General features: G+C 67.6%; 61 protein-coding genes, 1 tRNA gene and 1 pseudogene (1 of these 63 cut by a window edge). 30 read left to right on the top strand and 33 right to left on the bottom strand.

Annotated elements, in window-relative coordinates; genetic code table 11:
* Positions 1-274 precede the first annotated feature (274 nt).
* Positions 275-1,642 (bottom strand): MocR-like pyridoxine biosynthesis transcription factor PdxR, encoded by a 1,368-nt coding sequence (gene pdxR, locus LDL49_RS48370; protein ID WP_225301709.1) that lies wholly within the window; start codon positions 1,640-1,642, stop codon positions 275-277.
* A gap of 67 nt (positions 1,643-1,709) precedes the next feature.
* Here pdxR and LDL49_RS48375 point away from each other — a divergent pair, with 67 nt between their 5' ends.
* The 5 genes from LDL49_RS48375 to LDL49_RS48395 all read left to right on the top strand — a co-directional run bounded on the left by LDL49_RS48375 (position 1,710) and on the right by LDL49_RS48395 (position 4,598).
* On the top strand, positions 1,710-2,159 hold the full coding sequence (locus LDL49_RS48375; RefSeq protein ID WP_225301710.1) for a carboxymuconolactone decarboxylase family protein: 450 nt from the start codon (positions 1,710-1,712) through the stop codon (positions 2,157-2,159).
* Between the two features lie 47 nt (positions 2,160-2,206).
* Positions 2,207-3,460 (top strand): MFS transporter, encoded by a 1,254-nt coding sequence (locus LDL49_RS48380; RefSeq protein ID WP_225301711.1) that lies wholly within the window; start codon positions 2,207-2,209, stop codon positions 3,458-3,460.
* A 186-nt stretch (positions 3,461-3,646) separates the two neighbouring features.
* Positions 3,647-3,766, top strand: a complete 120-nt coding sequence (locus tag LDL49_RS48385) for a DLW-39 family protein (RefSeq protein ID WP_214635294.1) — start codon at positions 3,647-3,649, stop codon at positions 3,764-3,766.
* 16 nt (positions 3,767-3,782) lie between these two features.
* Complete coding sequence (locus LDL49_RS48390; protein WP_225301712.1) at positions 3,783-4,511, top strand: HAD-IA family hydrolase; 729 nt, start codon at positions 3,783-3,785, stop codon at positions 4,509-4,511.
* A gap of 14 nt (positions 4,512-4,525) precedes the next feature.
* Positions 4,526-4,598 (top strand) — tRNA-Ala (locus LDL49_RS48395).
* 50 nt (positions 4,599-4,648) lie between these two features.
* Here LDL49_RS48395 and LDL49_RS48400 read toward each other — a convergent pair.
* The 10 genes from LDL49_RS48400 to LDL49_RS48445 all read right to left on the bottom strand — a co-directional run bounded on the left by LDL49_RS48400 (position 4,649) and on the right by LDL49_RS48445 (position 11,846).
* The gene (locus LDL49_RS48400; RefSeq protein WP_504854025.1) at positions 4,649-5,848 is read right to left on the bottom strand and encodes a tyrosine-type recombinase/integrase; all 1,200 of its coding nucleotides are present in this window, start codon (positions 5,846-5,848) and stop codon (positions 4,649-4,651) included.
* On the bottom strand, positions 5,848-6,099 hold the full coding sequence (locus tag LDL49_RS48405) for an excisionase family DNA-binding protein (RefSeq protein ID WP_225301714.1): 252 nt from the start codon (positions 6,097-6,099) through the stop codon (positions 5,848-5,850). Before LDL49_RS48405 ends, LDL49_RS48400 begins: the two co-directional genes overlap by 1 nt.
* Complete coding sequence (locus tag LDL49_RS48410; protein WP_225301715.1) at positions 6,096-7,703, bottom strand: replication initiator; 1,608 nt, start codon at positions 7,701-7,703, stop codon at positions 6,096-6,098. Before LDL49_RS48410 ends, LDL49_RS48405 begins: the two co-directional genes overlap by 4 nt.
* Positions 7,704-7,771: 68 nt before the next feature.
* Positions 7,772-7,924 carry a hypothetical protein gene (locus LDL49_RS48415; RefSeq protein ID WP_225301716.1) on the bottom strand — a complete coding sequence of 51 codons (153 nt, stop codon included), beginning with the start codon at positions 7,922-7,924 and terminating at the stop codon, positions 7,772-7,774.
* A complete protein-coding gene (locus tag LDL49_RS48420; RefSeq protein ID WP_225301717.1) occupies positions 7,924-9,345 on the bottom strand; it encodes an FtsK/SpoIIIE domain-containing protein in 1,422 nt (473 codons plus the stop codon). The genes LDL49_RS48415 and LDL49_RS48420 overlap by 1 nt, the downstream gene beginning before the upstream one ends.
* 84 nt (positions 9,346-9,429) lie before the next feature.
* Entirely contained in the window at positions 9,430-9,753 is a 324-nt protein-coding gene (locus LDL49_RS48425; RefSeq protein ID WP_225301718.1) for a hypothetical protein, read from the bottom strand.
* Positions 9,750-10,025 carry a hypothetical protein gene (locus LDL49_RS48430; protein ID WP_225301719.1) on the bottom strand — a complete coding sequence of 92 codons (276 nt, stop codon included), beginning with the start codon at positions 10,023-10,025 and terminating at the stop codon, positions 9,750-9,752. Before LDL49_RS48430 ends, LDL49_RS48425 begins: the two co-directional genes overlap by 4 nt.
* A complete protein-coding gene (locus LDL49_RS48435) occupies positions 10,025-10,438 on the bottom strand; it encodes a plasmid replication, integration and excision activator (protein WP_225301720.1) in 414 nt (137 codons plus the stop codon). The genes LDL49_RS48430 and LDL49_RS48435 overlap by 1 nt, the downstream gene beginning before the upstream one ends.
* A 125-nt stretch (positions 10,439-10,563) precedes the next feature.
* Positions 10,564-11,298 carry a GntR family transcriptional regulator gene (locus LDL49_RS48440; protein ID WP_225301721.1) on the bottom strand — a complete coding sequence of 245 codons (735 nt, stop codon included), beginning with the start codon at positions 11,296-11,298 and terminating at the stop codon, positions 10,564-10,566.
* Positions 11,299-11,546: 248 nt separating this feature from the next.
* Positions 11,547-11,846 (bottom strand): hypothetical protein, encoded by a 300-nt coding sequence (locus LDL49_RS48445; protein WP_225301722.1) that lies wholly within the window; start codon positions 11,844-11,846, stop codon positions 11,547-11,549.
* Positions 11,847-12,130: 284 nt separating this feature from the next.
* Here LDL49_RS48445 and LDL49_RS48450 point away from each other — a divergent pair, with 284 nt between their 5' ends.
* From LDL49_RS48450 to LDL49_RS48480, 7 genes and pseudogenes are all read left to right on the top strand, one after another.
* Entirely contained in the window at positions 12,131-13,354 is a 1,224-nt protein-coding gene (locus LDL49_RS48450) for a helix-turn-helix domain-containing protein (protein ID WP_225301723.1), read from the top strand.
* Positions 13,355-13,386: 32 nt separating this feature from the next.
* Entirely contained in the window at positions 13,387-13,866 is a 480-nt protein-coding gene (locus tag LDL49_RS48455) for an NUDIX domain-containing protein (RefSeq protein WP_225301724.1), read from the top strand.
* A gap of 638 nt (positions 13,867-14,504) precedes the next feature.
* Positions 14,505-15,020, top strand: a complete 516-nt coding sequence (locus LDL49_RS48460) for a hypothetical protein (protein ID WP_225301725.1) — start codon at positions 14,505-14,507, stop codon at positions 15,018-15,020.
* A gap of 734 nt (positions 15,021-15,754) precedes the next feature.
* A complete protein-coding gene (locus LDL49_RS48465; RefSeq protein ID WP_225301726.1) occupies positions 15,755-16,051 on the top strand; it encodes a nucleotidyltransferase family protein in 297 nt (98 codons plus the stop codon).
* On the top strand, positions 16,041-16,478 hold the full coding sequence (locus LDL49_RS48470) for a HepT-like ribonuclease domain-containing protein (RefSeq protein ID WP_225301727.1): 438 nt from the start codon (positions 16,041-16,043) through the stop codon (positions 16,476-16,478). The genes LDL49_RS48465 and LDL49_RS48470 overlap by 11 nt, the downstream gene beginning before the upstream one ends.
* 181 nt (positions 16,479-16,659) lie before the next feature.
* Positions 16,660-17,046, top strand: a complete 387-nt coding sequence (locus tag LDL49_RS48475) for a DUF6247 family protein (RefSeq protein ID WP_225301728.1) — start codon at positions 16,660-16,662, stop codon at positions 17,044-17,046.
* A gap of 366 nt (positions 17,047-17,412) precedes the next feature.
* Positions 17,413-18,429 (top strand): annotated as a pseudogene (locus tag LDL49_RS48480) (AfsR/SARP family transcriptional regulator); the annotation flags it as partial.
* A 2,043-nt stretch (positions 18,430-20,472) separates the two neighbouring features.
* Here LDL49_RS48480 and LDL49_RS48485 read toward each other — a convergent pair.
* The 4 genes from LDL49_RS48485 to LDL49_RS48500 all read right to left on the bottom strand — a co-directional run bounded on the left by LDL49_RS48485 (position 20,473) and on the right by LDL49_RS48500 (position 23,510).
* The gene (locus LDL49_RS48485) at positions 20,473-21,309 is read right to left on the bottom strand and encodes an ABC transporter permease (protein WP_225301729.1); all 837 of its coding nucleotides are present in this window, start codon (positions 21,307-21,309) and stop codon (positions 20,473-20,475) included.
* On the bottom strand, positions 21,306-22,361 hold the full coding sequence (locus tag LDL49_RS48490) for an ATP-binding cassette domain-containing protein (RefSeq protein WP_225301730.1): 1,056 nt from the start codon (positions 22,359-22,361) through the stop codon (positions 21,306-21,308). Before LDL49_RS48490 ends, LDL49_RS48485 begins: the two co-directional genes overlap by 4 nt.
* Positions 22,362-22,457: 96 nt before the next feature.
* On the bottom strand, positions 22,458-22,712 hold the full coding sequence (locus LDL49_RS48495; RefSeq protein ID WP_225301731.1) for a DNA-directed RNA polymerase subunit beta family protein: 255 nt from the start codon (positions 22,710-22,712) through the stop codon (positions 22,458-22,460).
* A 102-nt stretch (positions 22,713-22,814) separates the two neighbouring features.
* Positions 22,815-23,510 (bottom strand): helix-turn-helix transcriptional regulator, encoded by a 696-nt coding sequence (locus tag LDL49_RS48500; protein WP_225301732.1) that lies wholly within the window; start codon positions 23,508-23,510, stop codon positions 22,815-22,817.
* Positions 23,511-23,559: 49 nt separating this feature from the next.
* Here LDL49_RS48500 and LDL49_RS48505 point away from each other — a divergent pair, with 49 nt between their 5' ends.
* Complete coding sequence (locus LDL49_RS48505; protein ID WP_225301733.1) at positions 23,560-24,252, top strand: alpha/beta fold hydrolase; 693 nt, start codon at positions 23,560-23,562, stop codon at positions 24,250-24,252.
* Positions 24,253-24,350: 98 nt separating this feature from the next.
* On the opposite strand, the gene LDL49_RS48510 is transcribed toward LDL49_RS48505, so the two are convergent.
* Both LDL49_RS48510 and lgt read right to left on the bottom strand, forming a co-directional pair.
* On the bottom strand, positions 24,351-24,848 hold the full coding sequence (locus tag LDL49_RS48510) for a hypothetical protein (RefSeq protein ID WP_225301734.1): 498 nt from the start codon (positions 24,846-24,848) through the stop codon (positions 24,351-24,353).
* 297 nt (positions 24,849-25,145) lie between these two features.
* The gene (lgt, locus tag LDL49_RS48515; RefSeq protein ID WP_225301735.1) at positions 25,146-26,093 is read right to left on the bottom strand and encodes a prolipoprotein diacylglyceryl transferase; all 948 of its coding nucleotides are present in this window, start codon (positions 26,091-26,093) and stop codon (positions 25,146-25,148) included.
* A 198-nt stretch (positions 26,094-26,291) separates the two neighbouring features.
* Between lgt and LDL49_RS48520 the strand changes: the two genes are divergently transcribed.
* Entirely contained in the window at positions 26,292-27,119 is an 828-nt protein-coding gene (locus tag LDL49_RS48520) for a hypothetical protein (protein WP_225301736.1), read from the top strand.
* On the opposite strand, the gene LDL49_RS48525 is transcribed toward LDL49_RS48520, so the two are convergent.
* Positions 27,120-27,878, bottom strand: a complete 759-nt coding sequence (locus LDL49_RS48525) for a class I SAM-dependent methyltransferase (RefSeq protein WP_225301737.1) — start codon at positions 27,876-27,878, stop codon at positions 27,120-27,122. It abuts the gene before it with no gap.
* A complete protein-coding gene (locus LDL49_RS59515; RefSeq protein WP_225301738.1) occupies positions 27,875-28,159 on the bottom strand; it encodes a YciI family protein in 285 nt (94 codons plus the stop codon). The genes LDL49_RS48525 and LDL49_RS59515 overlap by 4 nt, the downstream gene beginning before the upstream one ends.
* Positions 28,160-28,376: 217 nt before the next feature.
* On the opposite strand from LDL49_RS59515, the gene LDL49_RS48535 reads away from it, so the two are divergent.
* On the top strand, positions 28,377-28,856 hold the full coding sequence (locus LDL49_RS48535; RefSeq protein WP_225301739.1) for a hypothetical protein: 480 nt from the start codon (positions 28,377-28,379) through the stop codon (positions 28,854-28,856).
* A gap of 33 nt (positions 28,857-28,889) precedes the next feature.
* Here LDL49_RS48535 and LDL49_RS48540 read toward each other — a convergent pair whose 3' ends face one another.
* Positions 28,890-29,531: a TetR/AcrR family transcriptional regulator gene (locus tag LDL49_RS48540; RefSeq protein WP_225301740.1), complete on the bottom strand. Its 642-nt coding sequence runs from the start codon at positions 29,529-29,531 to the stop codon at positions 28,890-28,892.
* Positions 29,532-29,646: 115 nt separating this feature from the next.
* On the opposite strand from LDL49_RS48540, the gene LDL49_RS48545 reads away from it, so the two are divergent.
* The 4 genes from LDL49_RS48545 (at position 29,647) to LDL49_RS48555 (ending at position 32,356) form a co-directional block, all read left to right on the top strand.
* Positions 29,647-30,450 carry an alpha/beta fold hydrolase gene (locus tag LDL49_RS48545; protein WP_225301741.1) on the top strand — a complete coding sequence of 268 codons (804 nt, stop codon included), beginning with the start codon at positions 29,647-29,649 and terminating at the stop codon, positions 30,448-30,450.
* 309 nt (positions 30,451-30,759) lie between these two features.
* The gene (locus LDL49_RS57730) at positions 30,760-30,894 is read left to right on the top strand and encodes a hypothetical protein (RefSeq protein ID WP_263656478.1); all 135 of its coding nucleotides are present in this window, start codon (positions 30,760-30,762) and stop codon (positions 30,892-30,894) included.
* Positions 30,891-31,442 carry a hypothetical protein gene (locus LDL49_RS48550; protein ID WP_225301742.1) on the top strand — a complete coding sequence of 184 codons (552 nt, stop codon included), beginning with the start codon at positions 30,891-30,893 and terminating at the stop codon, positions 31,440-31,442. Before LDL49_RS57730 ends, LDL49_RS48550 begins: the two co-directional genes overlap by 4 nt.
* Positions 31,443-31,504: 62 nt before the next feature.
* The gene (locus tag LDL49_RS48555) at positions 31,505-32,356 is read left to right on the top strand and encodes an oxidoreductase (RefSeq protein ID WP_263656483.1); all 852 of its coding nucleotides are present in this window, start codon (positions 31,505-31,507) and stop codon (positions 32,354-32,356) included.
* A gap of 43 nt (positions 32,357-32,399) precedes the next feature.
* On the opposite strand, the gene LDL49_RS48560 is transcribed toward LDL49_RS48555, so the two are convergent.
* Both LDL49_RS48560 and LDL49_RS48565 read right to left on the bottom strand, forming a co-directional pair.
* The gene (locus tag LDL49_RS48560; RefSeq protein ID WP_225301744.1) at positions 32,400-33,221 is read right to left on the bottom strand and encodes a protein phosphatase 2C domain-containing protein; all 822 of its coding nucleotides are present in this window, start codon (positions 33,219-33,221) and stop codon (positions 32,400-32,402) included.
* Between the two features lie 371 nt (positions 33,222-33,592).
* Complete coding sequence (locus LDL49_RS48565) at positions 33,593-34,789, bottom strand: beta-propeller fold lactonase family protein (RefSeq protein ID WP_225301745.1); 1,197 nt, start codon at positions 34,787-34,789, stop codon at positions 33,593-33,595.
* Between the two features lie 113 nt (positions 34,790-34,902).
* Here LDL49_RS48565 and LDL49_RS48570 point away from each other — a divergent pair, with 113 nt between their 5' ends.
* Positions 34,903-35,634, top strand: a complete 732-nt coding sequence (locus LDL49_RS48570; RefSeq protein ID WP_225301746.1) for a dienelactone hydrolase family protein — start codon at positions 34,903-34,905, stop codon at positions 35,632-35,634.
* A gap of 283 nt (positions 35,635-35,917) precedes the next feature.
* Here LDL49_RS48570 and LDL49_RS48575 read toward each other — a convergent pair whose 3' ends face one another.
* From LDL49_RS48575 to LDL49_RS48585, 3 genes are all read right to left on the bottom strand, one after another.
* Entirely contained in the window at positions 35,918-36,823 is a 906-nt protein-coding gene (locus LDL49_RS48575) for a M23 family metallopeptidase (protein WP_225301747.1), read from the bottom strand.
* A gap of 189 nt (positions 36,824-37,012) precedes the next feature.
* Positions 37,013-38,362, bottom strand: a complete 1,350-nt coding sequence (locus LDL49_RS48580) for an FAD-dependent oxidoreductase (protein ID WP_225301748.1) — start codon at positions 38,360-38,362, stop codon at positions 37,013-37,015.
* 3 nt (positions 38,363-38,365) lie between these two features.
* A complete protein-coding gene (locus tag LDL49_RS48585; protein WP_225301749.1) occupies positions 38,366-38,971 on the bottom strand; it encodes a PadR family transcriptional regulator in 606 nt (201 codons plus the stop codon).
* 106 nt (positions 38,972-39,077) lie between these two features.
* On the opposite strand from LDL49_RS48585, the gene LDL49_RS48590 reads away from it, so the two are divergent.
* Positions 39,078-39,935, top strand: a complete 858-nt coding sequence (locus LDL49_RS48590; protein ID WP_225301750.1) for a DUF72 domain-containing protein — start codon at positions 39,078-39,080, stop codon at positions 39,933-39,935.
* Between the two features lie 56 nt (positions 39,936-39,991).
* Here the strand turns inward: LDL49_RS48590 and LDL49_RS48595 are convergent, their stop codons facing one another.
* The gene (locus LDL49_RS48595) at positions 39,992-40,246 is read right to left on the bottom strand and encodes a hypothetical protein (RefSeq protein ID WP_225301751.1); all 255 of its coding nucleotides are present in this window, start codon (positions 40,244-40,246) and stop codon (positions 39,992-39,994) included.
* A 295-nt stretch (positions 40,247-40,541) separates the two neighbouring features.
* Positions 40,542-40,970 (bottom strand): IS200/IS605 family transposase, encoded by a 429-nt coding sequence (gene tnpA, locus LDL49_RS48600; protein ID WP_225301752.1) that lies wholly within the window; start codon positions 40,968-40,970, stop codon positions 40,542-40,544.
* A gap of 23 nt (positions 40,971-40,993) precedes the next feature.
* On the opposite strand from tnpA, the gene LDL49_RS48605 reads away from it, so the two are divergent.
* The 3 genes from LDL49_RS48605 (at position 40,994) to LDL49_RS48615 (ending at position 44,154) form a co-directional block, all read left to right on the top strand.
* Complete coding sequence (locus LDL49_RS48605; RefSeq protein ID WP_225301753.1) at positions 40,994-42,307, top strand: RNA-guided endonuclease InsQ/TnpB family protein; 1,314 nt, start codon at positions 40,994-40,996, stop codon at positions 42,305-42,307.
* Between the two features lie 147 nt (positions 42,308-42,454).
* Positions 42,455-43,183: a GNAT family N-acetyltransferase gene (locus tag LDL49_RS48610; protein ID WP_225301754.1), complete on the top strand. Its 729-nt coding sequence runs from the start codon at positions 42,455-42,457 to the stop codon at positions 43,181-43,183.
* On the top strand, positions 43,180-44,154 hold the full coding sequence (locus tag LDL49_RS48615) for a lysophospholipid acyltransferase family protein (protein WP_225301755.1): 975 nt from the start codon (positions 43,180-43,182) through the stop codon (positions 44,152-44,154). Before LDL49_RS48610 ends, LDL49_RS48615 begins: the two co-directional genes overlap by 4 nt.
* On the opposite strand, the gene LDL49_RS48620 is transcribed toward LDL49_RS48615, so the two are convergent.
* Positions 44,114-44,965: a glycerophosphodiester phosphodiesterase gene (locus tag LDL49_RS48620; protein WP_225301756.1), complete on the bottom strand. Its 852-nt coding sequence runs from the start codon at positions 44,963-44,965 to the stop codon at positions 44,114-44,116. The genes LDL49_RS48615 and LDL49_RS48620 overlap by 41 nt on opposite strands.
* A gap of 358 nt (positions 44,966-45,323) precedes the next feature.
* Between LDL49_RS48620 and LDL49_RS48625 the strand changes: the two genes are divergently transcribed.
* The 5 genes from LDL49_RS48625 (at position 45,324) to LDL49_RS48645 (ending at position 48,665) form a co-directional block, all read left to right on the top strand.
* Positions 45,324-46,130 (top strand): MBL fold metallo-hydrolase, encoded by an 807-nt coding sequence (locus tag LDL49_RS48625; RefSeq protein WP_225301757.1) that lies wholly within the window; start codon positions 45,324-45,326, stop codon positions 46,128-46,130.
* Positions 46,131-46,202: 72 nt separating this feature from the next.
* Positions 46,203-46,802 (top strand): PadR family transcriptional regulator, encoded by a 600-nt coding sequence (locus tag LDL49_RS48630; protein ID WP_225301758.1) that lies wholly within the window; start codon positions 46,203-46,205, stop codon positions 46,800-46,802.
* A 111-nt stretch (positions 46,803-46,913) separates the two neighbouring features.
* On the top strand, positions 46,914-47,291 hold the full coding sequence (locus LDL49_RS48635; RefSeq protein WP_225301759.1) for an SgcJ/EcaC family oxidoreductase: 378 nt from the start codon (positions 46,914-46,916) through the stop codon (positions 47,289-47,291).
* On the top strand, positions 47,288-47,698 hold the full coding sequence (locus LDL49_RS48640) for a hypothetical protein (protein WP_225301760.1): 411 nt from the start codon (positions 47,288-47,290) through the stop codon (positions 47,696-47,698). The genes LDL49_RS48635 and LDL49_RS48640 overlap by 4 nt, the downstream gene beginning before the upstream one ends.
* 10 nt (positions 47,699-47,708) lie before the next feature.
* Positions 47,709-48,665, top strand: a complete 957-nt coding sequence (locus tag LDL49_RS48645; protein ID WP_225301761.1) for a GNAT family N-acetyltransferase — start codon at positions 47,709-47,711, stop codon at positions 48,663-48,665.
* Here LDL49_RS48645 and LDL49_RS48650 read toward each other — a convergent pair.
* From LDL49_RS48650 to LDL49_RS48660, 3 genes are read right to left on the bottom strand one after another with little or no spacing between them, the layout of a single operon-like run.
* Positions 48,652-49,056 carry a Rieske (2Fe-2S) protein gene (locus LDL49_RS48650; protein ID WP_225301762.1) on the bottom strand — a complete coding sequence of 135 codons (405 nt, stop codon included), beginning with the start codon at positions 49,054-49,056 and terminating at the stop codon, positions 48,652-48,654. The two genes, LDL49_RS48645 and LDL49_RS48650, sit on opposite strands and share 14 nt — an antisense overlap.
* A gap of 22 nt (positions 49,057-49,078) precedes the next feature.
* Positions 49,079-50,452, bottom strand: coding sequence for a sensor histidine kinase (locus LDL49_RS48655; RefSeq protein WP_225301763.1), 1,374 nt, complete (start codon positions 50,450-50,452; stop codon positions 49,079-49,081).
* On the bottom strand, positions 50,449-51,120 hold the full coding sequence (locus tag LDL49_RS48660; RefSeq protein ID WP_225301764.1) for a response regulator transcription factor: 672 nt from the start codon (positions 51,118-51,120) through the stop codon (positions 50,449-50,451). Before LDL49_RS48660 ends, LDL49_RS48655 begins: the two co-directional genes overlap by 4 nt.
* 122 nt (positions 51,121-51,242) lie before the next feature.
* Between LDL49_RS48660 and LDL49_RS48665 the strand changes: the two genes are divergently transcribed.
* Positions 51,243-51,695 (top strand): hypothetical protein, encoded by a 453-nt coding sequence (locus tag LDL49_RS48665; protein ID WP_225301765.1) that lies wholly within the window; start codon positions 51,243-51,245, stop codon positions 51,693-51,695.
* Between the two features lie 65 nt (positions 51,696-51,760).
* On the opposite strand, the gene LDL49_RS48670 is transcribed toward LDL49_RS48665, so the two are convergent.
* Positions 51,761-52,837 carry an Rv3169 family protein gene (locus LDL49_RS48670; protein WP_225301766.1) on the bottom strand — a complete coding sequence of 359 codons (1,077 nt, stop codon included), beginning with the start codon at positions 52,835-52,837 and terminating at the stop codon, positions 51,761-51,763.
* A 169-nt stretch (positions 52,838-53,006) separates the two neighbouring features.
* Positions 53,007-53,506 carry the 3' portion of a YtxH domain-containing protein gene (locus tag LDL49_RS48675; protein WP_225301767.1) on the bottom strand. The gene runs 1 nt beyond the window's last position, so only the last 500 of its 501 coding nucleotides appear in the window; only part of the start codon is in view: it crosses the right edge, with 2 bases visible at positions 53,505-53,506; its stop codon occupies positions 53,007-53,009.

The raw sequence follows: 53,506 nt of genomic DNA on the forward strand, positions 1-53,506 counted from the left end.
AGCCTGCGGACCTTGACCGGTTGCGTCACCTGGCCTCCTGAGCGCCGATCGAACGTGATCAGCACCATCCAATCGGCAGGAGCGACTTACACGCCAACCCGGTGATCGTTTCCGGTCACAGCACTAGTGGGGTCGGGCGTCCGTTCTTCCTCTCCCCAGATCCTCCCGGCCCCCGGATCCTCCGGCCTTCCGGATCCCCCGAAGGGGGTATCTCTCCATAAGGACCCCAGCCACCACAGACCGTCACAGGGATCGAGACAGTCGTGTAACGGTGTCAGACCAGGGCTTCCTTCAGGATGTTCAGCCCCTCGGCGATCTCGGCTTGCTGGATCGCGCCGTACCCCAGGACCAGGCCCTGCTGGGCAGGAGTCTCACCGCAGTAGGCATCGAGTCGTTCTATGGCGAGCCGGGGAGCCGAGCGTACGGACACCCCGGGGGAGAAGCGGGCGCACAGGTGCAGGCCCGCGACCGAGGGGACCAGGCGCAGGCGGTCGTCGCCGACGAGGGTGCCGACGACGAGGGCGTGCCGGGCGGCGTACTCGCGGGTGGCCTTCCTGATGTGCCTGGCCAGCAGGCCCTCGTCGATGAAGCGGGCCAGCGCGGCCTGCGTGGGCAGCTCTCCGTGGCAGTCGCTCAGCTGCCTGGCGGCGCGCAGCGCGGGCATGAGCGAAGCGGGGGCCACCAGGAAGCCGAGGCGCAGCATGGGCAGCAGCGTCTTGGAGAACGAGCCGACATAGATGACCCGCCCCGACCGGTCCAGGCTCTGGAGCGGCTCCAGCGGCCGGTCGCCGAAGCGGAACTCGCTGTCGTAGTCGTCCTCGACGATCACGCCGCGCCGCCGCTCGGCCCAGGCCAGCAGCGCGGCGCGGCGTGCCAGCGACATCGGGGTGCCGAGCGGGAACTGGTGGGACGGGGTGACGTACACCAGCCGGGCGGCGTTCGGGATGGCGGTCACGTCGATGCCCTCACCGTCCACCGGGACTCCGGCCACGCGGGCGCCCAGCGAGCGGAACAGCCGGCGCGCGGGCGGGTAGCCCGGTTCCTCGACCGCCACGCAGGCGCCGGGATCGATGAGCACCCGGCCGATGAGGTCGAGTGCCTGCTGGGCGCCGTTGGTGATCAGGACGTCGTCGGCGCCGGCTCGTACGGACCGGCTGATACCTATATGTCGTGCTATTGCGTCCCTGAGGGCTTCGTGGCCGGAAGGATCGGCATAGCCGGCGAGGCTGGCGCGCAGCTCACGGGCCACCAGCCGGCGCCACGTCTCCATCGGGAACAGTCGGGGATCGGGCACCCCCACGCGGAAGTCGTACTCGTGGCCGGCGGTGGGTGCACCGGCGGTCAGGGACCGCCAGATGGCGCGGGGTCGTACGACGCCTTGAGGTGCCGACCTGGCGCGTACCCGGTCCGCGGAGACGAACGTGCCCGCGCCAGCCCGGCCGACGAGGAAGCCGTCGGCCACCAGCCGGTCGTAGGCGACCGCGACCGTGTTCCGGGAGATCTCCAGCCGCCGGGCCAGCTCGCGGGTCGGCGGCAGGCGTTCGCCCGATCTGAGCCGGCCGTCGAGGATCGCGTCCAGTAACTGCCGATAGACCTGTGCGGCCAGGTCACCCCGGCCATGAAGACTTATATGGACATCCATCTTGGCCCAATCATTTACCCCAAAATTGGAGCTTATATCGGGACAAGGTGGTCCTTAGGGTGGAGCCATGACACAGCGCATGAACCTCGGCGAACTCGCCGGAGAAGCCTATAAAGCCATGGTCGGCCTCGACCGGTACGTCCGGCACAGCACCCTGCCCGCACCCCTGCTGGAGCTGGTACGTCTACGCGCCAGCCAGATCAACGGCTGCGTCTACTGCGTGGACATGCACAGCGCCGACGCCAAGCAGGCGGGCGAGTCCGATGCCAGGCTGCACGCCGTGGCCGTGTGGCAGGAGGCCCCCTTCTTCACCGACCAGGAACGCGCCGCCCTGGCCTTCACCGAGGCCGCCACCAGGCTCTCGACCGACGACGTCACCGACGAGATCTGGCAGCAGGCCGCCGAACACTTCGACGACCAGGAACTCGCCGCGCTGGTGGTGGCCGTCGCCACGATCAACGCCTGGAACCGGATGGGCGTGGCCACCCGCATGACCCCCGAGTCGTACAAGGGCTGACCAGCTGACCACGGGTGCCACCCCCTACCGCGACGGGACCTGCGACGATGACTACGACGGGACCGACTCCGGGACCCACTCCCGGATCCACGACGGCGAGCAAGCGGGCGAGCAGGCGGTCGAGCAGGCGGCTCCTCGTACAGGCGCAGCTGGCGAACTCGATCGGCGACGGCGCCTACCTGGTCACCTCGGCGCTCTATTTCGCCAGAATCGTCGGCCTGTCGGCGACGGAGATCGGCTTAGGGCTCACGCTGGGCTGGGCCGTCGGCACCGTCGCGGGCGTCCCCCTCGGCCACCTGGCCGACCGCCGCGGCCCCCGTGGAGTGGCCGTCCTCCTCGCCCTGACGACCGCCGTCGCGGTCACGTCGTTCCTGTTCGTGCGGTCGTTCGCGCTGTTCATCCTGGTCGCCTGCCTGTACGGCACCGCGCAGACCGGCCTGTCCGCGGCCCGCCAGGCGCTGCTGGCCGGACTGATCGAGCCGGACAAACGCACCGAGGTCCGGGCCGTACTCCAGTCCACGATCAACGGCGGCCTCGCGGTGGGCGCCGCGCTCGGCGGGTTCGCGCTGCACCTGGACACGCGAGAGGCGTACCTGACGGTGTTCGCGGTGGACGCCGTCAGCTTCCTGGTCGCCGCCCTCCTGTTGCTGCGGCTGCCCACCGTCGCCCCGATCACCGCCACCGCCGGTCCGAAGCTGGCCGTGCTCAGGGACCGGCCGTACGCGGTGGTCACGCTGATCAACGCGGTCATGCTCTTCTACATGCCGCTGCTCAGCCTGATCGTCCCCCTCTGGATCGTCCAGCGCACCACGGCACCGACCTGGCTGGTCTCGGCCCTGCTCCTGGTCAACACGGTGAGCGTGCTGCTCTTCCAGGTACGGATCGCGCGGCGGGTCAGGGGCCTCGCCGACGCCTCCCGATCGGTGCGGCACGCGGGCGTGGTCATGCTGGCGGCGTGCGCGGTGTTCGCGATGTCGGCCATCGGGTCGTCGGCCTGGCTCGCCGCGCTGATCCTGCTCGCCGCGGCCATGCTCCAGGCGTACGGCGAGATGCTGCTCGGAGCGGGCTCCTGGGAGATCGGCTTCGCCCTGGCTCCGACGGACAAGCAGGGCCAGTACCAGGGCTTCTTCGGGACCGGGACGGCGGTGGCCAGGATGCTCGGCCCGGTCATCCTCACCACCCTCGTCATCGGCGGGGGGACGCTGGGGTGGCTGCTGGTCGGCGGCCTGTTCGTGGCGGCCGGCGCCGCGATGGGCCCGGCCGTCAGGTGGGCCTCCCGCAACCGCTACGGTTTGACATGATCTACCTGGTGTCCGAGATGGGACGGCACAACCAGTCCCACCTGGGCTTGTTCATTCGTTCTTTGCACATCCGGTACATCTGGTTCGTGCACAACACAAGGACCGCAGCCATCCCTTGCTAGGCTGCATGTCAACCGTTGGGTCTCACCCCGGCAGGTGAGGCCGTCGAAGAAGTGGGGTCACACCGTGAAGAAGCTTGTCGTTCTGGCGCTGATCGCCCTTGGGGGGCTGCTGGTCTGGCGCAAGGTGCAGGCTGACCGCGCCGAGCTCGATCTCTGGACCGAGGCCACCGGCAGCGAGAACTAACCGACCTGGCGAGGCGATGAATGACGTCGTCCAGATAAAGCTGGCGTGCCTGGACCTGGCCGGCACAACAGTCGGAGACATCGCCATGGTCGAGCGGGCTTTCGCCGAGGCGATAGCCACTCAGGGCATCGTCCCCGGGACCGGCGCGTATGCGCGTGCCATGGTGCACGTGCACCGGTCCCGGGGCTGTCCCAAGATCGATGTCTTCCGAGGGATCTTCCCCGGCAACGAGGCCCAGGCTCAGGCAGCGAACCTGACGTTCGAGCGCTCATACGAGGGTGCGCTCGACCGAGCAGGTCTCGTCCCCATGCCCGGAGTCATCGAGGTCCTCGACAAGCTCCGCGGCTCCGGCCTGAAACTGGCCCTGATCACCGGCTTCAGCCGCGTCACCCTGAGCCGCGTCCTCAGCGTCCTCGGCTGGCACGACAAGATCGACCTCGCCATCTGCCCCGAAGACGCCGGCGGCCGCGGCCGCCCCTGGCCCGACATGGTCCTGCACGCCGTACTCCGCCTCGGCATCGAGGACGTACGACAGGTGGCGGTCATCGGCGACTCGGAAAGCGACATGCTCTGCGGCCGCCGAGCCGGCGCCTCGGTAGTGGCCGGCGTGATGACCGGCGTCCACAGCCGGGAGCGACTCCTCAAGGGAGGCGCCACCCACATCCTGGACTCGATCGCCGACTTCCCTGGCTTGATCTTGAGCGAAGACCCGAGTAGGCAGCAGATGGGTGTCGGGGGCCGGTAAGCTATCTTCGTCGAGGGGCCTTAGCTCAGTTGGCAGAGCGCCTGCTTTGCAAGCAGGAAGTCAGGAGTTCGAATCTCCTAGGCTCCACACATAGAAAAGCCCAGGTCATCGGCCTGGGCTTTTGATCTTTCTGAGGGCTATTTCTGGTCCCGTGCCCGTTGCGTGCCCGATGGCTTGTCGAGCGCGCCACGTGCCAGGTCGTTGAGCTTCTGGGCGACCTCTCGTTGGCGCTCATCGGTGGAGTGCTGGTAGATGATCGCGGCGCGGGTGCTGGAGTGGCCCATGCGGGTCATCAGGTCTCGGATGGACGCGCCCGCGTTGGCGGCGAGCGTGTTGCCCGTGTGCCGCAAGTCGTGAAAGTGGATCTTCGGCAGGTCCGCGTCCTGGAGTGCCTTGGCCCAGACGCGGCGGTTGAAATTGGTGTTGCGGATCGGGCCGTCATCGGGACCCGCGAAGATCAAGCCCTCTGGCCCGTCCTGGGTGAAGTCCTTCACGTGCGCCCGTAGCTCATCGATGATCAGGTCGGGTATCACTACGGTGCGCTTGCCCGCTGCCGACTTGGGAGGGGTGAAGATCAGGCCCTTGCCAGTGATCTGGATCAACTGGCGTTCCACCCGGACGGTTCCGGCGTCAAGGTCGACGTCTCGGCGCTGGAGTCCGGTGATCTCGCCCCATCGCAGGCTCGCGAAGGTGCCCAGTAGGACGAGCGCCCGGTATCGGTGTTCGATGACATCAACGATCCGGTACACCTGGGCTACCGAGAGGACCGGACGCTCGGGAGACTGTTCCTGGCCAGCGCCCTTGATCCGGCACGGGTTGCGCCTGATGACCTGGTCATCCACGGCCGTGGTGAGAATGGCCTTGAGCAGCCGGTATGCCTTGGCGACGGTGACCTCGCTGACGCCCTGGTCGAGCAGCTTCTTCCGCCACCGCCTCACATGCGGTTCCTTGATCTCGTTGAGCGGCTTGTCCTCGAAGGTCGGGGCGATGTGTTTGCGAAGCAGGTAGCCGTACAGCTCCACCGTCCGGGGGCGCAGTCTGGGCCGCTCGTTGATCCAGTCTCGCGCGTACTTGCCGAGTGCGATCTTTCCGGCGTCCGGGTCGATCCAGTCGTCTTCCAAGATCTGCGCTTCGGTCTTGGTCAGCCAGACCTCAGCATCGGTCTTGGTGGCGAACGTCTGAGGAGCCGGACGGTCTATACCGTCAGGACCGGCATACCTTGCTTGGAACCGGCCGGACGGCAGCTCACGGACGCGGCCAAAGCGCCTCTTTGCGGGCTTCCTCCTGCGGGAACGGCGGGGTTCTTCCTCTGGCGTGGCAAGTGCGGGCTTGGCCATTACGCGGCCCTCCTGCGGCGCGTGGTGATCGGTGCGACGAGTCCCGCAGCAATGAACGCCTCAAGGGCTGCTTCGGGGATGCGGACGTTACGTCCGACGTGGATGAAGGTGATCCGCCGTTCCTCGATCAGTCGGCGAGGGAAGCGGACCGAGGTGTTCAGCCGTTCGGCGGCCTGTTCGACGGTGAGCAGACGTCCCCGAGCGATCTCCGGGAGCAACGACACCGGCTCTTGCCCGAGTTGCCCCTTCATGCCGCCCGCCCTGATTGCTCAGTTGCCGAAAGATCTTGACCGTCTGCTTGGGCTTGGAGTTGGGCCATGTGGGCGCGCCAGCGTTGCCGTTCGGCCACCGACCGGAGGAGTCGGACAGCCAGCGGTGCGACGTTGGCGTCTCCGGCCGGGACGGGCTTCCAGACGTAGCGATGCGGGTCGGCTGGCTGGTTGCTCTGGCCGAGGGCTTCCAGAACCCAGGTACGGCGGTCTTGCTTGTGTTCGGCCAGGGTCTTGTTCGACCACTTGCGGGAGACCAGGACGCGTCGTCCGGCGTAGCCGAGGTGGTCGGGCTTGTGGGCCTTGCCCCGGCACCTGCCCGGCGTCATGCCCGGCTTGGCGTCCTTGGGCTGGACGCCGTAGCGCAGCCAGTTGGGGCAGGTGGGCGAGCAGGGCTCGAAGCGCAACGCCTCACCCATCCGCGCGGCGTGATCTTTCTGGGCTTGGTCGTCGGGGTTGAGGCTGTCACTGATCGATTTGGTCAGGTATTTGGACAGGTAGCGGATGCACTGGTCGGCATCCGGGGTGCCCGCCAGGACGCCCTGAACATCGACCTGGACGCCGAAACGGGACACGTGCAGCGGTTCGGCCGTCTGGTCGAGGGCCTGGTCCCAAGTGGGCAGCACCTCGCCGGTTGCGGGGTCGAGGTAGCCGACGCCGTCTTCCCACACCGGCAGATGCTCGCCGTCGAAGACCACGTCATCGGCCGCAGGCCACCACACCTGGTGGTAAGTCGCTGCGGCGATCTGCTTGATCTCCGCACGGGGCAGGGTGCCCCGAATCGCCATGTGCAGGTGTGGAGCCAGCCGCTTCTGAGGTTCCACGGCCGCGAAGTACTGCACGTCATAGCCCGCCACACGGCGCAGGTTCTGTACGAACCGGTCCACCAGCTTGGCGAAGTGCAGCGCGTCCCGAGCGGCCCGCGCATAGTCGTAGGTGTCTGGATCGACGGGCACGCCGTTCCTGACCTTTCCGTAGGACGGCAGGGTGAGAGTGAGGAACAGCGACGGCCGGTAGGTCTTGCCGTTCGAGCTGGTGAATGTCCGTCCCAGCGTGGTTTCCGTCATGGCGCGCTTGGGCAGGTCCGGGGCATCCTGCCGCCGCCTGGTCGAGCGGTTGCGCTTGGCAGCGGTTCGGCCGAGCACGTTGCCGCGCATGCCCGCCTCGTTGATCTCGGTGTCGATGCCCGCGATGGCGGCGTCCCAGTCGGCCGTGTCCTCACCTGCGGACGCGGCTTCATCGCGCTGGGCTTGGGCGTCGGCCCGGAATTCGATCAGCCAGCGCTGCCCGTCGTTCGGCTCGTCGGGGGTGATGGCGGGTTCGTGGTCGAGGTGCCAGCCTTCCCGGCATTGGGCCATGCGGAGTTGTCGGTTGCGCTTGGCGCACGGCGGGCACTTGGCTTCCAGGGTGGCGCCGCAGGGTGCGTCCACGAGTTCCCACTGTCCGGTGTGGGTGTCGAGTCGTTTGAGCGGGACGGGCCGGATGCACACGCCGTGTTGCTTGGCGACCTCTACGGCTACCTCACGGGCCAGCGGCCTGGCCATACGCAGGGCGCGAGGTGTGGCGCGGTCGGTCGCTCCGGCCACCGGCCCACCCACTTCGCGGCCCCTTTGGGGTCCTTCGGATTGCGCCGGCCGCTCCGCTTGCCAGCCAGTCATGATCCCTGCCCTTCGCCGATCTCGGGGAAGACCATCGCGGACTGTCCGCACTCGCGGCACTCGACCAGCTCGCGAGCGGAGTCGAGCCGCAGCGCGTTGAGTGTCTGGCAGACCGAGCAGCGCAGTCCGTCCAGGAAGTGAGCCAGCATCAGCGCTCACCGCCCGCGTAGGTAGCGACCATGGCGCGGATGTCGGCGTCGGCGACGAACGCGGCGCGGACCCGGATCGGATCAGGTGAGGTTTCGAGCCGGACGTAGCCGACGCCCGCGCCCTGCTCCGGGATCGGGGAGATGTGGTCGGCCAGCGCGCCGCGATCCCTGGCGCCGTCGCCGAGCACCATGTCGACTTGTTCGGACTCGTCCAGCCGTAGGGCGATCTTGTCGGGGAACAGGTTGCGGATGTTCATGACCTCTTTGCGCGGGTCCTGAAGCGCGGCCAGGACGCCGATGCCGACCGCGCGGCCTTGGGTGGTGAGGGTGGCCAACGCTGCGGAGATGCGCCGTTTGAGGTCCTTGTCGGCCTGGTAGGCGGTCAGGAACGCCACCTCGTCGACGACGACTAGGACGAAGGGGTCTTCCACGGTCGGAGTGTGGGAGCGCTGTGATCCGGCGAAGCGTGCGGCGCGTTCCTGCATGACCTTGACGGCCGCTTCCAGGAGATCGGCGCAGTCGGCCGGATCGGCGGCGTACCGGTCGCCGAACAGGGCGCGTCCGAAGGACAGTTCCATCAGTTTGGGGTCCAGCGCCCAGAGCTCGACCAGGCCCGCCCGGACGGCAGGCAGGAGGGCGCGGATGGTTGACCAGATGATCGACCCTTTGCCTGCCCCGGTGGCACCGGCGACCAGGATGTGGGTGCCGAGGATCTTGAGGAGCCAGGGGGTGCCGTCTTCGCGCTTGCCGATCTCGATCGGCCCCACGGTTGGTGTCTCGGGCACGGGAAGTGCGGCCAGTGGCACGGCGAGGGGATCGTGTCGGGGGAAGGTGAGCAGCAGCCGACCGGCCTTGACGATCGCGACCCGGCACGAGGGCGAGCCGAAGCCGTGCGCGAGGTGGTCGATGCGATCGGACCAGTCCTTGACGGCTTGTCCGTCGAGCATGCGGACGGTGACCTGGTCGGCCCAGGACGTGCAGGTGACCTTGACCAGCCGGGGCAGGTACTCGCGGCCCCTGATGTGCTTGCCGAGCCCGGACACGATCATGACCGGTTGCCAGTGGCGCCGATAGATCCAGATGAGCCGCCACCAGGCCAGCAGCCGCCAGCCGAGCAGGTGCACGAACGATGTGCGGTCGGTGAGAGCCCAGGCCAGCAACCCGACCGGGATCGGAGTGAGCAGCAGAAGCGCGGCGCGCCAGCCGTACAACCACATCAGCGCAGCCGGGATGAGCACGGCCAGCACGGCGACCGGATGCCGCCAGGTGGTGCGAACGAGCCCGGCAAGCAGCCGCCACGCGAGGATGATCAGAGTGAGGATGGCCGGGGTGGTGACCACGGCCGGGCGGAAGACTACGGCGGTGTCGGGGGTGGTGGTGACGAGGTTGCGTGTCTCGTCGCCGGGAAGCTTGCGGAACATATGCTGGGAACCTCTCGTGAGTGAGATCAGGGAGAACCAAGGGGCCGCCGGAAGTTGGCGCTTCTGGCGGCCCCGCCTTGCCTGTCAGGCAGCCGTTTCGCTGACGGCCTTGCTGGTCGTGTCGGACGACGACTGGTCGGCGCGCAGGCGCTCGCAATCGGCCAGGTAGCGGGTAGCGGCGTCGAGCAGCTCACGCGCCAGGCTCACGTCCTGGTCGGTGACCGGTCCGCCGCCCGTGGTCGAGATCATCACGTCCGCCTCACAGGTGGACAGGTGCACTACCGGGCGAAGACCCTCGACCAGCAGCGTCCCCACGCGCATGTCGGAGGTGTGGAAGTGGACGCTGAGCTGGGGCTTGTCGTTTCCGTACATGGCCAGAGTCGTGTAGGTGTAGGGCTGGTTACTCATCGCCCGGTCACCACCTGTCGGGCCGGGAGGCCCCGGAACATCCGCTCGACCGAGACGGCGAAGCCAGCGGTCTGTTCGGCGAGTTGGCGGGCGAAGTCCACGTCGGCCGCCGTGATCCGGTTGGCCGTGGCGGTGGTGACGAGCACCGAGGTTGCGCCGAAGTCGAGCATGAGCACCGGAGTGCGCAGCCGGTAGGGCCGGTTCTCGGCGCGGGCGCCGGCAGAGGTGTTGAGGTTGATCACGCTGGTCGGGCGCTTGCGTGTCGTGCCCATCAGACTGCTACCTCCTTGTTGACGGTGTGCTTGCTGGCGGTGCGCGGAGAGCGCATCTCGCGCGCTCGGATCGAGTAGGCCAGTCGGCCCTGCTGGTTGACGTAGGGGGTGACACTCATGCCGCCGAACTCGACCGGTGTGAACGGCAGCCCCGCCATAGGCGCCGGGGGAATCGGCTGAACGGAAGAGATGACCTTGACCGCCACCGTCTTCTGAGACGCCTTGACGGTCGGGTCGGCGTCCATGACCGCGATCTGCCAGACCGGCTCACCGCTGTGCTTGTCGCGTGCCTGGACCTCGCGCCCGCTGGTGGAGGCGTCGAAGTCGCGGACTGGCTCGACCTCGCCCACGGCGTAGCAGCCGGAGGGGAAGACCTGGTCGAAGGCGATCGGGATAGGTCCTTGCAGGGCCATCGTAGAGCCTCCTGATCTGTCAGCATCTTTAAATGCTTCAACCTGACCTATCAGGTTGTGATCTGAAGGTACGACGGGTTACCTGTCATGTCAAGTACGAGTAAGGGGAATATCTGTCCGGTTGGCTAGGCCAGAGGATATACGTCCCGAAGCTCGTGGCGATCGCCTGGTAGGACCGCGTCTACCAACTGTCGGGGATGTCCAGCCGCATCGTGCCCGGTGACGGCCAGGTTGAGGACTGGCGCGCCATTCTCGATGCCCAGCGTTGCCGCTTCATCGGGGGTGGCCGAGCGTGAGCGCGTTCGTTCGATCGCATAGTCCAGACGCAGTTTCTTGCGTCCGTACAGGTGTCGACGAATGCCTTCGTCCAATGGCTCGGGTGAGGAGAGCTTGGTTCCTGCCACCAGGTCGAGCGGAAACCAGGCCGAGACCAGCTCGATCGGGCCGTCCTGATCGCTGATCACATACTGTCGCAGGAACGCCTTGGCGCCTGGCGGGATCTCCAGCAGAGTTGCGACCTTGAGGGGGGCGACTACGATCCCGGCTTGCAGGAGCTCGGCCGAGGTGTCCGACTCGGACTCGTCGAGGAGGCGTTGGCCAGGTGAAGAGCGCTGATCGGTGATGCTGGGGACCTTGCCACGCACGAAGGAGCCGCGTCCGGTCTGTGTCTCGATCCACCCTTCCTGGCGGAGTAGCCGAAGGGCCTCGATCACAGTCGGTCTCGATACGTCGAACTCAGCGACAAGCTGATGCTGGGAAGGCAGGAGGGTGCCGGGCGGGTACGTGCCGTCTTGGATGCGCGATCTCAGTGCGTTGAGCACCCGCTCGTACTTCAAGGTGTCCTCGTCGCGCTTGGGCATGACAGCTTCCCCAATATCTTGCATATGACCTGTCAGGCTGACAGTAGCACTACACAGGGCTCCTGCCATCCCCACCCAATAGTTGGCAGTAGAGCCCGGCAGAGCCATTTCCGGGGTCTGGAGAAGCGGAACCCGCACGGGGGAAGGGATTCACGCGGCTCTGCCGGGCACACAAGGCACGACGGGGAGGGAAGGACCCGGACATCACAGAGCTTCATCCGGGCGTTCAACCTCACCGCCGCGCCCGCTTATGAACCCTCGTCGCGCCTTACGTGGGCGGCAAGGACTTCGGCCGCTCCCTCGATGTCGTCGACCAGGTGTCGCTTCTCGGCGTTCTGCCACGAGAAGTAGCGACCGCCATACCCAACGAAGACGTGCACCGGCAGGCATGGCTGCGGACCGTAGACCAGCAGGGCTTCCAGCTCAGGGCGCAGGTTGGCCACCACACGTTCGGTCTCGATGAGCCGGCACTGGAGCCTCTCCAGCAAGATCAGCTCAAGGGAGGGTGGTTGCTGAAACGCCGCCAGCCTCATGAACAGCATGTTCATCAAGAGCACCGCCCGCAACCTGCGCAGTCGGCACACTGAACCATGGCGCCCACAGCCATCCGACCGTCCAAGGACCGCGTGCCGTATGTATGACGTACCTGTGCGTAGAGCCAGCCGGTACCCCGACAGGCGGAGCAGTTCGGTATGTCGTGCCGCTCGTCCACGATGGCCCTCCGTGCGATGGACGGAACTGCTGGTAGCGGTGACACTAGATCGCAGCGGAAGTGCCGACCCGGAAGGATTTTCCGGGTTCCAGAATTCGATATGGCGAGGTCGGAGCAGGCATGCGCGGCATGACAGATCACCTGACCATCGGCGAACGCGTTGCCTGGTACCGGAAGCGGCGCGGGATGGCGCAAGAAGTCCTCGCAGGCTTGATCGGCCGTACCCCCGACTGGCTCAGCAAGGTCGAGAACGACCACATCGACCTTGACCGCCTGTCCGTGATCAAGTCGCTCGCCATCGCACTTGACGTGTCTCTTGGCGATCTGCTCGCCGAGCCGTCCTTGCTGGAATGGACGCCGGAAAGCGGAGAGCGGACCATTCCCGCACTACGGGCAGCGATCACCGACTATCGCCAGCTTTCGCCGCTCACATCGCTGGTCCAAGCGGGCGATCCGGTCAGCCTCACCGAGCTACGAGCCGAGATCGCCGATGTCTGGGACGCCTACCAGGAGTCTCGTTACGGACTCGTCGTACGGCGATTGCCCGCGCTGCTCATGCAGGCCCAGCACGCCGCCGTGGCCTACGACGGCGACCAACGACTACGAGCTCAGGCGCTGCTCGGCCAGGCGTACCACGCCGCAGCGACCATCCTGGTGAAGATCGGCGAGCACGATCTCGCATGGATCGCATCCGAACGCGGCCTGACCCACGCACAGAACTCCGGCGACCAGCTCGTGATCGCCTCCCTCTTCCGCTCTGTCACACACACGCTGCTTTCGAGCGGTCGCTACGCCGCCGCCACCCAGCTCACCAGCGACGTTACCGGTCTGCTGGACAACCAGCTCAGCACTGCGACACCGGAGCTGCTCTCGGTGCATGGGACGCTACTGCTGGCAGGATCCATGGCAGCCGCCCGAGCCGAAGACAGAGCGACCGTCCGCAGCTTTCTCGCCGAGGCCGAGGAGTCCGCACGCAGACTCGGAGGCGACGCCAACCACGTCTGGACCGCATTCGGCCCCACCAACGTCGCCATCCACCGCGTAGCCACGGCCATCGAGCTCGGAGATCTCCAGATCGCCGTGGACATCGGCCCCGACCTTGACACCAGTGCCATGCCAATCGAGCGCCGGGCGCGTCACGGCCTAGCCGTGGCTCAGGCGTTCAGCAAGTGGAACCGTACGGACGAGGCCCTCGATGCGATTCTCGCCGCCGAGCGCATCGCACCCGAGCAGGTACGGACCCACTTCCTGAGCCGTCAACTCGTCCTGACCTGGATACGCCGACAGAAGGGAAAGCCCAGCCGCAGGCTCGCCGATCTTGCCCAACGTCTTCACGTCGCATGACGACACCGGCCGAACATCATAGGGTCGAGATCATGAGCGACCAAGGGACCACCGCACCTCCCATGGCCAGCGCCCGAGCAGCTGCGGGCGTCCTGTTCTTCGACGAACACGGTCGTGTGCTGCTGGTGAAGCCGACCTACAAGAACTACCTCGACATCCCCGGCGGATACATCGAGCCGGGGGAGACTCCCTTCCAAGCCTGCGTGCGCGAAGTTCAGGAAGAACTCGGCATCCAGCCACGCATCGGGGATCTACTCGTCGTCGACTGGGCTCCACACCCCAAGGAAGGCGACAAAGTCCTGTTCATCTTCGACGGCGGAATCCTCAGCCCCGAGATGCGGAGCAGGATCACCTTCCCCGACGGGGAACTGTCCGGCTACGACTACCACGCACCCGAGGAACTCGACGGCCTACTGATCGAACGCCTCGCCGGCCGCGTATCTGCCGCGATCACCGCCCACACCATTGGTCACACTCTCTACCTCGAACACGGCCAGAGAGTGCCGGACTAACTCGCGAATCTTGCCGAATTGTTCTCATTGGTATCAAGCGGCGGCGCGCCGCGCCGCCGTACAGCGGCTCGCCGCTTGCCCGCCGCCCGGGCATGCGGCCTGGGGGCCGGTCCCGGACGGCAGCAGCGCGAGCCGCTACGCCGACCACCGCACCCGCCGTACCAAGCGAACCCGCCGACGTGAGCGCCCCGCCCCCGCACATGATTAGCCGCACCGTCGCCGGCCGAACTCGCTCGCGCTCGCCCTTTGGGTGCCCACGGCATTCCGCCGGCCACGCTGCTCTGTCCATCGTGCCTGCGGTTCAAGCTGCCTCCGGCGGGGGCCTCAGGCTCCGAGATGATCGAGGCCAACACGGGCTGTCAATGGCTGAGGTGTGGCTGATCTTCCCGTCGCCGTCGCCCAGGACAAGCCGAGCAGACCAGGGGGCAGGGGCGAAGGTCGTTCTTCCAGCGGGGAGCTCCACCTTCACCCCTGCCCCCTGGCCCGCTTCCCCTGACGGGTGGGGCGACGGCGACGGGAAGATCAGGCGGCGCAAGGCTTGCGAAGTTGCAGTGGCCCGCTGCTCTTTCGCACAAATGTACGCATCCTCTAATCTGGCGTCGCTCAAGCACACATCAACGTGAGGCCGGAGTCTCTACATGGGCGTCCTGTACGACTACTACCGAGCTGTGGACCGCGAGGCGGCGATAGTTAGACCAGACCTTGGACGCGCCGCCGGGGTTCGAATCCTGCCAGGCGAGCCTGTGTTCGACGGGGTGGACGCGAAGGGCATCGACCCGACAGTAATCCTCGCCCAGCTCATTGGGTTCATCCGAGGCGTCCCCTGGTCGAGTGATCTCGTCGATGTGATGACGCTCTACCCGCCGCGAGAAGGTGCACCCACGACCGATGAAGAGTGGGACGCGTTGCCGGAGGACTCTCCATACCTGGACGGTCCAGGGATCGAGGAACTGTCGATATCCGTACGCGACACTCTCGCCGATGTCGATGATGAACGTCTGCCCGAACTGGCGAGACAGTGGACGGGGATCGAGGAGTTTCGCATCGGACACGTCGACAGCGACTATCTGCTGTCGCTCATCGAAGCCCTCGTGGGCTTGGCGCGTCGTGCCAAGAAAGAAGATCAGTTGCTCTATTGCTGGGTCTGCGTGTGAGTTGCCGCGTAGGCGTGCCCGTCGCGTGCCCGATGGAGCGGCGATCAAGGGGGAATCGCGGGGAATCACGGGAAGCGTGATCAGCGCCGTGAGCTGTGTCTGTGCAGGTCGAGCAAGATCGTCGTACGTGTTTGCAAGCAGGAAGTCAGGAGTTCGAATCTCCTAGGCTCCACTCTCTTCGTGTAGGTGGGCCGGGTGGCACCCACCCGTTGCCCGTCTGGGTGGTTGACCGTGGAAGCCCGCCCCGAGCGGTCCTCGCTATCGCTCGGGCTGTTCTTCCTGGCGCGCCTTCGGCGCACAACGGTCTTCGCAATGGGGCGCTTCGCGCAGGGGGCTCAGGCGCTCCTTCCAGTCGGGCCGAAGCCCCGACCCCTGGAGGACTTCGCTCCGCTCAGACGCTTTGTCCTCTTGTGTGCAGGCTTCGCCTGCGTCTTCTACGTGGCCGTTAATCTGGGGTTCGCTGGAAAGTTCCTGCTGGCTCTGCGACTTCCCGCGGCCACGCCGCTCCCCCAGCCGAGAAGGGGCATTTCGCAGGCGGAAGCAGTGACGGCCCGATGCCTAGCGTGGCTTCCAACCTTCGCTGGGCGCCCCCGTCGTACCGCACCCGATCGGTCACGACCCAGAGACACTACGAATTCAGCCTGTGTGCGGTGACGCCCGACTGGTGGAGGGAAGATGGGGCCGAATCGTGCGGCGTCGCAGTTGAGGTGGCATCCTGGAAACCAGGAGGTGCCATGAGTGTTGACTTCACGACCGTCTACGCGCAGTTGGTCAAGCTGTGCGAGAGGTACGGGATTGCCGAGTTGGCTGTTTTTGGCTCGGTTGCTCGTGGCGAGGACGAAGACGGCAGTGACATCGACCTCCTTTATGTTCTGAAGCCTGACAGCAACATCGGGCTTGAGTTCTTCGCGTTCCAGGAGGAACTGGAAGATCTGCTGGGCCGTAAGGTCGATGTGGTCTCCAAGGAAGGTCTCCACTGGGTCATCCGCGACCAGATTCTTACCGACGCCCGGGTGCTGTATGCAGCGTGAGGGCCTGTATCTGGTGGACATCGTGGAAGCCGCCAGGAAGATCGCCTCATACCTCGAAGGCGTCTCAGCTGAGGTGTGGGCTGCTGACTCGATGCGCCGCGACGCAGTTATATGGCAGCTTTCCATTATCGGTGAGGCTGTCGGAGGGATCTCGGACGAGACCCGAGCTTCCACCCCCGAGATCCCGTGGAAGCTCATCAGAGGGCTGCGCAATAACGTGGTCCACCGATACTTCAGCGTCGACTGGAAGATCGTGCACAGCGCTGCCACAGTGAACGTTCCCGACTTGGAACGGCAAGTGCGAGCTCTGCTTCAGCATGCCTATCCGGATCTCTTCAGGCGCCTGGAGCATGAGGAATCACGCGCCTCTGCCGATTCCTCCGACGATGAGCACACCGAGCCCTCAACCAGTTCGGATCTTCACTGACTTCTCCCCGCGCGGTAGAGAAACCCACAGAAGGCCGTCGGATGGTGGGGCGGGACACTGCGTGGGGGGTGTACAGCGGCGGCCTACAGCAACACCACCTCACACGATCACACGCCACCAGACCGCATACGCCCCCGTCGCGTCGCCGAAGGTCTTGCCGCGTGGGTGACGGAGCGAGAGCATGATGGCGCGCTTTCCTGCTCAGGAAGATAAGTTGGTCGGCATGACCGGTCAGCCTGTGGAGCCCGTTGCGCCTCGTGATCCAGGTGAGGATCCGGCCGCGATCTTCGAGGCGCTTCCGGCGTCGCACCGTGCCCGGTTCCGGGCGGAGTACGACGAGGCTTTGGAGGCCGCGCACGACTTGGCCCGCTTCAAGCAGGTGCAGACGTTGTTGCGTCAGTGGCGCCTGCGTGCGATCGCTTACGCCCGCCCGGGCTATGAGGAGGCCGTCCAGGACGCTCTCCAGAACCGTACGGAGATGTTCACTCGCTACACCCCGCCGGAGTGGCAGGACCGGGTGCGAGCTAGAAGTTCGATGGCTTCCACGGACGCGCACTCTACGAGCTGAACGGTCTTCCCGAGAAGGTCCGCGACGGCCCACTGTTGGAGCGTCTTCTTGCACACCTCCGCGATCCGTGGGACGCGGTCGCGGAACACGCCAGTCCCGACCGCGAACTAAGCGCGCTGCTGCGCTCCCGCGAACCTCCCGCGAACTGACCTCGCCGACTACGGTGACACCGCCGCACAGATCGCGGCAGAAGAGTGCCTTGCAGGCCGTCGCGGCCTCTCGAGATGCCCTCGGTCACGCTCCGCACCGGTGACTCGTCCGTAAGCTGAGGGTGTGTCCCCCGCACTCGTCCTGCTCGACGACGTCCGCTGGCGAGGTGTGCGCGTGGTCGGCGATCGCGCGCAGACCCTGCTGGCCGTACTCGCCATGCACGGCCACGCGGGAGTCAGTGTCGAGCGCCTGGTCGAGGAGTTGTGGCCCGACGAGGAGCCGGCCAACCCGACAAAGGCGCTGCAGGTGGTCGTCTCGCGGACCCGGGCGGTGACCTGCGCCGACGTCGTGGTGCGGATCCCGCGTGGTTACCGGCTCGGGCTGCCCGCGGGTCAGGTGGACGCGCTGCTGCTCGGCGCGCTGGTGGAGCAGGCGCGGGCCGCACTGGGCGAGGACGACATGGTGCTCGCGCGTCGCCGCGCCGAAGAGGCCATGGCTCTCGTGGCCGGCGGCTCGGATGGTGCCACGGGCGCGCTCGCTGAGCTGAGAGGCGTCGCGGCAGGGTGGGTGGCCGAGGCGCGGCGGGTGGCGGCGATCGCGCGGGGCCGGAGCGGCGCTCACGAGGGCGCGCTGCCGCTGCTGGAGGAGGCCGCGGCCGATCGGCCACACGACGAGGAACTGCTCGCATGCCTGCTGCGCAGCGAGGCCGCCGTACGAGGTGCCGCCGCCGCTCTGGAGCGTTACGAGCGGTATCGCGCGGGCCTTGTCGCGCGGCTCGGCACTGGACCAGGGCCTGAGCTCGCCCGCGTGTACGCCGAACTCCTCGTCGCCGATCGGCCGGTACGTGAGGGCATCTTGTTCGACGGTTCCTCGCTGCTCGGCCGCGAGGGCGACATCCGTGCGGTGCACGCCCTGTTGCAGACCAACCGGGTGGTCTCCATCATCGGCCCTGGCGGACTGGGCAAGACGCGGCTGGCCCATGTCGTCGGCAGGAACGCCACGCAGCCCGTCGCTCACTTCGTCGAGCTCGTCGGCGTCTCCTCGCCGGATGGCGTGGTGGGCGAGGTGGGCTCGGCGCTCGGGGTTCGGGACTCGGTCAGCGGGCGTCGTGTCCTGACCGCCGCGCAGCGCTTCGACGTACGCACCCGGATCGCCCAGCATCTCGACCAGGCTCCGGCGCTGCTGATCCTGGACAACTGCGAGCACGTGATCGAGGCCGTCGCCGACCTGGTGGCGTTCCTGACCGTGACGACCCGCGACCTGCGGGTGCTCATCACCTCGCGCGCTCCCTTGTCGATCCCCGCCGAACGCGTCTACCTGCTCGGCGAGCTGCCAACGGGCGACGCGGTGGAGTTGTTCCGCCAGCGCGCCACGGCCGCCCGCCCGGGTGTGCGGATCGACGAGGAAGTGGTCGAGGAGGTCGTCGCCCGCCTCGACGGGCTGCCGCTCGCGATCGAACTGGCCGCGGCCAAAGTGCGGGTGATGTCGGTGGCGGAGATCGCGCGGCGCCTGGCGGACCGATTCACCCTGCTGCGCGGGGGAAACCGTACGGCCCCCGACCGGCACAAGACGCTGCTCGCGGTCATCGACTGGTCGTGGAACCTGCTGGAGGAGCCAGAACGGCGGGCGTTGCGCTGGTTGTCGCTGTTCGGCGACGGTTTCACGCTGGCCGCGGCCGAGCACGTACTCGGCCCGGACACCCTGCGCGCCGTGGACGCGCTGGCCGAGCAGTCGATGCTGAGCGTTCGCGAGACGACGTACGGCCTGCGCTACCGGATGCTGGAGACCGTCAGGGAGTTCGGGCGGATGCGGCTGAAGGAGGCCGGCGAGGAGGCGACCGCCCGGGCGGCGCAGCGGGCCTGGGCGACGGCGTACGCCCTCGAACACGCCTTCGCGCTGTTCAGCCCGGCGCAGTTCGCGGCGGCCGACGCGTTGCACGCCGAGGAGAGCAACCTTGCCGAACTGCTCCGGCAGGCTCTCGGCGAGTCCGATCCCGTCACGACGGTCCAGTTGCTGGCCGGCGTCGGCGCGTTGTGGTCGATCCGTGGCGATCACTTCCGTGTCTTCGTTCACCGGGACGCGATCATCGAGGTGATCACCGACTGGGTGCCGCCGCCGTACCTCGTCGAGGTGACCAGGGCCGCCATGCTGATCGCGCTCATGAACATCATGATCGTCAGTGACCGCCGCGACGATCCGCTGCGCGATCTCCTCCGTACGCTGCCCACCAGCGACACGACGGATCCCCGCTTGGCGGCGGTGGCCACGGTGCTGGTCGCGTGCGACGTGCCCGATGGCGCCGACATGCGCCGCCGGCTGGCGGAGTTGTGCCGGAGCGTCGACCGTGACGTGGCCTTGGCGGCGATGCAGATGAACGTCCAAATCTTGGAGAACGCGGGAGACGTGACCGAGGCGGTCGAGGCCGCCGAGCGAACCCTGACGATGATCCGCGAGGAGGAGGGGCCGTGGTCCACCGCGATCATGCACGCCGTGCTGGCCCACCTGGTCATGCAGCTCGGCGACCGTCGGCGGGCGGTCGGATACGCGCGGACCGCCATCCCGGCGCTGAGCCGGCTCGGCGCCACCGACGACGAGACCCAGCTCCGCGCGCTGCTGCTGGTCTCCGCGCTCGCCGACGGCGATCTCGACACCGCGGAGGCCGAGCTCGCCGAGATCACCCGGATCAACGACAACGAGGCAGTACTCGGCGGGGTGGCGATCGTCTCGTTGTGCGCGGCCGAGCTCGCCCTCGCCCGCGGCGAGACGGCCGCCGCGCTGGCGGAATACCGCCTGGCCGTCCAGCGGGCGCACGACCTGCGCCTGCCCGGGGTGCCGCGTGCGGAGCTCACGCCGTGGACGGTCATCGCGGTGTCGGCCACCCTGACGGCGTACGCGTACCACGCTCCTCCGGAAGACGTCCGGTACGGCGAGGAGTTGTTCTCCACCGTCGGGGGCTACGACCTGCTGACCGTGAAGAATCCCATCCTCGACTATCCGGTGTGCGGCTCGATGCTCTTCGCGCTCGGCGCTTGGGGGCTGCTGCGGGGAGCTATGGACCCCCCCGACGCGATCAGGTTGCTGGTGCTGGCCGAGCGGTTCGCGTACAACGGCAGCATGCCCTGCATGGCCTTCGAGCGGATCGAACCGTACGCGGAGCGGGCCGTGCCCGGGATGCTCGCCGTCGTTCGGGCCGAGTACGGCGATCGACGTGGCTCCGACCTGCTCGACGAGGCGCGCGGTCTCGTTGAGCAGGTCTCCGGCCGTGACGGGCGCAGGTCACATGTGCCGCTTGTAACTGCGTACCGACAGCGGCGCGAAGATCGCGATGACGATCAGGCACGCCAGGAGCGTCCAGGCCACCTCTCCGCTGACGAGGGCGCTGTTGGCGAGGTCGCGGGCGGCCGTGACCAGGTGTGAGACCGGGTTGATCCGTACGAACGCGGCCAGCCAGCCGGGCAGGGTCTCGACGGGGACGAACGCGTTCGACAGGAAGGTCAGCGGGAACAAGATCATCATGGAGATGCTCTGGACGGCCTGGGCGCTCCGGGCGATCGTGCCGACCCAGGTGAAGACCCAGGCCAGAGACCAGCCCGTAATGATCGCCAGCAGGACCGCGGCGAGCACGCCGCCCGCTCCGCCGCCCGGGCGGTAGCCCATCACCAGGCCCATGCCGAAGGTCAGAGTGGCCGCGATCGTGTAGCGCAGCAGGTCGGCCACCATTGGGCCGGCGAGCGGCGCGATCCGGGCGATCGGCAGCGACTTGAACCGGTCGAAGACGCCCTTCTCCATGTCCTCGCGGAGTTGCGTGCCCGTGGCCATGCATGTCGTCAGCACGGTCTGGGCGAGGATGCCGGGAATCATCAGGGGGAGGTAGCTCTGCACGTCGCCGGCGATGGCGCCACCGAAGATGAAGGCGAACATCGCGGTGAACAGGATGGGCTGCAGCGCCACGTCGAAGAACTGCTCCGGGTTGCGGCGCATCTTCTTGAGCGCCCGCCACGCCATCGCCAGGGTCTGGACGATCGTCTCCCCCGTGGAGACGCGCCGCCGGGCGGCCGCCACGCGGTCGGCGGCCCGGACCGCCTCGCGGGCGGGTGCGGTCATGGTGCTCATCGGTTCTCCTCCGTGCTGATCTCTATGTCGCTGATCTCTGTGTCGCTGATCTCCTCGTCTCCGTCCGCCCCGTGGCCGGTGAGGGCGAGGAACACCTCGTCCAGGCTGGGCTTGGCCACGCTCACCGAGGAGATCGACACCCCGGCGGCGCGCAGTGCGATCAATACGTCCGCGGCCAGGTCGGCCTGGTCGAGGGCGACGTTGAGGCGGCCCTGCTCCGGGCTGAGGACCGGGTCGGAGCCGAGGACGCGCCGCACGACCTCCACGGCGGTGGGCGCCTCGTCCGGCTCGGCGAGCACCAACTGGAGGGCGGAGTTGCCGACCGCTGTCTTCAACTCGTCGGGGGTGCCCTCGGCGACTTTGCGGCCGTGGTCGATGACGGCGACGCGATCGGCGAGCTGATCGGCCTCGTCCAGATATTGCGTGGTCAGCAGTACGGTGCAGCCGTCGGCGACCAGACCGCGGATGGTGTCCCACATCTGGCCGCGCGTGCGCGGGTCGAGACCGGTGGTCGGCTCGTCGAGGAAGATCAGCGGTGGCCTGGTGATCAGGCTGGCCGCCAGGTCGAGGCGCCGCCGCATGCCACCGGAGAACTGCGCGATCGGTCGGTCGGCCGCCTCCTCCAGGTCGAACTGGCCCAGCAATTCGACGGCGATGCGCCGGGCGCGCGGCGCGGCGATGCCCTGCAGGCGACTGAAGAGCCAGAGGTTCTCGCGGGCGGTCAGGTTCTCGTCGACCGTCGCGTACTGTCCGGTGACGCCGACCAGCTGGCGGATCATGTGCGGGTTGCCGGCCACGTCGACCCCGAAGATCTCGGCGCGGCCCGCGTCGATCTGCAACAGGGTGGCCAGCATCCGCAGCATGGTGGTCTTGCCGGCGCCGTTCGGGCCGAGGACGCCGAAGATCTCACCGGGGCGTACGTCCAGGTCGATCCCGTCGACGGCACGGTGCCCGCCGAACGTCTTGGCAAGCCCTTCCGCACGTACGGCCAGATCGGTTCCTCCGCCGGAGGCCGGGCCGCCCCCGGTACGTCCGAGTTTTGTGATGCTCATGGCTTCACTCTCGGCGGCGCCGGTTTCACGGCACCCTCGGCTGGTTTCACCGGTTGCCGTGCAGCAGCCCTGTACAGCAACATCGACGCGCCCAGATCAGGACAAGGTGTCCTTGATCGCGATCTGGCCATCTTCGATCGCGAACTTCTGGTTGGCGTTGTTGGGGTCGCACTGCCACTGGTACATCAAGGTGCCGTTGCCACGGTTGTTGCTGACGTCGACGCACATTGCGGTCCCGACGGGGACGGTGCGGTTGGCGGGCTCTTGACCGGCGGCCATCGCAGGCAGAGCGGTGATCGCGCTCATGGTGGTGGAGATGACGGCGGCGGCCAGCAGATGGCGAGCGAGCATGGGTGCCTCCAGAAGAGTTGATCAAGACTCGAGCACCATGTCACAACTGAAAGTAGTTGATCAATCACTGTCCGCGCAAAGCTTCGTGCGTCGCGTTGCGTGTCATACCCGGACGGAGGCCGCCGTCGAGGGAGGCGTCCCCAGCTGTTCGACGGGTATGTCGATGGCCGGTTGAGTGGTGAGACTCGCGCGTTCGATCCGATCGAGGCGGAACCATCGGATGGCCTCGCGGCGCCGGCAGTGCGCCACGAGGAACCAATGCCCGGCCGTGAACGCGAGCAGCTGAGGGTCAACCCGGCGCGTTGTCGGCCTACCGTGACGATCGCGGTAGTGCAGCGAGAGGACCTTGCGCTCCTGAAGGGCATGTTCGATCGCGTCGCGTCGGCGTGGATCAGCCGCCTCGGCGGTGCCGTGGTCGATCCAGATGCGCTCGGTCAAGTCGTCCGCGTGCCGCCGCGCCTGCGGGTCCATCACCGCCAGCACTTTCACCAGGGCGGCTCGGGCCTGCCGGTCGAATGGTTGTCCATGGTGTGCGGCGATCGCCGCGGCGAGCGCGGAGGCTTCCGTGGCGGTGAAGTTCACCGGCGGCAGGGTGGCGGCACGATCGACGACATATCCGCCGATCCGGCCCGTACGTGCCCAGACCGGGAACCCGCCCTGTTGCAGAGCGGAGATGTCGCGCTTGACGGTGCGGACACTGATCTCGAACGCGGTGGCGAGTTGTTCGGCCGTGCGGCCGCGGGGACCCGCACGGCGGAGCTCTTCACGGATCGCATAGAGCCGGTCGGTGCGGTTCATCCATAAATGGTGCCATAACGGTGACATCCAGCGCCTTCAGAATCGGAGCATGACGCAGTCGCGAGAACCCATCCTGTTGTTGAGCGGTGCCGGTCTTCCCATTTGGATCTGGGATCAGGTACGCGAAGAACTGGCCGCGTCGCACCCGACGGTGGTCGCCGAACGACCGCGTCATGATCGCGCTTCGCTCACGGAGTACGCCGCCGCGGCACTGGATTCGGCACCGTGGGAGCGATTCGCGGTCGTCGCGCACTCCAGTGGCGGGACCGTCGCAGCGGAAATGGTCACCCTCGCACCTGACCGGGTGAGCGCGTTCCTGGCGGTCACGGCCGTCGTGCCGAAGCCGGGACGCAGCTTCGTCGCGTCGATGCCGTTGCCGAACCGGCTCGTGCTGAGCCTGGCGATGCGGCTGGCCGGCACCCGACCGCCCGATGCCGCCATCCGGCGAGGCGTGGCCGGCCGCGTCGACACGAAGACGGCCGATCGCATCGTGGCGGAGTTCCACCCCGAGTCTGTGCGTCTCTACCGGGACGCACCGCAAGGCGGCGGTTTTCCCGAACGTCGCGGCTACCTCGCCACCAGCCAAGACGCTGAGCTCCCGATCGGACTGCAACAGCGATTCGCGGGCAACCTCGGCACGAGCTGGAATGAATCCCTCGACAGCGGACACCTGCCCATGCTCGAAGCGCCCGACGCTCTCGCCCGGCGAATCGCGAACTTCCTCGCCGACAGACCCAGTTGACTGAGAGGCGCACGAAGAATTGGTCCAGCGCGAGAGCGCGCATTCGGCTATCACCCTGCGCGGACGGTTCGCGTACGCCGGGTGGCTTTTCGGACGGCTCAGTTGTAGGGGTTGTCGTAGGTCACGGATTTGGTGCGACTGTTGTAAGTGTTGCCGGGATAGAACCAGCCTCCCGTCACGTACAAGGTGACGTTCGTGAGGGTAGTGGAGTGGGTGTATTCACCGTCGTAGAGGTACAGATACAACTGGCAGCCGGGGGGAGCGGCTGCCGTGCCCGTCTGGCTCGGATAGAGGATCGTGCTGCCGTTGACAGAAACGTAGAAATTCGGCATGGGGTAGGACCCGCTGCCCCAGCACAGCCGGAGCGCGTACCTGAACTTCGTGTTCCCGTCGTCGAACGCCAGCGTGCCGGTCAGCTGGGCGAGCATGATCGACGGGCCGGCGTTCGAGGTCACGGTGAGGGACACGGCCTGGTCTGGACCGTAGGCGGCGTGCGCGGGAGTGACGGGCGCCAGGATTGCCGCGAGTGTTGCGATGGCGAGGGCGACAGAGCTGAGCGCACGACGTGCTTGGGAACGTGTCAATTCCAACCTCATCTCTTTCATGATGTCGGCGGAGCGCGCACGGAGACTATTGTCGGGGCCTCCAGGTGTCCAGGGAGACGATCGAGAGCCATTGATTCGGCTGGCATTAACTGGTGCCGTAGCCGCTCTCGCGAGGATCGATCAGGCGTGCCACCAGGTCGGGGATTGGCTTGTGGAGCCGTAATACCGACGTGACGGGTGAAAGTTTCATTCCACCGGGACGCGGTCGACGCCGGCACCGGAGACGACTGGACCGGCGTGATCGTTACCCGCCGAGCGAGATACCTGGCAAGGGGGTGGCGTGGACCGTCAAGAACCTCCTGGAGCCCGGCGGGTGTCCTCCTCCGCGAGGGCCTGGTCGGTCGGATCCACCGTCTCGGCGGCTTCCCCGCCGTCCCGCTTGTACGAGCCGTCCTGCTTGTACGAAGCCGGCACCACGATCTCTTCGCTGTCCTTGCTACGAGTCACCCAGAGATAGACCAGTGCGCCGATGAACAGCACGATGGAGGTCCACTGGTTGATCCGCAGCCCCAGGAACGTCACCGCGTGGTCCACCCCGCCCACCGGATCGATCCGCAGCCCCTCGATCCAGAACCGCCCCAGCGTGTAGCCGGCGACATAGAGGGCGAACAGGCGGCCGTGGCGGAGCGTGAACCGCCTGCCGGCCAGGATCAGCCCGAATCCGAGCGCCACGTCCCACAGCGACTCGTACAGGAAGGTCGGGTGGTAGAGCACGCCCGGCCAGCCGCCGTGCGTCTGGTCGATCTCCAGGCCCCACGGCAACGTGGTCGGACTGCCGTACAGTTCCTGGTTGAACCAGTTGCCCCAGCGGGCGATCGCCTGCCCGAACGCGATGCCGGGCGCGATCGTGTCGCCCACGGCGCCGAGGGACAGTCCCCGACGGCGGCAGGCCAGCCACACGCCCACGCCTCCCAGAGCGACCGCGCCCCAGATGCCCAGCCCGCCTTCCCAGACGAACAGCGCCTGGTAGGGCTCCTTGATCGCGCGTGGGCCGAAGTAGATCTGCCAGTCGACGATGACGTGGTAGAGGCGGCCGCCGATCAGGCCGAAGATCACCGCGGGAACCGCGATGTCGCTGATCGTGCCTTTCGCGCCGCCCCGGGCACGCCAGCGGCGTTCGCTCAGCCAGACACCGACGCCGATTCCGACAATGAAGCACAGCGCGTAGGCCCGGATCGGGATGAATCCAAGATGCCAGACCCCTTGGGAAGGGCTGGGAATTAAGGCGAAGGGCATGTCGGTGACGGTAACGGATGCGAGCTTACTTGGCCGCGTGCGTGACCTGATTGTGCAATTTGTACGGCGGCTTGACGCGCTGTCGGCAGCAGCCGTGGGATCACCGATCTGCACAGGATCGTTACGAGACATCTCTTATCTCGTCAACACCACCCTCTTACTCTTTTCCCTGCTATATTCCCCCAAGCAAGGACGCTGATGAAGCTCTTCTTCGCAGGCCTCGTAGCAACGGCCGCGGCCGTGTGCGCGGTGGCCTTACCCGCTCAGGCGGAATCCCTCGCATCCGTGCAGGCCGCTCCAGTGGACCCGGTGAAAGCCCTGAAGGCCCAGCTGGTCCCGGGCAAAGGCGTAAAGGTCACCGAATCAAGCAGCATCACCCTCGATTTCACCGCCAACGACGAAGCCATGCAGGTACAGGTGAACACCCGCACGGCCGGCACCTTGGCTTTCGGCAAAGGCAATGTAGCGGCTTCCGACCTCCGTGTCCGCATGTCCTCACGCCCGAAAGGGCCCAACCCTCCCTACAGGGTCATCGCTGAGGGCAGAAACGCCTACGTGACCAACGCCGGCATCGCCAAGGCGCTGTCTGACGGTCGTTCCTGGATCCAGGCGAAGGCCAGCGGGCACGGAAACGCCATCCTCGACACGGGCGTCACTTCAGCGGAACTGCAGTTCATGCTGAAAAACGCGTCAGAAGTCGCGGCCGGCGAATACCAGGGCACCGCCGCACTGACCGACTTCCGGCACGACAAGTCGGCCGGGAAAGGCAACGTCGAGTTCCACCTGTACTTCGATGAGCGCAACCTGCTCACCCGCACGGTCGTCGACACGACGGCCTACCCGGACAGCGACAGCACGGCCTATGACCAGATGGTCTTCCACACCGATACCAAGTATTCGGGTTGGGGCGCCAAGGTAAAAATCGCCGTACCGGCGGCGGGCAAGGTCATCAGCGAGAAGAAACTCGACGCGAAGACCCGCAAGGCCGTCATCAAGGCCGGCTATCCGGAGAGCGGCCCCTTCTGACTAGCGCCGTTCGAGCGTGAGCAGCGGCTCAGCGAACACGGGCGCTGGTACGTCCGGATCCGCGGCAACAGCCTGCTCCAGGCGGCGGAAGCCGGCCTCGAGCTCGTCGGGACTGAGTTGAGCGAAGAACGAAAGGGTGCGCAGGCGCAGCCGTTGGAGCATGTCACCGAGGGTGCCGGCGGACGGCTCGGTAACCGTGCCGAAGCCGGCGACGCGCCAGCCGTCCGACGTGAACATCTCGATGACCTCGTGCAGCGGCTGAAACAGCGCGGCGTCCGCCTCAAAGCCGCGGGGGAAGTGCTCCAGCCACCACGGCCTGGGATGGTGGTCGCTGAAGTTCGCGCGCAGTAGTAGCCGCCCGGCGGGCCTGAGCACCCTGGCCAGCTCCCGGACGGCCCGCGGTTTGTCCTGGACGTGGTGCCAGGACAGGAACATGAGAGCGTAGTCGGCGCTGGCGGACGGCACTGGCATGTCCTCGGCGGAGCCTGCCAGATACCGCACATCGGGATGGAGGGACTGCGCCTGCGCTGTCTCGCGCATGCGGACCGACGGCTCGACACCAGTGACCGGCCCGAACGCTCGCGCCAGCGCGGGGGTGAACCGGCCGGTCCCTGAGCCGACATCCAGTCCCACCAGCGGACGCCGCTCGGGCAGCACCGCTCCGAAGGCGCTGATCCATACCTGCTGCTGCCGCTCGGTGAGCGCACGGCCACGCGCGTAGTCCTGGTGCTGCTCCGTGTCGTAGTCGATCCGCCTCATCGCCGCTCCCGCGTCAGCCGGGCTACGGCGAACCGTCGACCCGATATATCGACTGGATACATCGGCACGATATGCCGTGTCGCGTAATGCCACAAGTGAGGCATGGCGGGTGGGCGTGCCACCGCCGAGCTCGGCGGTGGCGGTCGCCGGGAATCGAGGTTGTCGGCCTCGAGGATGAACCAACCGCCGACGGCCTCCTTCATCTCGACGAACGGTCCGTCCGTTGCCAGGGTCCTGCCGCCTTCGACCCGTACGGTGATCGCGTTCTCGGGTAGACCCATCGGCGCCCCGGGGTGACACGTGGCGTCTGATTGATCCCTTGGTAGTCGGCGTGGACCTGCTTCTGCTCCTCTTCGGACAGCGCGGCCTGTCCCTCAAGTGCGGTGCCCTGATGGATCAGTACGACGGACGAGACACCACCACCTCAGATGATCTTGATATATTCGCCGTGGCCAACGAATCCGGCTGGCATCGTGAGCTGCCTGGGAGAACGTCGATATGCAGGGCTGGTGGGGGAAACTTTTACAGGGTGCGCTCTCTGCCGTCATCGGCGGCGTCGTGGCAGCGGTGACCGCCTGGGCCGTGGTGCTGGCTTCCAGACGGTACGAGCGGCGAGCCGCGCTTGAGGTCGAAGCCCGAACATGCGCGATCGACTTCTTTCTCCTCTTGGCCGACATCGATACCCAGCTGACTCACGCCATCGACAACGGCACGGTGCTGGCGTACATAACAAACAGCAAGCCGTGGATCAGCGGCGCGTTGAAGGCCGAGATCGCCATGTTCTCTGTGGACCGGGATCTGGGGAACCGCTTCTCCCAGTTGACCGGCGATCTGCGGCGCTCCTTGGAGCTGGCAGAGGGCGCGGATCCGCCCAAGGAGGAGCTGGTGGCGGCTGCCATGGCGGCGCTCCAAAGGCTCAGCGACCACCTCGCCGACTGGCTTATGCGGGGGCGTCACCGGCCAGAAACATCAAGGTAGTACCCGGGGAGGCGGCGTGCTCCACGACCACGCTCATCGGGCGGCGGCCCCGGGCGTGCGGTAGGCGGCGAGGAAGACCCGGACGGCGGCGTCGGCGTAGTGATCGAGCTCGGATGGGGGGAAGCGGATGTCGTCGCCGCAGAGCATGACCTTGTTGACCGGGATCGAGGAGACGAGCCAGGTGAAGTGGTTGGCCGCAAGGATGGGTTCGTCGATGCGCAGCAGTCCGCGGCCGGTCAGCTGCTCGAAGCAGGACGCCAGCGCGGCGTGCACCCGCTCGGGGCCCGCCTCGAAGTAGGCATGGCCGAGTTTCGGGAAGCGGCCGGCTTCGGCGATGACGAGGCGGCGTACGCGCAGGTGCGAAGGTTGCGTAAGAGCGTGGACGAACTGGCGCGCGACCGCCCGCAGCGTGGTCTCGACGTCATCCGTGGCCGCCAGGTCGCCCATGGAGTTCTGGAAGATCTGATCGATGCCGACGAGGCGATCGAGCACGATCTGCTCGAACAGGCTCTCCTTCGGCCCGAAGTGCTTGTAGATCGTCTGCTTCGACGCGCCCGCCGCAGAGGCGATCTCGTCGGTCTTGGCGCCGACGTAGCCGTCACGGAGGAACACCTCCAGCGCCGCATCCATGATCCGGCGCCGTGTCTGCGCGTGCGTGGGTGCGGCTTGCGGCATTCAGGCCCTCCTGAGTTCGCGCTGAGGCGACCGTTGACACCCTCTGGGGTGTACCGTACGGTACTGTTCACTAATTCGGTACAGTACCGTACGGTACAGCTCGGAGGAAACCAAGATGGGCACTGTCCAGTCCAAGGACGGCACTGAGATCGCCTTCGACGTCTGGGGCGACGGTCAGCCGCTGATCATGATCGACGGGGCGACCGCCCATCGCATGGTCAACCCGACCAACGGTGAGGTGGGGCAGCTGCTGAGCGAGGAGTTCCGGGTCTACGCCTACGACCGCCGCGGCCGCGGCGAGAGCACCGACACCGCACCGTACGCGGTGGAGCGTGAGTTCGAGGACCTTGCCGCTCTTATCGACCATGCCGGCGGGTCGGCCATGGTGTTCGGCTGGTCCTCCGGGGCTGTGCTGGCCCTGCACGCCGCTGCCGCCGGTCTGCCGATCACCCGGCTGGCGCTGTTCGAGCCGCCGTTCGTCGTCGACGACAGCCGCCCGCCGCTGCCGGCCGACTACGTCGAGCGGCTCGACGCCTGCGTCGCCGACGGCCGTCCGGGCGACGCGGTGGAGCTGTTCATGACGGCGGCGGCCGGCGTCCCCGCCGAGGCCGTCGCCGGTATGCGACAGGCCCCGTTCTGGCCCGCCGTGGAAGAGGTGGCGCACACCATCGCCTACGACGGGCGGATCATGGGCACCACCATGTCCGGCGCTCCGTTGCCCCGCGACCGCTGGGCCGCGGTGACCGTACCCGTCCTGGTCATGCACGGCACCGGCACCATGCCGTGGCTGATCACCGGGGCCCAGGCACTGGCCGACCTCCTGCCCACCGCGACGCTGCGCGCCGTACCGGGCGAGAACCACGGCACCACAGCCGACGTGCTCGCGCCCGCGCTGCGGGAGTTCGCCCAGGGTCGCTAGGAAACGCTGGCTGATAACCCTTGCCGCGTCCACCGGCGAGGCTCGCCGGGGGCGGCAGGCGAGGGCTCTAGACTCGCTCGCCGTGAACCCGATTAACTGATCTTGGCCTGGGGTGCGGAAGCAGGCCACGATCGCGACGGTGTACAACCGCAGTACATCGGTGGCGGGGATGGCGGTGGCGGCGGTGGCGATCGGTCTTGGCGCGCTGAAGTTGGCGTCCACCGCTCTCTTTAGCGCTGGCAGCAAGGGCAGCCTCTCCGCGGCTCGGTGGTTGTCCGTTTGATGCCCCTAGTCAAAGGAGGTAATCCGATGGATCACCACAACGCGCAGCACTCCGTCAGCGAGGCCGGCGTGATCATCGACGACCAGCGCGGAGACAACGGCCGCTGGGAAGCACCCGGGCCGCGCGGGCATGTGGTGACGGCTTGCGGCGACATCGCATGATCGCGGCTGCCCGGCGTGGACCGATTCTGATGGTGTCGGGGCTTGTGCTTTCAGCAATTTACGTGATCGGCCTCCATGCGGCGATTCAGTACGCCGTCCATGCGACCATCGAGCACAACACGGAGATGAACATCAGGTCTGGCGCGGACCTGACCATGGATCTCGACGATCTGGCTATGGATCGCGAGGGCCTGGCAGAGGATCTGGTCGGGATCCGAAGTACAGTGCGCAGGCTGACGTTTCCGGTAGGTGCTGTCACAGTCTTCCTCAGCGTCATCACCCTTCTGCTGCCCTGGTTACGAGGGCGGATCAAGCTCGGGGTGCTGGTGCTGTGGGGCGGCCTGTGGATGATGTATCCGTACACCGTGCTGCTCACCCTGAGCAGGTGGGGGTCGACCATGGTCGGTGACGGCGGTGCCACTGGGCTCCCCCATCGGTTCGCCGGCTGGCTTCCGCTCGGAGCGCTTATCTTGTGCGTTGCCGCGACGCTGCAAGCGATCGGCCTCGTCCAGCTGGCTCGCCGAGGGACGACAGTGCCCGCCGCGTAGACAATATCCCGCGCCATTAGCGTGCGATTAAGACAGCCGCCATAAAGTGGTCGATCGTGACAATGAATCGATGGGCCTTGGGCGGCGACCTGAGCGTCGCGAGGATCGGTTACGGAGCGATGAAGCTGACCGGCTGGCCGCAGGGTGATCGGCCCAGCCGGGAGACGGCTCTGGCGATCCTGCGCCGGGCGGTGGAACTCGGGGTGAATCACATCGACACCTCGTACTACTACGCGCGTGACGGGGTGGCGGCCAACGAGCTGATCCGGGAGGCGCTGTCTCCCTACCCGGCGGACCTGGTGATCGTGACCAAGGTGGGCGCGCTGGTCGAGGGCTCCGATGTCGCCTTGCCGGCGGCGGACATGACCGGCCTGACGCCGGACGGTCTGCGGCGCGGCGTGGAGGCGAACCTGCGCTCGCTCGGGGTTGACCGCCTGGACGTGGTGAATCTGCGGATGGGTGGCCACGACCGCTCCGAGACGTCCATGGCCGCGCTCCTGACAACGCTGCTCGAGCTGCGCGAGGAGGGCTTGATCCGTCACCTGGGCGTATCGAACGTCACCGCCGACGAGTTCGCCCAGGCCCGCGCGATCGCGCCCATCGTCTGCGTCCAGAATCTCTACAACCTGTCCAAGCGCGATGACGACCCGCTGGTCGACGCCTGCGCGGCCGCCGGCATCGCCTATGTCCCCTACTTCCCTGTCGGCGGGTTCCAGCCGATCAAGGCCGGGCACCTGGACGCCATCGCCGCCCGCCACGGTGCGACGGTGCCGCAGGTGGCCCTGGCCTGGCTGCTGGCCCGATCCCCCAACATCCTGGCGATCCCCGGCACCGGCTCACTGGCGCACCTGGAGGAGAACGTCGCCGCCGGCACGCTGAAGCTGAGCGAAGAAGACCTCGCTCAACTGGGGTAGGCGCACGTGGTCCAGGTGAGCGCGTGCATCGCCCATTCGAGCGTCAGAGTTGCCAGTAGACGGCGGTGGCGTCGTCGTGTGCCTTGCCGCGTGGCCAGCGGGCGCCGTGAGGATCGGTGTGTTCGGCCGTACGGACCTGGTTGATGAGTTCGGCAGGACCGTCGTTTTCCAAGATGTTCAGGAGGCATCGCCAGCTGGCGAGCTCGAAGCAGTCGACCAGGCGCGATGCCCCGTCGCTGAGCAGCGCGGCAGCTCGTACCGCGTCAGGGGGAACGCTGCCGGTAAGGGAGTGTTCGGCGGCCATGGGGTCGGTGGAGGCGACCCAGTAGCCTCCGTCCCGGTTGCGGTGCTCGAGCTGGGCCTCTACGGAAGCGAGGCGTTCCTGCTCGTGCTCGTGGGAGCCGTTGGGGAGGGCGTCCAGGCGCGTTCGCAGGGTCGCCGTGACGTCAGCCAGACGATCGTCACTGACCACCATGGGTTCTTCGGTGGAGTTCATGTCCAGGACGAGGATGGAGTCCGCCAGTACCAGCCAGTCCAGGGATCGCGTTGTCCGGCGGAGCAGGAGCACGGTTGCCGCAGGTGATCCGGGATGTGCGAGGTCGCAGGTCGAGGAGTGCAGAGAGGAGACGGTCTTGATGCCCTCGGCCAGCACCTCGGCCAACGGGCGCTCGCCGGCCGTCAGCATGGCGAGCAGGGACGAGCCGAGCATGCGCGTGTACCAGGCCACGGTGTGGACGCATCCGGTCCGCAGGCGTGCGGGATAGCCGGCGCCGTCGAGAACGACCACCGCGTCAGGGGTCGCGCCGACGAAGTCTTCGTTCTCCCGGTTGAGACCACCCACCTCGGTGGCGAAGGCCAGGCTCACGCTGGTCAGTTCTCCTCGTGTCGGGACAGCGGACTTGCCCAATTCAGCCCGGTCAGGGTCGTACGGCGACGACAGCCGGGTCAAGGCCCTCAAGCGCAACCGCTACGGCCGAACCGGCTTCGACCCGAAAGATCATCCTATGCGGCAATGACCGTGCGTGACGAGCTCGGAGCTCGCGTTTGACGGTCAGAGACATCGGTCGTGCCCAAGGTCATAGCGAGAAGCGCACTGCCGATTGGGTGAGCCGATCGGCCGTGGAATTGGACCTTCCGGTGCAGGAGGGCTTTGACGCCGCTGTTGCACCGGAAGGTCACTGTTTGTTGCAGGGATTTCGGGAAATCCGGCGACGGGCACTGAGTCCAGCCGGATCCCTACTGCGGAGTGGTGGGTGTGGGGCCCGGGCGTACGGCGATGGATTGGCTCAGCGGACGGTCCCCGCCCGTGAGGAACGGCGATCCTGTGGCCTCCTTCAGTGTGCCGCCCGCTCCGATCTCGAACGCCGCCAGCTGGTTCGTGTCCCGGATGGCGGCGAAGACGTCCCGGCCGTCCGGGGTGATCGCGACCGCCGCGACCTCGGCGCGGTCAGGGGTGTGGACGGGGGAGTCGGGGGTCGGCTTGAGCGAGCCGTCCGCGAGGATCGTGAAGCCGAGCAGGCCGCCGGGAGCTGTGTCGACGTCGGGGTCGTTGCTGGCGACGTACAGGTGCTGACCGTCGGGCGTGACCTTGAGACCGACCGGGCCGGTGGGCGCGGGGAACGGCGATCCGGGCACGGGGGTTAGCGAGCCGTCCGCGCCGCGCCGGAACGCCCACACGTTCTGCCCGACCAGCGAGGTCACGTACACCAGGCCGCCGTCCGGGCTGATCGCGATCCCGAAGTTGGCCTGCCCGACCTTCGCCACGTCCTGCGCGGGGCCGAGCGTGCCGTCGAGGCGTACGGCGAATCGGGTGATGACCCGCGGCGGGCTGTCGCCGGTCTCGTCCACATCGGCGTACGAGAGGTAGAGGAAGCGCCCGTCGGGGGACAGCACCGTCTGCTTGGGGTTGTCGGAGGTGGCGCGGAAGTCGCCGAGCTTGCTGGGTCTGCCGTCGAGGCCGATCCGGTACGCCGAGATCGTCCTGTCGCCGGTGTTGGTCACGTACAGGGTGCGCCCGTTCGGGGAGACCGTCGCCCCCCACGGCTCGTCGCCGGTCTGGACGATCTGCGGGTTCGGCTGGAGCGCGCCCTGTGCCCCCACGCGGAACACCGAGAGCGTGTCGGAGTCGCTGTTGACGACGTACGCGGTGGCTCCGTTGGGGGTGAGGGCGATGCCCCGGGGGAACTTTCCGAGGGTGGACACGGGCTTCCCAAGCGGTCTGAGGACCGCCCCCGGGCCGATCGCCAGGGAGGAAACATCACCGGAGCGGGCGTTCGTGACGTAGACCACGCCGCCTGACGGCGGCAGGACCGGCCCCGTGGTGGCCTGGGCCAGGGCGGGAGAGGAGACGGCGAGCAGCGCGGCCGTGGCCAGGACGGCAGCGCCCGCTCGCTTGGACGACCAGATGGACAGGGATGACTTCTTGTACTTCATGGATTTCCCCATGGTTCGATAGATGGTCCTTCACCCGCTGGGCGTGCCATCCCGTTCCATCTGTTCCTGAAGCGCCGCTCCCGGCTGCGTGCCCACCACTCCAAGGAGTACCGATGAGACACGACGTGCGCATTCCGTTGCCCGACGGCGATTCACTGGCGGCGACGGTGGCCCTGCCGGAGGGGACGGCGCCCGTGGCCGGATGGCCGGGGGTGGTGGTCGTACACGAAATCCACGGCGTCGAACCGGACATGCTTGATGTGATGGATCTGTTCGCCGAGCATGGGTACGCGGTGGTCCTGCCTGATCTGTACAGCCACGGCACCAAGGTCGGGTGCCTGGCGCGGGCTATGCACCAGCTCGCGACCGGTAAGCCGGGTCGGCCGACGGTCGACATTGACGCGACCCGGCGGTGGCTGGCCGGTCGTGAGGACGTCGATGGCGGTCGGCTGGGTGTGATCGGCTTCTGCATGGGGGGCGGGTTCGCCCTGGCGTATGCGGCGGGCGCGCCGCCCGGTGTGCGAGCCGCGTCGGTGAATTATGGGATGGTTCCCCGGCATCAGGAGGAGCTGCGGTCGGTGTGTCCGGTCGTGGGGTCCTACGGTGGCCGCGACCAAGGGTTTCGGTCGCACGGCAGGCGGCTGCGGGAGCATATGGCGGCGCTCGGCATCGAGCACGACGTCGAGATCTATCCGGCTGCCGGGCATTCCTTCATGACCGACGGCCATCATCCCGTCGCGAAACTCGCGCTGTTTCCGTTGCGTCATGGTCTTGTCCGTTCAGCGGCGGACGACGCGTGGCAGCGTACGTTCGGCTTCTTCGACCAACACGTGGCTGGTGAATAGCTGGAAACCGCCAAAGGAGAAGTGCCCGGTTCAGTACAGACGGGCGATAACTCGGCTGATAGCCTAATTCACCATGAGGAAAGCTATTGTCGCGTTAGCGATCGCCGCTGCCACGCTCTTCTCGCTGTCCGCGTTCTTCGCGTCGCCTGCCTCGGCGACCGACGGGGCGATCGTCGTCGAAAATTGATCGGCCCGTCATTAACGCCATTTGAGGTCGAAGGCCACCACCCAGGAGTGGGTAGTGGCCTTCGAGGTCGTGCTTCTTTATCGCACCGTTCTAAGGCTAATCGCAGTGTTCGAAGCCGCTGGTGTACGAGCTGCTGCCGACCGAGCCGCCCCACTTGACGCACTTTCCGGGCGCGCTGCGCTTGACCGGTCCCGCGTAATAGTCGTAGCTGCCCGAGTCGGTCGTCCGGTTTTCCCCTTCCGGTTCCAGGAAGGCCGACACCGCCGACGCTGTGCCGAGGCTGGTCGTCTTCAACGTCGCGACGCAGTTGTAGCCATTACCCGAGTTGTAGAGCAGGTAAGTGCGACCGCCGGTGAGAGCGGCGGAGTCGATGACGGAGTAGCCGCTGCCGCAGACCTCCTCAGCGGTGTAGGGGTTGCCGCCGCAGCCGTTGGTGCTCGTGACGGCCTTCTTCTGGCCCAAGGACACGGTCACGCCGTCCACGGTCGGGCTGGTGTCCATCGCGCCGCTGGAGGTGCGCTGTTCGTAGTGCAGGTGGGGAGCGTTGGCGCCGCCCGTCGAGCCGACGGTCCCGATCACGGTGCCCTGGCTGACGGTCATAGAGCTGCCGGCCGACTTCACCTGGGTCGCGAGGTGGGCGTATCGGGTTCTGGTGCCGTCACTGTGCTGGATCTCTATCCACTTGCCATAACTCGTGCTTCCCGCGTCGTAGAAGTACGCGGTGCCCGCGGCGGTGGCGCGGACGGTTTCACCATTGATGTCATCGCCCCCGTAGTCCTGCCAGTCGATGGAGCCCGATGGATTGTGGGCGGGGGTTCCGGTCCAGTTGTTGGCGTAGAAGGTCTTCCCACAGTTGAACGGGCTCTTGTGGGACACGGCCATGACGCTGCTGTCCTGCGCTGAGGCGGCTTGGGGGATCAGCGCCGTCGCGAGAGTGAGCGTCAGGGCGGTGATCGTGGTTCTGAGGGTCTTGGGCCAGGTCGGCTTGCCAGTTGTGGGCATGCTTGCCTCTCTGAACGAGTCGTATGGGGGGATACGGTTAGGCGCCCAGGTCCTGATGTCGGTGAGCCTCGTGGTGACAGAGCTGCGTCGGGAGGGTCGATCATGAAGATAACTCTGAAAGTTCTTTTCATCAATCTCTGTGATATGAAATTTTGCGGCTGTTCCGCTCGCGGTGGCGCGTAACGACTTTTAGTCCCCACGCCCCTCGCCGCGGTAGGCGGCCTGGGACTGCTCCATCTTGCGCTTGACCGGCGGCAGATGGTTGATCGTCCGCATCGCCGTCCGCATGCCTGCCAGCGCCAGACGGCCGATGATCGGCCTGTGGACGGCGCCGTCAGCGCTCATCTGCTTGCGCGACTCGCGGACGGCGTCGAAACCGTACTCGCGCATCCGGTCCTCGTAACCGCCGACCGCCTCGAGGAGTGTGGACTCGCCGTCGCGGACGGCCGCAAGGTTGCGCGCCAGCAGGCGGGCATCGCGTAGTGCGGTGTTCGCGCCCACGCCGCGGCCCGGGGTCATGGTGTGGATGGCGTCGCCGATCAGGGTGACGTTGCCGGCCGGCCATGGGCCGGGCGGGACCGAGGTGCGGATGTTGATCGGGAAGCAGCTGCCGGGGTCGGCCAGCTCGAACAGCCTGCGCAGGTGGGGATGCCATCCTGCGGTCCGCTCCAGCACGAGCCGCTGCAGGTCGGGGCCCTTGAGGTCGAGCACATCCGCCGGCAGCCGGCGAGCGGCCGCGGCCCAGCCCCACATGATGTAGTCGCGCGTGTTGTCGAAGGTGAGGCCGGGCCAGCCCGAGATGAGCCGGGCATCGGTCGCGCCGATGCCTTCCCTGGGCCGGCCCTGCTCGTCCCACGGGAACTCCATGACGTGGTAGACGCAGAGGTAGCCCTTGGGCGCGAACACCATTGACACGCCGTGCAGCATCTTCGGCGTGACCAGCTCGCGGGTCTCCGCCGTCAGCGCGATCTTGCCGGTGATGCCGACCAGCCCTGAATCCTCCAGTACGGCGTGCGGCAGGTACTGCCGGCGCACGCGCGAGTTCGTCCCGTCGGCGCCCACCAGCAGATCGCCGGTGGCTTGGGTGCCGTCCTCGAAGAACGCGGTGACGGTGCCGTCGGCGTTGCGCTCGTATCCGCGGAAGACCTTGTCGAAGTGGACGACGTCCTCCAGCCCGGTGAGCAGCACCTGACGCAGCGTCATCCGCGACACCGACTTCTCACTGTCGACGGGGTCGTCGCCGGGCGGGCGGCCGTCGCCGAGCGACAGCACTTCCGTCAGCCTCTCGGTGAGTATGTTGGAGTAGCGCGGCGGCCGCGCGCAGGTCGCCAGGAACGTCTCGAACAGCTCGGGCGGCAGGCAGTCGTGCAGCGCGCGGCTGCCATCGGGGCTGATGCCGACGCGGTAACCCTGCAGCCCGTCGGCGCGGGTGCGGTCGCGCTCGTAGACCGCGACCTCGATGCCCGCCTGCTTGAGCCCGTGCGCCAGGCACAGCCCGCCGGTGCCTGCGCCGATGACGATGACCTTGATCGTGGGCATGGTTCAGTCCTCCGGGAGCTCGAGATGGTTGGAGGCGAAGGCGCGCAGCCGCTCCTCGCTCCAGGTCAGGCGGCCGGCGCGCAGGTCGTCGAGAACTCCGGCAACCCAGCGCAGCTCGGCCTCCGTGGCGGCACGCAGGTACTCGGTCTCCAGCAGCGAGACCCGGGGCACGTCTGCCTCCCCGAGCGCCGCCTCCAGTTGGGCCAGCCGTACCTGGAGGAGCTCGTGGCGCTCGCGCAGGAGGCCCAGCGTCTGCTCCGGGGTCAGTATCGGAAGGAACGTAAGTGCGGCAGGGAACTCGGGGAACTCGTTGCGTGGCGTCGTCAGCATCTCGACCATCCACTGCTGGAGCGCCTCGCGGCCCTGCTCGGTCAGCGCGTAGAGGGTGCGCTCAGGGTACTGCTGGTCGCGCTCGGTCTCGTGGACGGTGATCAGGCCCGCGTCGTGCAGCCGGTTGATCGTCTTGTACAGCGTGGTCCGCTGACCGACGTTGATCACCTCGTCCTTGCCCCACTGCTTGATCAGGGACTGCATGCCGTACGGGTGTAGCGGCTGGTAGGCGAGAAGGCCGAGGACGGCCATCGCCAGTGGTGATCGGCGTGTGGTCATAGTGAAAAGATAACTAGTGTTCTGGACACTATACAACTCGGACGATGGCCCAGCTGCGGGCCTGGGTGGTTCTGCGGTGGATAGGGGTTTTCGGTAGCGTCGGGTCATGCGGCTTCATGTGGGATGCGCGATGTGGACGCACGTGCCCTGGCAGGGACGCTTCCTGCCGCATCCGCTTCCTCCCGGCGAACGCCTGCGGGCCTATGCCACCTGGTGCAACGCGGTGGAGGGCAACACGACGTTCTACGCGACACCGGCGCGCGACACCGTGGAGTCATGGGCCCGGCAGACCGACCCCGACTTCCGCTTCGTGGTCAAGCTACCCAAGTCGATCACGCATGAGCGCCGCCTTACCGGCGCGGGCGCCGACGAGGAGTTGCGCGCGTTTCTGTCGGCGATCGAGCCGCTCGAATCGCGGGCCCACGCCCTCTGGGTCCAATTGCCGGGGTCATTCGCGCCCACCGACCTCGGTACCCTGGCGGCCTTTCTCCGTGGCCTGCCTCCTTCGTACAGATACGCCGTCGAAGTGCGTCACCGGGCGTTCTTCGACGACACGCGGTCAGTACGGCTGCTCGAAGGCGTGCTCGCCCGCGCTGGTGCCGAATGGGTCCCGTTCGACACCACCACCCTTTTCCAGAGCCCTCCGACCAGCGACGCCGAACGAGACGCGTGGACGAAGAAGCCGCGCGTGCCGCGCCGGTCGACGGCTCTCACCGACCGTCCGATCGTGCGCTACCTCGGCCGGGATGCCACCGAACGTACGGTCGAGGGCTGGCAGGAGTGGGTCGCCACGGTCACCGAATGGCTGCGGGAAGGCCGCTCGCCGACGGTGTTCGTCCACACCCCCGACAACGCTGACGCGCTGAGCCTCGCCCGCCGGTTTCACGACGAGGTGCGGGCCCGGGTGCCCGAGGTCGAGCCGCTGCCCGAACCCATGCCGAGCGAGCCACTGACCCTGTTCTGAGCCCGGCGACCCCGAGCCGACCGGCGGCGCGAAGCCGAGGCCCATGCGCCCCTGCCCTAGATGGATTTCACCCACGAACGAGCCTTCGCCATGGGCATCGCGAGCTCGTCCTGCACGAGACGTACGGCTTCGTCCTCGTCGCCGCGCACCTTGAGCTGGCGCACGCGACCAGTGATGTCCATGGCCCTCATCGGGTCTGTGTACTTGTGTATGCGCCGCTGCCGCATGACCTTGACCAGCTGCATGACCCAATAGATGAGGAAGCTGAGAAAGAGTCCGGCGAAGAGGAGAGAAATCACCGTTTCTAGCACGGATTGATCTTAGGATGCGGCCGCCGCCTCCCACGGAGGCCACACGGGGGACTCGTCCAGCTCGCACGCAAGCTTTGCCTTTTGACGGGGGCGGCAAGCGTCGGAGACTCAGACCGTTGTTGACGGCCTGCCGATGTCCCGCTCTCGACTGCCGGAGTTCTGCCCCTCGGGCCGTGGTCATCTACCAGAAGGTGAGCCATTGCTCCGGCGTTTACGCCGGGGGTGGAGGCCCAGGTGGGAGTGCCCGCTAGGGCGCGAGGGTGTCCTGACCTGTCAGATTTGTCGACGGCTTTGCTCACACAGATCGTTTCTGCTGCTCGATGTACTGCGTGAGCGCGGTGAGCGGCGCCCCGCCGACCGATCCGGCGAAGTAGGAACCAGACCAGAAATGTCCGCCCCAGAGGTGCGTGCGGACGTGTGTACTGTATTCCTTGCGAAGCATCCGGGCCGAGACCCCTTTCAGGGAGTTGACGAGTTTGGACAGGGCGACCTTGGGTGGGTAGTGGATGAGCAGGTGGACGTGGTCGTGCTCGCCGTTGAACTCGCGCAGTTCGACCTCGAAGTCGGCGCATACCTCGCGCATGATTTCCTCGCAGCGGATCAGCATCTCGTCGGTGAAGGCCCCACGCCGGTACTTTGTCACGAACACCAAATGGGCGTGGAGGTGGTGAACGACATGCCGCCCGGTTCTGACATCGGGGTTCGGATTCCATCGTGGTGACATAGACCAAACGATATGATCAGCGTGTGGAGAAGGTGAAGCGGACTCGTGCGCACGTGGCGCGACTCGGCCTCAACCCGGCCCAGGAGGCCGTTGTGGACGGTCAAGCCCACGCCGCGCGTGCTGTGTGGAACCTGCTCCACGAGTTCGCGACCTTCCGCCAGGGCCGCCTTGCGTCCTTGAAGGAGTGCGACGCGGCGATTCGGCAGGCCCGCCACGAGATCGAGTGGATGGGGCAGCTGCCCGCTCAGGCCGCGCAAGCCGTGCTGAAGACCTACCGGCAGGCGTGGGCGAATTTCTTCAACCCCGACCATCCGGCCGAGCTGCCGACGTTCAAGGGCCGGTTGCGCTCCCGGATGGCCGTGGACGTGCCCCAGGCCGGCGACTTGCAGATCGCCCGGATCAACCGCAGGTGGGGTGCGGTGAATCTCCCCAAGGTCGGGCGGGTGAGGTACCGGTGGACGAAAGACCTGCCCGGCGTCACCAAGGGCGGACCATCCGGCAGGATCACCGGGGCTCGCCTGGTGAAAGACGCCCACGGCTGGACCATCGTCTTCCGCACCGAGCTGCTGGTCTCCGCCCCCGTCCCGCGCACCGGGCCGAAGGCCGGCATGGATCGGGGCATCGCGGTCCCGCTGGCCCTGTCCACCGGGGAGCACCTTCGGCACGGCCCGTGGCTCACGAGCGGGCAGCGCGAGCGGCTGGTGCGTCTGGAACGCAAAAGTGCCCGTCAGCGTGCCACCCGCAAGAAGGGCGGCCCGGTTTCCAACCGGGAACGCCGCACCTACGACCAGATCGCCCGGCTCCGCGCGACAGCCAAGCGCCGCGCCGTCGACTGGCAGCATCAGAACACGACCGACCTCGCGCGGCGATTCAGCGCGATTGTGGTCGAAGACCTGAACATCACCAACATGATGGCCTCGGCGTCCGGGACTGTGCGGGAGCCGGGGGTCAACGTCGCCCAGAAGCGGGGCCTGAACCGCTCGATCGCGAGCCAGGCGTGGGGCCGAACGGTGGAGTTGCTGACCTACAAGGCCGCCGACCGTGGCGGCCTGGTCGCCAAGGTCGGCCCGCACGGCACCAGCCAAGAGTGCCACCGCTGCCACACCACCACGAAAGGATCACGCGAAACGCAGTCGCGGTTCGCGTGCAAGAACCCGGCGTGCGGATGGATCGGCAACGCTGATACCAACGCTGCCCGAAACCAGCTTCATCGGTACAACTCTGCCGCCGGACGGGCGGTCACAGGACGTGGAGACTCCGCGATAGCGGGGCCTGTGAAGCGTCAAGCATCCTGTCCCACAGTCTCGCCGCCACCCGCGCTGCGAGCTGCTGCGTAAGCAGCACAGGAACCCTCCACACTCATGTGGAGGCGCACGTCAAGAGGTTCACCATGCGGACGCCTCGCTGCCCCCGATGGGAGACGCGTCCGTCATTTCGGCATGTCGACATGGTCGCGAGACGCTTTCAGGGAAGGACGCCCGCCCATGACGATCTCTCTCACCGGCCGCCCCGCAACCGGCCGCTACACAGTCGGCATGGCCACGAGCGCTGCCGACGTACAGGCCGCGCAACGGCTTCGCCACGAGGTCTTCGTCGAGGAGATGGGGGCACGGCTCGACAGCCCGATCTCCGGTCTCGACGCGGACAGGTTCGACGCGTACTGCGACCACCTCCTGGTCCGTTACGACGACAAAGTGGTCGGCACCTACCGGTTGCTCCCTCCGGGGCGTACGGACCGGTTGTACTCCGACGCCGAATTCGAGCTCGGCAACCTGGCCGTCCTCAGGCGGGACCTGGTCGAGGCGGGCCGCACCTGCGTACATCCCGATCACCGCGCCGGCGCGGTGATCGGCCTGATGTGGGCGGGCATCGCGCGCTACATGGTGAACGGCGGCCACAAGTGGCTGGCGGGTTGCTGCTCGGTGCCCCTCGACGACGGGGGCGCGGTCGCGGCCGGTGTCGTCGAGCGGGTGCCGCTGGGCCCGGCGGAGTACCGCGTGACGCCGCGCGACCCGTGGAGGTCCCGGGGCGCCGCCCGTTCCGACCGGTTCGTACCGCCTGCGCTCCTCCGCGGTTACCTGCGGCTGGGCTCCTGGGTGTGCGGGGCGCCCGCGCATGACCGTGACTTCGGCACCGCCGACTTCTTCGTCCTGCTCTCGATGGCCAACGTCAACGCCCGCTACCTGCGGCACTTCCTGGGAGAACCGCAGTGACCGTCACCGTGGCCGGCCCGGTGGAGATCAACCCCTGGCTGCGCATGGGCCCGTGCACTCCCGAGGTTTGTGTGGAGGCCCCCGCCGCCCTCGCCGGCCCCCTCCACCGGCTGGCGCGGCTCCTCGCGGCCGTCCTCGTGCTGCTCGCGGGCCTCTCGATCGCCCTGGCGACCCGTCGAGCCGGTACGGTCTGGCGGGCGGAGATCACGAAGACGTGGGCGCGGCTGCTGCTGCGCGCCCTCGGCATCAGCGTCAGAACCACCGAACCACAGCCCACACCCACCGCGCCAAGGGTGCCCGCCATCCCGGGAGGGGGAGGCGTGCTTCTCGTGGCGAACCATGTCTCCTGGCTCGACCCGCTGGTCATGGCGGCCACGGTGCCGTCACGGCCGCTGGCGAAGCGGGAGATCGGCGAATGGCCGCTCATCCGCACGCTGGCCGCGGGCTCGGGCGTCCTGTTCATCGACAGGGAACGGCTCTCCGCCCTGCCATCGGCCGTCGCCACGGTCGCGAACGCCCTCAGAGCGGGCGACACGGTGATCGCGTTCCCCGAGGGCACGACGTGGTGCGGGCGTGGGATGGGGGAGTTCCGGCCGGCCGTGTTCCAGGCGGCGATCGACGCGGGCGCCGCCGTACGCCCGGCCACACTGCGCTACCGCGAGGGAGACTCGACGTCGACCCGCGGCTGCTTTGTCGGAGACGACTCGCTTCTCGCCTCCCTCCTGCGGGTGACCGCGACCCGCCACCTGGTCGCCGAGGTCACCCTCTTCGCTCCCGTACGGCTCGCGCCCACCGGACGGCGGCACGAGGCACGCGCCACGCTGGCCAGGATCGCCGAGGAACAGGTACGCGCCGGCGTCGTCGAGCGGGAAACGGACACCGACCCCGGAGTTGCCCGTCGTCACAGGGCGACGGGCAACCCGGGACGTCCTATCGAGCCAGAGACGCGAGAGTGTCCGGCTTGTTGGTGATGATGCCGTTCACTTCATAGCCGATCAGGCGGCGCATGACGTCGGGGTCGTCCACCGTCCAGGCGAAGACCTCCATCCCCAGGCTGTGGACACCCCGGACGTACTGCTCGGTGATGTCGCCATATGGCGGGTTGATGTGGGTGGCGTAGGCCGCCACCTTCGGCAGGTCCGCCGTGGCCGGCGTGCCGAGCAGGCCGATGGGCACCTGGGGCATGGCGCGGTGGAACGTACGCATCGAGGCCCAGCTGAACGACTGCACGACCAGCCGACCGGAGTCCAGCCAAGAGGTGTTGTGCCGCAGCTCGTCGGCGACACGCTTCTCGATGCCGGGGTAGAGCTCCGGCGCCTTGATCTCCAGGAGCAGGCTGAGGCCGCTGCCGTCCATCTCGCGCAGGGTCTCTTCCAGCGTCGGTACGGGCTCGCCGTCGTACTTGGCGGCGAACCACGAGCCCGCGTCCAGCCGCCGGATCTCCGCGAGCGTGAAGTCGCCGACCCGCCAGGGCGCCCGGCCGGGGAAGACCTTCTCGACGTCCGTGGTGCGGGACAGCGTCGTGTCGTGCATCAGGACGAGCTGGTGGTCCTTGGTCTCCTGCACGTCGAGCTCGAACGCGTCGGCGCCCAGCTTGTCGGCCAGCTGGAACGCGGTGATGGTGTTCTCGGGCGCGTCCGCGGAGGCTCCGCGGTGCGCGACGACCGTGATCTGGGGGGCTTCGAAGTAGATCGCCGATGACGGGGTGGCGGTCGCTGTGGGGGCTACGGTGGCGAGGGCGGCGAGGGACGTGGCGATGATGGCTCCGAGTCGGGGGAACATGGGGGCTCCTCGGGCTTGGGAAGGCAGCCGACAATTCCGAACTTGACAACCACGTGTGACGCGGAGTTGAGGGGAGAGCAACCCGCTGATGCCAGGCAGATGAGCATTGAGGACATCGGCTGTCCGGTCAGCCGCCCCCGCCCATGACGCGCTCCTGACGCTCCACTGATTGCCCTATGTCATCGGTCGAGCACGTGTCGTAACGGAGCCTTCCCCGTTCGGCCGCCCGCCACGCGCGGCCGTCCTGCCCCCGAGCCGGTGCGGATCTTCGGTGTAGATCACGACCGAAACCCATATGCCCTGTAGCGATCGTAAGTAGAGTTCTCGCAGGGTCCCACGGGAGATTCAGGATCGAGCGATGAACGAGCAGTGGCGGGAAATCGGCGACCGGGTCTATGTCCGGCGCCATGAGTCCTTCGACATGAACGTCGGCCTGATCGTCGGTGACGACCACTGCCTGGTGCTCGACACCCGCGTGTCCCACCGCGAGGCCGCCGATCTGATCGAGGCGATCAGGCGGGTCACCCCCAGCCCGTGGACGGTCGTCAACACCCACTCCCACTTCGACCACTACTTCGGCAACGCGCTGTTCCTGCCGGGCGAGATCTGGGGCCACTCCAGGTGCGCCGAGGAGATCGAGCTGTACGGCGAGCAGCGGCGGGCCAAGTGGATCGAGCGCCTGCCCGAGGACCGGCGGGCGGAGCTGGAAGAGGTGGAGATCGTCGCGCCCGACCACACGTTCACCTCGACGGCCACCCTCGACATCGGCGGCCGGAGCGTGCACCTGCGTCACTTCGGCCTCGGCCACAGCAGCAACGACGTCGTGGCGCACGTACCCGACGCCGGGGTGGTGTTCGCCGGTGACCTGATCGAAGAGGGCGCCCCACCGGCCTTCGGCGACTCTTACCCGCTCGACTGGCCCGCCACGGTGGCCGCGATGCTGGCCGAGCTGCCCGAGCAGGTGATCGTGCCGGGGCACGGCGCGGTGGTCGACCGCGCCTTCGCCCTCGCCCAGCAGGCCGAGCTGGTCACCGTGGCCGAGCTCGCCACGCGGGCGCACGTGGAGGGTCTACGTGATCTGATCACCCGTTTCCCCTATCCCGAGGACGTCGCCAGGCAGGTCATCGAGCGGGCCTTCCTGCAGCTCGACAGCCAACTGACCTGACAATCACGTACGGGGCTGGACGGCCGTACCGTCGCCTTCTATAGTGCATATTGCACTATAGAAGGAGGCATCATGGCACGACGCCATGACCTGGTCGGGCTGACCGTGCTCGCCATGCTCTCGGTACGTGCCAGCCACCCCTACGAGCTGCACCGCTTCATCGTCGACACGCACAAGGACTACGTGACCGGGCTGCCGCGCAGCCTCTACCACGCGGTCGAACGGCTGGCGAAGGACGAGCTGATCGTGCCGACGAAGACCGACCGCGAAGGCCGCCGGCCCGAGCGGACGGTCTATGAGATCACCGAGGAGGGCCGCCAGGAGCTGGCAACCAGGCTGCGCAGGATGCTGGAGCAGCCGGATGCCGACCGGCGCACGCTGGTGGCGGCCGTCTCCCTGATCGGCGCGTTGCAGGTGCCCGACGCCAAGCGGGCGCTGCGCACGCGTACGGCCTCCATCGAGGGGACGATCAGCGGCATCGAGGCGCACCGGCGGGCGCTGACGGAAAGTGGCCTGCCGGAGATCCTCATGCTCGAGATGGAGTGCGAGCAGGCCCTCTACACGGCCGAGCTGGCCTGGTTGCGCAGCGTGCTCGACCGGCTGGACAAGGGCGAGCTCGACTGGTCGGGCACGGTCAAGCAGTCGCTGATGGAGCAAGCGCTGGAAAGTTGAGCGGCCGCCGGGGTGCGCCAACACCCCAGCGGCCGGAAATCCGAACAAGGCGCCTGCCCTGTCCAGGACTCGCAGTCTCAGGATAGGCGCCGCGACCACAGGAGCAGTGCCATGTCCACTGAGATCAGAGACCTCCTCGCCAGGCTCACCGAAGCCTGGAACTCCGGCGACGCGGCGGCCTACGCCGCGCTGTTCACCGAGGACGCCGACTACATCACCTTCTTCGGCCTGCACCTCCAGGGCCGGGAGGCCATCGAGGTCGCCCACCGGCAGCTCTTCCAGAGCCCGATCAAGCTGACCGGAGGCGGCGGCGAGCCCCTCGTCAAGCCGCTGGGAGACGGCGTCGCACTGGTGATCTCCGGTGGCGGCTCGACCGTCGACGGGCGGCCCGACCCGAGCCGCGACTCGATCGTCACCTTCACCGCGGTCAGCACACCCGGCGGCTGGCGCTTCGCCTCGTTCCAGAACACCCGGGTGCGCACGCCATGAGGAAATCCCTGCTCGTCGAGGTGTCCGGGGTGGTCGAGGCGCCACCTGAGCGGGTACGCGAGGCGCTGATCGACCGCGACACGCTGATCGACCGTAAGTCGATGGTCGACCGCGAGGGCCGGTTCACCGTCGAATACCACCCGGGTCACACCATGACCGTCGAGGTCACCGACCGTTCGATCGCCTACCAGGGCGGCTGGTGGTACCGGGCCGAATGGTCGCTGACCGGGCACCCCCAGGGCACGCTCGTCGTCCATCGGGTCTACAACATCGCCGAGCGGATGCGGTGGGCCGTACCGCTGGCGAACCGGTTCTTCATGGGCTTCGACGAGGCCACACGCGAGGGGTTCGCCGAGGGGCTTGCTCAGATAGGAGGGGACTTGGGGTGCTCCGTGCACCTCACTTAGGCTGCCGCTCATGAGCGTGCGATGGGGATCGCTGGACGAGGACGACGCCGGATCGCTCGCCGAGCTGGGCGCCGCCATCGGGGCGGCGGACGGGGTCGAGGAGCGCTTCAGCGTCGAAGACGTCGCGGAACACCTGGCCAACCCGCTGCTCGACCTGGCCGAAGGCACGCTCGTGGCCAGGGACGGGCAGCGGCTGATCGCCTACGGCTACCTGCCGGTCAAGCAGGTACGCGACGGCCTGCACGCGATGGTCCTGCACGGCGGCGTCCATCCCGACTTCCGCGGCCGGGGACATGGCGGGCGGGTGCTCGACTGGGCGATCGGGACGGCGCCGAAGCTGCATGAGCGGGCCTACCCCGGCAAGGGGCTGGAGCTGCAGACCGGCATCCCGCAGGCCGACACCGCGGCGGCGGCGCTGCTCGAAGGCAAGGGCTTCGCCGCCGTGCGCCGGTTCTGCCAGATGCGCCGCGACCTGTCGGGGGAGCTGCCCCAGGTACGGGTGCCCGAGGGGGTCGACTTCGTCACGTACACGCCGGAGTTCGAGGAGGCCGCCCGGCGGGTGCGCAACGAGTCGTTCCGTGACCATTGGGGCAGCGCGTCGCACACCGCGGAGAGCTGGCGGCACAGCATCACCGGCAGGCGCGGCTTCCGGCCGGAGTCGTCCTTCGTGGCCCGCGCGGGGGGCGAGGCGGTCTGCGTCGTGCTGACGCGCCACGTCGAGGGGGCCACGGCCGTGCGTACCGCCTGGATCGACATCATCGGCACGCTACGGGAGTGGCGCGGCAAGGGCGTGGCGGGCAACCTGATCGCGCACGCACTCGCCGCGTTCAAGGAGCAGGGGTACGCGAGGGCGGGCCTGAGCGTGGACGCCGACAACCCCACGGGAGCCGTCGGCGTCTACACCCGAGCCGGGTTCGAGATCTACCAGCGCGCCACGATGTACTCGCTGCCGATCACGCCAGCCTGATCTTGCCCTTCACCAGCTTGATCTTCTTCTTGGCGAGCGGACGCTTGGCCGGACCCTGCACCACCGCACCCGTCAGGGCACTGAACTGGCTGCCATGACAGGGGCAGTGGATCTTGCCACCGCTTACGCTCGCCACCGTGCAGCCCTGATGGGTGCAGATGGCGCTGAAGCACTTGAAGACCCCCTTCTTCGGGTGGGTGATCACGTACTTGCCACTGACGATCTTGCCTTTGCCGACCGGGATGCTCTTGGCGCTGGCCAGGACCGGACCGGCGGCCTCCTCTTCGGCCTCGGCGGGTCGCGCCCACAGGAAAACGGCTCCTGCTGCGCCTGCGGCGGCGCCACCTCGGGTGATCAGTGCACGGCGTGTGAGCATGATTGCCTCCTTCAACTATCCACACGATGAGAAGTGGCTAGTGGTTCAGGGGAAATCTCGCGATAAATCCACCTTCTTCGGCGAGCAGCATGCCGCCGTGCAGCAACGCGATGTCCCGCGCGATCGGCAATCCGAGCCCGGCCCCGCCGACATCCCTGGCCCGCGCCTCGTCCAGCCTGGTGAACCGGTCGAACACCGCCTCACGCTGCCCCACCGGAATCCCCGGCCCGTCGTCGAGCACCTGGAGCACGGCCTGGCCGTCCTCCTGGCGTACCCGCACCCGTACGACCGCCGCGGCGTGCCGTACCGCGTTGTCGACCAGGTTGGTCACCAGGCGGGCCAGGTGCGCCCGAGAGCCCTGGAAGACGACGTCGGGCTCGACGTCCAGCTCCATCCGCAGCTCGGGCCGCCGCTTGATGCGCAGCGACTCCTCCGCCGCCACCTGGCCGAGGTCGAGGTCTCCCGTACGCAGCGGTTCACCCGCGTCGAGCTTGGCCAGCAGGAGCAGGTCGGCCGCCAGCGACTGGAGGCGCTCCACGTCGGCGAGCGCCTCGGCGGTCAGCTCGCTCGGTTCGGCCAGCTCCAGCCGGGCCCGCAGCGTGGCGATGGGGCTGCGCAGCTCGTGCGCCGCGTCCGCGACGAACCGTTTGTGCGTCTCGACGGCCGTCTCCAGCCGGTCGAGGGTGCCGTTCACGGTGGTCGCCAGGGCGGCGATCTCGTCGCCCGAGCGGGGTACGGGCACCCGCTGGTGCAGGTCACGGGCCGTGATGTCGGCCACCTTGGCCCTGATGGCCGCGACCGGGGCGAGCGTACGGCCGACCGAGAACCAGGTCATGCCCGCCACCACGAGCAGCAGCGCGGGCACGCCCGGCAGGAGGGCGCTGTTGAGAGTCGTCAGCGCCTGGTCGGCACCGTCGAGCGAGGCCCTGGCCCAGATCTCCGCCGATCCGCTGGACGTCGACACGGGCATGCGCGCGACCGCGAACCCGCCGCCCTGGGCCCAACTCGTCGCCGCCGGGGCCCCCTCTCTCGTGAGCATGACGTCCGAATCGGCGATCCGCAGCGCGAGCGCCGGCTGGACCGACACCCCGGCCACTGGGTCACCGGAAGTGCGCGCCCATTCGGCCGCGGTCGGCTCTCCGGGGGTGGCTGCCTGGACGGTCGCGGTCTGGCCGAGTGCGGCGGTCAGGTCGACGGTCTGCGCGTACGGCGCCGCGGCCACGGCCTTCCTGGCCGCCTCCGCGCCCGCGCTGCTCTGCAGGCTGCCCCGCAGCGCCAGCACCAGCACGACCGCCGCCAACCCCAGCGCCACGGCCACCACCAGCGTCGCCGCCGCGGTGGCGCGCAGCCGTACGGACGCCAACCCCACGGACGGCCGACCCGAGGTCAGGAGATCGCGCCACCAGGTCATGTCGCCTCCAGCCGGTACCCGGCGCCCCGCACCGTCACCAGGGTCGTCCTGCCGAACGGTTGGTCGATCTTGCGGCGTAACGCGCTGATGTACACCTCCACGATGTTCGGATCCCCGTCATAGGCGAAGTCCCACGCCTGCGCCAGCAGCTCGCTCTTGGAGACCACCTCGCCGGCCCGCCGCGCCAGGCCGTGGAGCACCGCGAACTCCTTCGGCGTCAGCGCGATCTGCACCTCCCCACGGCGGCAGCGCAGCCCGGCCGGATCCACGACCAGGTCCCCGACCGTGATCGTCACCGGCCGCTCGTGCCCGCCCCTCCGTACGAGCGCGCGCAGCCTGGCCAGCAGCACCACGTACGAGAACGGCTTGGCCAGGTAGTCGTCGGCGCCCGTGTCGAGCGCCTCGGCCTCGTCGTAGATGCCGTCCTTGGCGGTGAGCATCATGATCGGCGTCCAGTTGCCGGCCTCGCGCAGCCGGGAGCACACGGTGTAGCCGTTCAGCCTGGGCAGCATCACGTCGAGCACGATCACGTCGTACGTGTTCTCCGAGGCCATCCAGAGCCCGTCGCGCCCGTCGTAGGCCACGTCGACGGCGAACCCCTCACCCGCCAGGCCGCCCTTGACCAGATCGGCCAGCCGCTGCTCGTCCTCCACCAGTAGCACTCGCACACCGACAGGGTCCCGCACCCTACCTAAAGCCAACCTGAAGATCATTTCGGCTGTCTTCAGGATCACTTCAGGTACGGCGGGCCAGGGTCGGGGCGTCCGATCGTTTCCAGCAAGGAGATTCCATGTTCAAGCGACGTCTCGCGGTCCTCGGCGCGGTGGGCGTGCTCGTGCTCACGGGCCTGGGCGGGTCCGCGATGGCCGACGAGGCTCCGTCGACCGTCCCGGGTGTCAAGGTGACGTGTACGACGAGCGACGGCAAAATCATCACGTTCGCCGAGCCGGCGCGCGCCGTTGGGGACCCCGCCGCCAAGCCGGGTGAGAAGGCGCCTAAGGGGGGCGTGGCCCTGCGCCTCCGGGACGACCAGACGATCGAGATCGAGTCGCTCCCGGAGGGGGCGGTCACGGAGGCGGTCCCGGCCAAGCCCGCCGTCAAGGGTGAGGGGTTCACCGCCGAAGGCGGCGAGCCGGCCGACGGCGCCGTGAAGCTGGGCATCGCCCGGCCGGCGGAGGACGGCAGCGTACCGGCCGAGACCCTCGCCACGACGGTCTCCGTCAAGTGCGAGCCGAGTAAGTGAGACCGCGCCCGCCGTAGCACCGGGGGCGCACGGCGGGCGCGCTCACTCGGACCCGACGGGTGCGCTCACTCGGGGAGTGACGGGTGCGGTCCCAGGGCCCAGTATTCGAACAGGCCGTGACCCACCAGGCCGTCGTACTCGAAGCGGCCCACGGCGTCGACCATCCCCCACATCTTGGCCGCGTCGTCGGGCAGCGTGTACGTCACGCCTTGCACGACCGGCTCCGCACCCTGGTACATCCCGTGCTTCCAGTCCGGCTCCAGGCCGTAACCGGTGCCGACCATGAGGTGGACCGGCAGCACGGGCCTACACCGCACGTCGAACGCCTTGCCGCCAGGAGGTGAGAACGTGATCGTGGCCTCGACGACGTCGCGAGTCCCGGGAGCGTAGACGGGGTGATACTCGGGCCGGCCCAGATACTCCTCCTCGCGCCCGTCGGACCAGACCCTGGTGGCCTCCTCCAGGACGCGGCGGCCCTTCTCGTCCTCCTGGATGATGCAGAGGATCGCGTGGTCGTCGAACCTGATGGGTGTGTACAGCCAGTAGAAGCTGCCCGCGTTCTTCGCCTGGATGCCCGGCGGCTCGGGCTCGCCGACGGGCCTGACGCCCCAGGAGCGGTCGCGGGTGCCCTGCCATCGGTCAGGGGTGACGGATATCTCCTCATCCCCGACGCGGATGTGGCCGGACCAGAGCCCGGTCTGCGCCAGCCGTACGGAGTCGAAAATGACCCGCTCCTGCCAGCGGACGAAGTGCCGTGGCTCGAGCGTCGCCGGGATCGTGCCCTCCCAGGTGAGGTCGAAGGACAGGCCATGCTCGTTGGGCTCCAGGATGATCTGGAGCCGTTTGAGCCCTTCGATGACCTTCACCTGGAACGGGCCGATCTCGGTGTTCATCCGGTCGGTGCCGAGCTCGCGCGAGGCGCGGACGACCCGGTGCAGGTTTCCGTAGCGGACGCAGGCGAAGGCGTCGGTGACGCCCAGGTTGGGGTACTGACCGGCGCCGACGATCAGCATGAGCTCGTCGGTGCCGGCGTGGCAGTTGAAGTAGTAGCGGTCGTAGAAATTGCGGTCCGAGGTCGCCACGTGCCGCATGACCTGAGCCGCCTGGTGGATGGGGTAGTCGTCGAGCGGGGACAGCGCCATGCCGCCGGTTGTAGCAAGCGCTTGGTATAGACGTCAACGCCCGCAGCCGGAAACGCGCCCCCGAACGCGAAGCTTCTCGAACGCGCAGCGCGCCCCCCGGGCGCGAAGGACCCCCGGACGCGAAGCGCGCCCCCCGCTCGATTGAGTGGGGGGCGCGCTTTCGCGCGGATCACGTCATCTTGCGCGATGCCTCATCCGCCTTGTCGGACACTTCAGACGCCATCCTCTCGGTGGTGTCCGCGGTCTTGTCCGCTTTGTCGCTGACCCACTGCGACGCGTCCGAGGCCGAGTCCTTCATGTGCTCGGTCCACTGCTGGGCGTTACGCCGGTAGAACAGATAACCGATCGTGCCCACAGCGAGACCGGTCAGAAGGATCATGGCCGGCATCCGCCGCGACCTGCGCGGGGATGGGTCGATCCGGTCGGCCGCGTTGACCAGCATTGCGCTGACCTTGGGGGCGAGCTCTTCCTCGACCCGATGCGCGGCCTCTTCCAGCCTCGGGGCCGCCCAGTAGCGGGCGTCCTCGATGCGCTGGGCGGCGACCACCTTGGCCTGATCCGCCATCGGCGCCATTTGCCGGCCAGTTCTCATGGCCCGGGCCTTCATACGGCCCATCCACGTGGTTGGGACTACGATGACCACGCGGCGATTTTTCAGTGTCAGGGACA

The sequence above is a fragment of the Nonomuraea aurantiaca genome (genome assembly GCF_020215705.1).
Taxonomy (GTDB): Bacteria; Actinomycetota; Actinomycetes; order Streptosporangiales; family Streptosporangiaceae; genus Nonomuraea; species Nonomuraea aurantiaca.

Coding starts and splice junctions, on each gene's coding strand:
- pdxR (WP_225301709.1), bottom strand. CDS start 1,642: ATGGATGTCCATATAAGTCTTCATGGCCGGGGTGACCTGGCCGCACAG.
- LDL49_RS48375 (WP_225301710.1), top strand. CDS start 1,710: ATGACACAGCGCATGAACCTCGGCGAACTCGCCGGAGAAGCCTATAAA.
- LDL49_RS48380 (WP_225301711.1), top strand. CDS start 2,207: ATGACTACGACGGGACCGACTCCGGGACCCACTCCCGGATCCACGACG.
- LDL49_RS48390 (WP_225301712.1), top strand. CDS start 3,783: ATGAATGACGTCGTCCAGATAAAGCTGGCGTGCCTGGACCTGGCCGGC.
- LDL49_RS48400 (WP_504854025.1), bottom strand. CDS start 5,848: ATGGCCAAGCCCGCACTTGCCACGCCAGAGGAAGAACCCCGCCGTTCC.
- LDL49_RS48405 (WP_225301714.1), bottom strand. CDS start 6,099: ATGAAGGGGCAACTCGGGCAAGAGCCGGTGTCGTTGCTCCCGGAGATC.
- LDL49_RS48415 (WP_225301716.1), bottom strand. CDS start 7,924: ATGCTGGCTCACTTCCTGGACGGACTGCGCTGCTCGGTCTGCCAGACA.
- LDL49_RS48420 (WP_225301717.1), bottom strand. CDS start 9,345: ATGTTCCGCAAGCTTCCCGGCGACGAGACACGCAACCTCGTCACCACC.
- LDL49_RS48425 (WP_225301718.1), bottom strand. CDS start 9,753: ATGAGTAACCAGCCCTACACCTACACGACTCTGGCCATGTACGGAAAC.
- LDL49_RS48430 (WP_225301719.1), bottom strand. CDS start 10,025: ATGGGCACGACACGCAAGCGCCCGACCAGCGTGATCAACCTCAACACC.
- LDL49_RS48435 (WP_225301720.1), bottom strand. CDS start 10,438: ATGGCCCTGCAAGGACCTATCCCGATCGCCTTCGACCAGGTCTTCCCC.
- LDL49_RS48440 (WP_225301721.1), bottom strand. CDS start 11,298: ATGCCCAAGCGCGACGAGGACACCTTGAAGTACGAGCGGGTGCTCAAC.
- LDL49_RS48445 (WP_225301722.1), bottom strand. CDS start 11,846: ATGAACATGCTGTTCATGAGGCTGGCGGCGTTTCAGCAACCACCCTCC.
- LDL49_RS48450 (WP_225301723.1), top strand. CDS start 12,131: ATGCGCGGCATGACAGATCACCTGACCATCGGCGAACGCGTTGCCTGG.
- LDL49_RS48455 (WP_225301724.1), top strand. CDS start 13,387: ATGAGCGACCAAGGGACCACCGCACCTCCCATGGCCAGCGCCCGAGCA.
- LDL49_RS48460 (WP_225301725.1), top strand. CDS start 14,505: ATGGGCGTCCTGTACGACTACTACCGAGCTGTGGACCGCGAGGCGGCG.
- LDL49_RS48465 (WP_225301726.1), top strand. CDS start 15,755: ATGAGTGTTGACTTCACGACCGTCTACGCGCAGTTGGTCAAGCTGTGC.
- LDL49_RS48470 (WP_225301727.1), top strand. CDS start 16,041: ATGCAGCGTGAGGGCCTGTATCTGGTGGACATCGTGGAAGCCGCCAGG.
- LDL49_RS48475 (WP_225301728.1), top strand. CDS start 16,660: ATGATGGCGCGCTTTCCTGCTCAGGAAGATAAGTTGGTCGGCATGACC.
- LDL49_RS48485 (WP_225301729.1), bottom strand. CDS start 21,309: ATGAGCACCATGACCGCACCCGCCCGCGAGGCGGTCCGGGCCGCCGAC.
- LDL49_RS48490 (WP_225301730.1), bottom strand. CDS start 22,361: ATGAGCATCACAAAACTCGGACGTACCGGGGGCGGCCCGGCCTCCGGC.
- LDL49_RS48495 (WP_225301731.1), bottom strand. CDS start 22,712: ATGCTCGCTCGCCATCTGCTGGCCGCCGCCGTCATCTCCACCACCATG.
- LDL49_RS48500 (WP_225301732.1), bottom strand. CDS start 23,510: ATGAACCGCACCGACCGGCTCTATGCGATCCGTGAAGAGCTCCGCCGT.
- LDL49_RS48505 (WP_225301733.1), top strand. CDS start 23,560: ATGACGCAGTCGCGAGAACCCATCCTGTTGTTGAGCGGTGCCGGTCTT.
- LDL49_RS48510 (WP_225301734.1), bottom strand. CDS start 24,848: ATGAGGTTGGAATTGACACGTTCCCAAGCACGTCGTGCGCTCAGCTCT.
- lgt (WP_225301735.1), bottom strand. CDS start 26,093: ATGCCCTTCGCCTTAATTCCCAGCCCTTCCCAAGGGGTCTGGCATCTT.
- LDL49_RS48520 (WP_225301736.1), top strand. CDS start 26,292: ATGAAGCTCTTCTTCGCAGGCCTCGTAGCAACGGCCGCGGCCGTGTGC.
- LDL49_RS48525 (WP_225301737.1), bottom strand. CDS start 27,878: ATGAGGCGGATCGACTACGACACGGAGCAGCACCAGGACTACGCGCGT.
- LDL49_RS59515 (WP_225301738.1), bottom strand. CDS start 28,159: ATGGGTCTACCCGAGAACGCGATCACCGTACGGGTCGAAGGCGGCAGG.
- LDL49_RS48535 (WP_225301739.1), top strand. CDS start 28,377: ATGCAGGGCTGGTGGGGGAAACTTTTACAGGGTGCGCTCTCTGCCGTC.
- LDL49_RS48540 (WP_225301740.1), bottom strand. CDS start 29,531: ATGCCGCAAGCCGCACCCACGCACGCGCAGACACGGCGCCGGATCATG.
- LDL49_RS48545 (WP_225301741.1), top strand. CDS start 29,647: ATGGGCACTGTCCAGTCCAAGGACGGCACTGAGATCGCCTTCGACGTC.
- LDL49_RS57730 (WP_263656478.1), top strand. CDS start 30,760: ATGGATCACCACAACGCGCAGCACTCCGTCAGCGAGGCCGGCGTGATC.
- LDL49_RS48550 (WP_225301742.1), top strand. CDS start 30,891: ATGATCGCGGCTGCCCGGCGTGGACCGATTCTGATGGTGTCGGGGCTT.
- LDL49_RS48555 (WP_263656483.1), top strand. CDS start 31,505: ATGAATCGATGGGCCTTGGGCGGCGACCTGAGCGTCGCGAGGATCGGT.
- LDL49_RS48565 (WP_225301745.1), bottom strand. CDS start 34,789: ATGAAGTACAAGAAGTCATCCCTGTCCATCTGGTCGTCCAAGCGAGCG.
- LDL49_RS48570 (WP_225301746.1), top strand. CDS start 34,903: ATGAGACACGACGTGCGCATTCCGTTGCCCGACGGCGATTCACTGGCG.
- LDL49_RS48575 (WP_225301747.1), bottom strand. CDS start 36,823: ATGCCCACAACTGGCAAGCCGACCTGGCCCAAGACCCTCAGAACCACG.
- LDL49_RS48580 (WP_225301748.1), bottom strand. CDS start 38,362: ATGCCCACGATCAAGGTCATCGTCATCGGCGCAGGCACCGGCGGGCTG.
- LDL49_RS48585 (WP_225301749.1), bottom strand. CDS start 38,971: ATGACCACACGCCGATCACCACTGGCGATGGCCGTCCTCGGCCTTCTC.
- LDL49_RS48590 (WP_225301750.1), top strand. CDS start 39,078: ATGCGGCTTCATGTGGGATGCGCGATGTGGACGCACGTGCCCTGGCAG.
- tnpA (WP_225301752.1), bottom strand. CDS start 40,970: ATGTCACCACGATGGAATCCGAACCCCGATGTCAGAACCGGGCGGCAT.
- LDL49_RS48610 (WP_225301754.1), top strand. CDS start 42,455: ATGACGATCTCTCTCACCGGCCGCCCCGCAACCGGCCGCTACACAGTC.
- LDL49_RS48620 (WP_225301756.1), bottom strand. CDS start 44,965: ATGTTCCCCCGACTCGGAGCCATCATCGCCACGTCCCTCGCCGCCCTC.
- LDL49_RS48625 (WP_225301757.1), top strand. CDS start 45,324: ATGAACGAGCAGTGGCGGGAAATCGGCGACCGGGTCTATGTCCGGCGC.
- LDL49_RS48630 (WP_225301758.1), top strand. CDS start 46,203: ATGGCACGACGCCATGACCTGGTCGGGCTGACCGTGCTCGCCATGCTC.
- LDL49_RS48635 (WP_225301759.1), top strand. CDS start 46,914: ATGTCCACTGAGATCAGAGACCTCCTCGCCAGGCTCACCGAAGCCTGG.
- LDL49_RS48640 (WP_225301760.1), top strand. CDS start 47,288: ATGAGGAAATCCCTGCTCGTCGAGGTGTCCGGGGTGGTCGAGGCGCCA.
- LDL49_RS48645 (WP_225301761.1), top strand. CDS start 47,709: ATGAGCGTGCGATGGGGATCGCTGGACGAGGACGACGCCGGATCGCTC.
- LDL49_RS48655 (WP_225301763.1), bottom strand. CDS start 50,452: ATGACCTGGTGGCGCGATCTCCTGACCTCGGGTCGGCCGTCCGTGGGG.
- LDL49_RS48665 (WP_225301765.1), top strand. CDS start 51,243: ATGTTCAAGCGACGTCTCGCGGTCCTCGGCGCGGTGGGCGTGCTCGTG.
- LDL49_RS48670 (WP_225301766.1), bottom strand. CDS start 52,837: ATGGCGCTGTCCCCGCTCGACGACTACCCCATCCACCAGGCGGCTCAG.